The 57671-nt window shown below is 57.4% G+C and carries 50 protein-coding genes and 1 pseudogene (2 of these 51 running past the window's edge); 35 read left to right on the forward strand and 16 right to left on the reverse strand.

Translation table 11 applies throughout. The annotated features are described in order from the left end of the window. Both AC2FD9_RS10005 and AC2FD9_RS10010 read right to left on the reverse strand, forming a co-directional pair. On the reverse strand, positions 1-446 hold the 5' portion of the coding sequence (locus AC2FD9_RS10005; protein ID WP_496836633.1) for a heme/hemin ABC transporter substrate-binding protein. Its footprint begins 430 nt before the window's first position; 446 of the gene's 876 nt are visible here — the first part of the coding sequence; it begins with the start codon at positions 444-446; its stop codon lies beyond the left edge, outside the window. Next, complete coding sequence (locus AC2FD9_RS10010) at positions 446-1501, reverse strand: hemin-degrading factor (RefSeq protein ID WP_496836855.1); 1056 nt, start codon at positions 1499-1501, stop codon at positions 446-448. The genes AC2FD9_RS10005 and AC2FD9_RS10010 overlap by 1 nt, the downstream gene beginning before the upstream one ends. A gap of 233 nt (positions 1502-1734) precedes the next feature. Here AC2FD9_RS10010 and AC2FD9_RS10015 point away from each other — a divergent pair, with 233 nt between their 5' ends. The 6 genes from AC2FD9_RS10015 to AC2FD9_RS10040 are packed head-to-tail and all read left to right on the forward strand — an operon-like array spanning position 1735 to position 6467. Continuing rightward, on the forward strand, positions 1735-3765 hold the full coding sequence (locus AC2FD9_RS10015) for a TonB-dependent receptor domain-containing protein (RefSeq protein WP_496836634.1): 2031 nt from the start codon (positions 1735-1737) through the stop codon (positions 3763-3765). A 20-nt stretch (positions 3766-3785) separates the two neighbouring features. Further along, positions 3786-4232 carry a hypothetical protein gene (locus AC2FD9_RS10020; protein ID WP_496836636.1) on the forward strand — a complete coding sequence of 149 codons (447 nt, stop codon included), beginning with the start codon at positions 3786-3788 and terminating at the stop codon, positions 4230-4232. Positions 4233-4260: 28 nt separating this feature from the next. Beyond that, positions 4261-4905 carry a MotA/TolQ/ExbB proton channel family protein gene (locus AC2FD9_RS10025; RefSeq protein WP_496836637.1) on the forward strand — a complete coding sequence of 215 codons (645 nt, stop codon included), beginning with the start codon at positions 4261-4263 and terminating at the stop codon, positions 4903-4905. Next, complete coding sequence (locus AC2FD9_RS10030; RefSeq protein WP_496754547.1) at positions 4895-5266, forward strand: biopolymer transporter ExbD; 372 nt, start codon at positions 4895-4897, stop codon at positions 5264-5266. The genes AC2FD9_RS10025 and AC2FD9_RS10030 overlap by 11 nt, the downstream gene beginning before the upstream one ends. Next, a complete protein-coding gene (locus tag AC2FD9_RS10035) occupies positions 5263-5658 on the forward strand; it encodes an ExbD/TolR family protein (protein WP_496836639.1) in 396 nt (131 codons plus the stop codon). The genes AC2FD9_RS10030 and AC2FD9_RS10035 overlap by 4 nt, the downstream gene beginning before the upstream one ends. Next, a complete protein-coding gene (locus tag AC2FD9_RS10040; protein WP_496836641.1) occupies positions 5655-6467 on the forward strand; it encodes an energy transducer TonB in 813 nt (270 codons plus the stop codon). Before AC2FD9_RS10035 ends, AC2FD9_RS10040 begins: the two co-directional genes overlap by 4 nt. 20 nt (positions 6468-6487) lie before the next feature. Here the strand turns inward: AC2FD9_RS10040 and AC2FD9_RS10045 are convergent, their stop codons facing one another. Continuing rightward, entirely contained in the window at positions 6488-7270 is a 783-nt protein-coding gene (locus AC2FD9_RS10045) for a FadR/GntR family transcriptional regulator (RefSeq protein ID WP_496836643.1), read from the reverse strand. 350 nt (positions 7271-7620) lie between these two features. On the opposite strand from AC2FD9_RS10045, the gene AC2FD9_RS10050 reads away from it, so the two are divergent. The 14 genes and pseudogenes from AC2FD9_RS10050 (at position 7621) to AC2FD9_RS10115 (ending at position 25225) form a co-directional block, all read left to right on the forward strand. Beyond that, a complete protein-coding gene (locus AC2FD9_RS10050) occupies positions 7621-8670 on the forward strand; it encodes a TRAP transporter substrate-binding protein (protein WP_472724062.1) in 1050 nt (349 codons plus the stop codon). 114 nt (positions 8671-8784) lie between these two features. Then, positions 8785-10848 (forward strand): TRAP transporter large permease subunit, encoded by a 2064-nt coding sequence (locus AC2FD9_RS10055; RefSeq protein WP_496836645.1) that lies wholly within the window; start codon positions 8785-8787, stop codon positions 10846-10848. A gap of 12 nt (positions 10849-10860) precedes the next feature. Continuing rightward, positions 10861-12048 (forward strand): alpha-hydroxy acid oxidase, encoded by a 1188-nt coding sequence (locus AC2FD9_RS10060; RefSeq protein WP_496836647.1) that lies wholly within the window; start codon positions 10861-10863, stop codon positions 12046-12048. Continuing rightward, positions 12045-13742, forward strand: coding sequence for a D-lactate dehydrogenase (gene dld / locus AC2FD9_RS10065; protein WP_496836649.1), 1698 nt, complete (start codon positions 12045-12047; stop codon positions 13740-13742). The genes AC2FD9_RS10060 and dld overlap by 4 nt, the downstream gene beginning before the upstream one ends. Positions 13743-13977: 235 nt before the next feature. Next, positions 13978-14700, forward strand: coding sequence for an acetoacetyl-CoA reductase (gene phbB, locus AC2FD9_RS10070; protein ID WP_496836651.1), 723 nt, complete (start codon positions 13978-13980; stop codon positions 14698-14700). A 38-nt stretch (positions 14701-14738) separates the two neighbouring features. Further along, entirely contained in the window at positions 14739-17393 is a 2655-nt protein-coding gene (gene aceE, locus AC2FD9_RS10075; protein ID WP_496836653.1) for a pyruvate dehydrogenase (acetyl-transferring), homodimeric type, read from the forward strand. A 27-nt stretch (positions 17394-17420) separates the two neighbouring features. Continuing rightward, positions 17421-18668, forward strand: a complete 1248-nt coding sequence (aceF, locus tag AC2FD9_RS10080; protein ID WP_496836654.1) for a dihydrolipoyllysine-residue acetyltransferase — start codon at positions 17421-17423, stop codon at positions 18666-18668. Positions 18669-18679: 11 nt separating this feature from the next. After that, positions 18680-20410, forward strand: coding sequence for a dihydrolipoyl dehydrogenase (gene lpdA, locus AC2FD9_RS10085; protein ID WP_496836655.1), 1731 nt, complete (start codon positions 18680-18682; stop codon positions 20408-20410). A gap of 10 nt (positions 20411-20420) precedes the next feature. Then, positions 20421-20690: pseudogene (locus AC2FD9_RS10090) on the forward strand (Re/Si-specific NAD(P)(+) transhydrogenase subunit alpha); the annotation flags it as partial. 458 nt (positions 20691-21148) lie between these two features. Continuing rightward, a complete protein-coding gene (locus tag AC2FD9_RS10095) occupies positions 21149-21595 on the forward strand; it encodes a phasin family protein (protein ID WP_496836657.1) in 447 nt (148 codons plus the stop codon). 186 nt (positions 21596-21781) lie between these two features. Further along, positions 21782-22819 (forward strand): tRNA dihydrouridine(20/20a) synthase DusA, encoded by a 1038-nt coding sequence (gene dusA / locus AC2FD9_RS10100; protein WP_496836659.1) that lies wholly within the window; start codon positions 21782-21784, stop codon positions 22817-22819. Between the two features lie 40 nt (positions 22820-22859). Continuing rightward, on the forward strand, positions 22860-23684 hold the full coding sequence (locus AC2FD9_RS10105; protein WP_496836661.1) for a sulfite exporter TauE/SafE family protein: 825 nt from the start codon (positions 22860-22862) through the stop codon (positions 23682-23684). Next, the gene (locus tag AC2FD9_RS10110) at positions 23681-24463 is read left to right on the forward strand and encodes a hypothetical protein (RefSeq protein WP_496836663.1); all 783 of its coding nucleotides are present in this window, start codon (positions 23681-23683) and stop codon (positions 24461-24463) included. The genes AC2FD9_RS10105 and AC2FD9_RS10110 overlap by 4 nt, the downstream gene beginning before the upstream one ends. A gap of 33 nt (positions 24464-24496) precedes the next feature. Then, positions 24497-25225 carry a SpoIIAA family protein gene (locus tag AC2FD9_RS10115; protein WP_472724050.1) on the forward strand — a complete coding sequence of 243 codons (729 nt, stop codon included), beginning with the start codon at positions 24497-24499 and terminating at the stop codon, positions 25223-25225. Positions 25226-25493: 268 nt separating this feature from the next. Here the strand turns inward: AC2FD9_RS10115 and AC2FD9_RS10120 are convergent, their stop codons facing one another. The 3 genes from AC2FD9_RS10120 to ccmI are packed head-to-tail and all read right to left on the reverse strand — an operon-like array spanning position 25494 to position 27433. Beyond that, positions 25494-25727 carry a DUF1289 domain-containing protein gene (locus AC2FD9_RS10120; protein ID WP_109311459.1) on the reverse strand — a complete coding sequence of 78 codons (234 nt, stop codon included), beginning with the start codon at positions 25725-25727 and terminating at the stop codon, positions 25494-25496. Positions 25728-25745: 18 nt separating this feature from the next. After that, complete coding sequence (ruvX, locus tag AC2FD9_RS10125; protein ID WP_058278324.1) at positions 25746-26210, reverse strand: Holliday junction resolvase RuvX; 465 nt, start codon at positions 26208-26210, stop codon at positions 25746-25748. Continuing rightward, positions 26207-27433: a c-type cytochrome biogenesis protein CcmI gene (ccmI, locus tag AC2FD9_RS10130; protein ID WP_496836665.1), complete on the reverse strand. Its 1227-nt coding sequence runs from the start codon at positions 27431-27433 to the stop codon at positions 26207-26209. The genes ruvX and ccmI overlap by 4 nt, the downstream gene beginning before the upstream one ends. Before the next feature lie 196 nt (positions 27434-27629). Between ccmI and AC2FD9_RS10135 the strand changes: the two genes are divergently transcribed. From AC2FD9_RS10135 to AC2FD9_RS10150, 4 genes are all read left to right on the forward strand, one after another. Then, positions 27630-28874: a sarcosine oxidase subunit beta family protein gene (locus AC2FD9_RS10135; RefSeq protein WP_108860433.1), complete on the forward strand. Its 1245-nt coding sequence runs from the start codon at positions 27630-27632 to the stop codon at positions 28872-28874. Between the two features lie 76 nt (positions 28875-28950). Continuing rightward, positions 28951-29280 carry a sarcosine oxidase subunit delta gene (locus AC2FD9_RS10140; protein WP_282151554.1) on the forward strand — a complete coding sequence of 110 codons (330 nt, stop codon included), beginning with the start codon at positions 28951-28953 and terminating at the stop codon, positions 29278-29280. Between the two features lie 43 nt (positions 29281-29323). Further along, positions 29324-32338 (forward strand): sarcosine oxidase subunit alpha family protein, encoded by a 3015-nt coding sequence (locus tag AC2FD9_RS10145; protein ID WP_496836667.1) that lies wholly within the window; start codon positions 29324-29326, stop codon positions 32336-32338. Further along, complete coding sequence (locus tag AC2FD9_RS10150; RefSeq protein WP_282120399.1) at positions 32331-32897, forward strand: sarcosine oxidase subunit gamma; 567 nt, start codon at positions 32331-32333, stop codon at positions 32895-32897. Before AC2FD9_RS10145 ends, AC2FD9_RS10150 begins: the two co-directional genes overlap by 8 nt. A gap of 532 nt (positions 32898-33429) precedes the next feature. Here AC2FD9_RS10150 and AC2FD9_RS10155 read toward each other — a convergent pair. After that, a complete protein-coding gene (locus AC2FD9_RS10155) occupies positions 33430-34191 on the reverse strand; it encodes an FkbM family methyltransferase (protein ID WP_282120400.1) in 762 nt (253 codons plus the stop codon). 100 nt (positions 34192-34291) lie between these two features. On the opposite strand from AC2FD9_RS10155, the gene AC2FD9_RS10160 reads away from it, so the two are divergent. Beyond that, the gene (locus AC2FD9_RS10160) at positions 34292-34891 is read left to right on the forward strand and encodes a superoxide dismutase (protein WP_496836670.1); all 600 of its coding nucleotides are present in this window, start codon (positions 34292-34294) and stop codon (positions 34889-34891) included. Between the two features lie 329 nt (positions 34892-35220). Here AC2FD9_RS10160 and AC2FD9_RS10165 read toward each other — a convergent pair whose 3' ends face one another. The 5 genes from AC2FD9_RS10165 to AC2FD9_RS10185 form a co-directional block, all read right to left on the reverse strand. Continuing rightward, positions 35221-36237: an alpha/beta fold hydrolase gene (locus AC2FD9_RS10165; RefSeq protein ID WP_496836672.1), complete on the reverse strand. Its 1017-nt coding sequence runs from the start codon at positions 36235-36237 to the stop codon at positions 35221-35223. Between the two features lie 16 nt (positions 36238-36253). After that, positions 36254-37693 carry a glutamine synthetase family protein gene (locus tag AC2FD9_RS10170; RefSeq protein WP_496836673.1) on the reverse strand — a complete coding sequence of 480 codons (1440 nt, stop codon included), beginning with the start codon at positions 37691-37693 and terminating at the stop codon, positions 36254-36256. 103 nt (positions 37694-37796) lie between these two features. Continuing rightward, positions 37797-38195 carry a cupin domain-containing protein gene (locus AC2FD9_RS10175; RefSeq protein ID WP_108859955.1) on the reverse strand — a complete coding sequence of 133 codons (399 nt, stop codon included), beginning with the start codon at positions 38193-38195 and terminating at the stop codon, positions 37797-37799. Between the two features lie 4 nt (positions 38196-38199). Then, a complete protein-coding gene (gene gloA, locus AC2FD9_RS10180) occupies positions 38200-38634 on the reverse strand; it encodes a lactoylglutathione lyase (RefSeq protein WP_085823161.1) in 435 nt (144 codons plus the stop codon). A 19-nt stretch (positions 38635-38653) separates the two neighbouring features. Continuing rightward, entirely contained in the window at positions 38654-39745 is a 1092-nt protein-coding gene (locus tag AC2FD9_RS10185) for an aromatic ring-hydroxylating oxygenase subunit alpha (RefSeq protein WP_282120405.1), read from the reverse strand. A 522-nt stretch (positions 39746-40267) separates the two neighbouring features. Here AC2FD9_RS10185 and AC2FD9_RS10190 point away from each other — a divergent pair. Both AC2FD9_RS10190 and AC2FD9_RS10195 read left to right on the forward strand, forming a co-directional pair. Beyond that, the gene (locus AC2FD9_RS10190; protein WP_496836676.1) at positions 40268-40714 is read left to right on the forward strand and encodes an Lrp/AsnC family transcriptional regulator; all 447 of its coding nucleotides are present in this window, start codon (positions 40268-40270) and stop codon (positions 40712-40714) included. A 499-nt stretch (positions 40715-41213) separates the two neighbouring features. Next, entirely contained in the window at positions 41214-41666 is a 453-nt protein-coding gene (locus AC2FD9_RS10195; protein ID WP_108860298.1) for a baeRF12 domain-containing protein, read from the forward strand. 50 nt (positions 41667-41716) lie between these two features. Here the strand turns inward: AC2FD9_RS10195 and AC2FD9_RS10200 are convergent, their stop codons facing one another. Further along, complete coding sequence (locus AC2FD9_RS10200; RefSeq protein WP_496696881.1) at positions 41717-42268, reverse strand: LOG family protein; 552 nt, start codon at positions 42266-42268, stop codon at positions 41717-41719. A 126-nt stretch (positions 42269-42394) separates the two neighbouring features. Between AC2FD9_RS10200 and AC2FD9_RS10205 the strand changes: the two genes are divergently transcribed. From AC2FD9_RS10205 to AC2FD9_RS10215, 3 genes are all read left to right on the forward strand, one after another. Continuing rightward, on the forward strand, positions 42395-43711 hold the full coding sequence (locus AC2FD9_RS10205; protein ID WP_496836677.1) for a LysM peptidoglycan-binding domain-containing protein: 1317 nt from the start codon (positions 42395-42397) through the stop codon (positions 43709-43711). 79 nt (positions 43712-43790) lie between these two features. Continuing rightward, a complete protein-coding gene (locus AC2FD9_RS10210) occupies positions 43791-45590 on the forward strand; it encodes an ABCB family ABC transporter ATP-binding protein/permease (RefSeq protein ID WP_496836678.1) in 1800 nt (599 codons plus the stop codon). A gap of 158 nt (positions 45591-45748) precedes the next feature. Continuing rightward, on the forward strand, positions 45749-46072 hold the full coding sequence (locus AC2FD9_RS10215; RefSeq protein ID WP_282169305.1) for a hypothetical protein: 324 nt from the start codon (positions 45749-45751) through the stop codon (positions 46070-46072). A gap of 59 nt (positions 46073-46131) precedes the next feature. Here the strand turns inward: AC2FD9_RS10215 and AC2FD9_RS10220 are convergent, their stop codons facing one another. Together AC2FD9_RS10220 and AC2FD9_RS10225 are read right to left on the reverse strand one after the other, a co-directional pair. Next, the gene (locus tag AC2FD9_RS10220) at positions 46132-49929 is read right to left on the reverse strand and encodes an efflux RND transporter permease subunit (protein WP_496836680.1); all 3798 of its coding nucleotides are present in this window, start codon (positions 49927-49929) and stop codon (positions 46132-46134) included. Further along, positions 49926-51158 (reverse strand): efflux RND transporter periplasmic adaptor subunit, encoded by a 1233-nt coding sequence (locus tag AC2FD9_RS10225; RefSeq protein ID WP_496836681.1) that lies wholly within the window; start codon positions 51156-51158, stop codon positions 49926-49928. The genes AC2FD9_RS10220 and AC2FD9_RS10225 overlap by 4 nt, the downstream gene beginning before the upstream one ends. A gap of 225 nt (positions 51159-51383) precedes the next feature. Here AC2FD9_RS10225 and AC2FD9_RS10230 point away from each other — a divergent pair, with 225 nt between their 5' ends. The 5 genes from AC2FD9_RS10230 to AC2FD9_RS10250 all read left to right on the forward strand — a co-directional run bounded on the left by AC2FD9_RS10230 (position 51384) and on the right by AC2FD9_RS10250 (position 56781). Beyond that, positions 51384-52055: a hypothetical protein gene (locus AC2FD9_RS10230; RefSeq protein ID WP_496836683.1), complete on the forward strand. Its 672-nt coding sequence runs from the start codon at positions 51384-51386 to the stop codon at positions 52053-52055. Positions 52056-52097: 42 nt separating this feature from the next. Continuing rightward, a complete protein-coding gene (locus AC2FD9_RS10235) occupies positions 52098-53420 on the forward strand; it encodes an outer membrane protein assembly factor BamB family protein (protein WP_496836685.1) in 1323 nt (440 codons plus the stop codon). Between the two features lie 48 nt (positions 53421-53468). After that, positions 53469-54932 (forward strand): ribosome biogenesis GTPase Der, encoded by a 1464-nt coding sequence (der, locus tag AC2FD9_RS10240; protein ID WP_496836687.1) that lies wholly within the window; start codon positions 53469-53471, stop codon positions 54930-54932. Positions 54933-55094: 162 nt separating this feature from the next. Further along, positions 55095-56081: a fatty acid desaturase gene (locus AC2FD9_RS10245; protein WP_282120416.1), complete on the forward strand. Its 987-nt coding sequence runs from the start codon at positions 55095-55097 to the stop codon at positions 56079-56081. Positions 56082-56172: 91 nt separating this feature from the next. Beyond that, the gene (locus AC2FD9_RS10250; RefSeq protein ID WP_496774361.1) at positions 56173-56781 is read left to right on the forward strand and encodes a helix-hairpin-helix domain-containing protein; all 609 of its coding nucleotides are present in this window, start codon (positions 56173-56175) and stop codon (positions 56779-56781) included. 54 nt (positions 56782-56835) lie between these two features. Here AC2FD9_RS10250 and serS read toward each other — a convergent pair whose 3' ends face one another. Further along, a protein-coding gene (gene serS / locus AC2FD9_RS10255; protein WP_496836689.1) for a serine--tRNA ligase crosses the window boundary here: on the reverse strand, positions 56836-57671 show its 3' portion. The gene runs 457 nt beyond the window's last position; the window shows 836 of its 1293 coding nt (coding positions 458-1293); its start codon lies off the right edge, out of view; its stop codon occupies positions 56836-56838.

Genomic DNA, 57671 nt, shown 5'->3' on the forward strand with positions numbered 1-57671 from the left:
GTCTGATTGGCAAGTTCTTCGGCGGTATCTTCGACACCCAGGGCGGCCCCGACAGCCCGGATTTTTTCCACCACGCCGTCGCGTGAATAGTCTTCACTGATCGAGACGAAGGGCACACCGGCCTCTCTGAGAACCTCGACAGCCTCCGGTGGTCCGGACCCTTCTAAAGCCACGATCAGGTCGGGTTTCACCGACAAGACCCCTTCGGGGGACAGCGCACGAATATAGCCGACATCGGGCAGGTCCAGCACATCAACCGGGTAGGTCGAGGTCCGGTCCCGCCCAACAAGGCGGTCCTGCTGACCCAGGGCATAGACGATCTCTGTCACGGAACTGCCGATGGCGATGATGCGGTTGGGTTCTGGCTCATCTGCTGCGAAGGCCGCTGTTCCGATCACCGCGCCGACTAGCGCGACGACCGATGAAAACCTGCAAAGGGGGCTCATCACGCCACCTCGGTTTCTTTTTTGGATTGCAGGCCTGCCACCAGTTGGTCCCAGGCCGGGCGGTGATCGTTTTCGCCTGAACGGCGACCAAATATCTGCAGAATAAGACCACCTCCGGCATCGAACGCCTCAACTGAAACGGCGGGTCCGCGTTGGGTGGGTTTGGTCACGGCCCAAACCTCGGCAATATGGTCTGAGCGCAGGTGCAAATTGAAGCGCGGATCAAGCACGTTGAACCACGGACCCATCTGTTTAAGCGTCTCAACCGACCCACCGTGAATTTCGATGCACCCACGGTTGCCGACGAAGACCATGATCTCAAGCCCTTGGTCCCGGACCTGTTCGAACATCTGGGAAACCGTTGCCGGTTCAAGCGCGCGAACCAGCGGTTCACCAGCGACGCGGTAGGCGCCCAATCGGTTCATCTTCAGCTTTGAGGTTAGGCGCAGGAACTGGTGTGTATCCGTCATCTTGGCCCATTCCGTTCGCAGAAGTTCGACCTTGTCGGTGTTCACCTTGGCGGCCTCGGTTGGCTTTCGCGGCTCGACACTCAGCGTCTGGGATTGGTCATCTGCCTGCAATTTCCTGACAAGTTCGTCCCAGTGGTTCAGGTCAGAGCCATCACGCAGAAAGATCTTGTGCACCGCATCCCCAGCGGCATCAAAAACTTGAAGGGATCGCTTTGTCCCCTTGTCCGTTTCACGTTCGATGGCAAAGGCGTGGACCCAATGGCCGGGGAACATGCGCAGGTCAATCTCTTCGGTCAGAACCATCGAAGCATGCGCACCGGAGTGGTAGTTGTCGTATTGCCCGACCTTTTCAATGACGCAAGAGAGGTTGCGCGTCAGCGCCATGACCTCACCCAGCCCGTTGAGCATCGGGAAGATGTCATCAAGGCTTGCCGAAAGCCGCGTTACGTCGATACCCGCAAACGCCGCAACGAGTTGACCTTCGGTTATTCCAAGTGATTCCGCTAAGTCGCGGTCACGTTTTCCGGTGTTTTCAACATAGGCCGCACGAATTTGATCCGGGGCCAGAAGCACCTGTTCCGTCATGGGTTTTTCCATCTTCGATTGTCATGGGTGTCGGGCTGGCACGGCCACCGTTGAACGCGGTGTACTGCTGGCGGCGGTCGTAAGAACGACCAGGAATTTATGTTGACTGTTTTAGTCAACTTTATTAACGAGCACAAGTCGCCAAAAAAGGCGATTCCAAAAATCATAAAAGACTGACCAAGCCAGCGCGGAGCAAGCATTTCCGGTCCTCTTAAAATTTCGAAGGGACAGAAATGCGTTCGCGTATTCAAAAGATGGGGTTGCTTGGTACGGTGTCGTGCCTGAGCATGGTAGCGGCTGGTGCTTCGGCGCAGGAACAGGATGAAGGCTTCCTGGGCACGCTGGAACTGGGTGAAAGCAAACGGGAAATCCAAACGGATACCGCCGTGCCGGTCACCAATATCGATCAGGAAGAGATCAACGACCGTCAGGCCAACACCGTCGCAGAACTGATTGACACGGTGCCCGGTGTGACGCTGGTCAATGGCTCGACACCGCAAGGGTCAGGGATCAATATCCGTGGGTTCGGTGCCAACGGCACCTTTGGGACCGACCAGAAAGTGCTGATCCTTGTCGATGGGGCTACAACCGGCGCGGAGGAGTTGTATCGGATCGGCAATCAGTTGTTCACTGATCCGCAGCTATATAAAAGCGTCTCAGTCATTCGCGGCACTGTGGGGTCGTTCGAATACGGTTCGGGTGTCGTAGGCGGCGTGGTTCAGTTGGAAACCAAAGACGCGTCAGATTTCACCGGTGGTGAGCCGGGCTTCCGGTTCCGCCAAACGCTGGAAGGGTATTCCAACGGGAACGGCTTTGCCTCGTCGTCCATCCTGGCCTGGCAGCCAAACCGCCAGACCGAATTCCTGTTCAACTACACCTATCGTGATCAGGACGATCAGAAGGACGGCAATGGCGATTCGATCGGTAACAGTGCCTTCACGCTGCCGTCGCTGTTGGCCAAGGGAAAGTACAGCTTTGGCGACAATCTCGAGCATTCGATCACCGCGTCCTATAATCAGTCGACGTCACAAGAACGCGATGTTCCGTATGACTCGTTCGGCACGACGTCGGATTCGTTCGGGAACGTAGACCGCGACATCGAAACAAAAATTGGCATTCTGCGGTATCAATATCGTCCGGCGGGCAACGATTTAATCGATCTGGACGTGAACCTCAGCTACTCGGAGCAGGAGATTGACAGCACTTACGTGCCCGGCTCCTCAAGCCTGGAAGGAACGCCATTCTTCCCAAGCATTCGTGGGCTGGCCGACGCAACCCATAACTACGAAACCACGAAGCTGACGATCAAGAACACGTCGTACTTCCAAACCGGCGTCGCCGCGCACGACCTGCGCGCGGGGATCGAGTTCATCAATCGCGAGCGTCTGGACGCGCCCTCGGCCCCCGGTGGCACCGATCGCCGTGTCGCACTGTTTGCGGTGGATGATATCCAGATCGGCGATCAGCTGACCATCACTCCGGCGATCCGGTACGAGACGCAGGACATCAAAGGCGACGGTGATGCACCGGCTCCGCGCAATGAAAGCTATGACAACAACGCACTGATGGGCGGTTTGTCTGCACGGTACGAGTTTGCCAGCGGTTTTGCCGTGTTCGGCAGCGGTGCGTATACGGAAAACCTGCCAATCATCGACGATCTGGGCACGCCCGCATACATGACGCAGCCCGAAAAATCGCGCACATGGGAAGCAGGGTTCTCGTACAACAGGGGCGATGTTTTTGCAGCGGGCGACGTAGTTCGTGCCAAGGTCAATTTCTATAAGACAGATCTTTGGGACATCACGTCTTATGTATCGGGCAGTCCTTCCCGCCCGCTGCAGGAAGTTGAAACCAAGGGCGTTGAAATCGAGGCATCTTATGCCAGCGCGGCTGGATACTATGTCGACTTCAACGCAAACATCGTCAAAGGGACTGAAACCAGCTCGCTTGGCGTGGATTCACCATGGCGGAACGAACCGACAGACTCAGCGCGGGTAACAGTCGGCAAACGCTTTGGCGAAACTCTGGACGTCAGCTGGGAGCTGTTCGGCGCCAAATCCGGCACCGACTCAAGCGGAGATCCGGTTGCTGGCTACGGCGTGAACACCCTGCGCGCGACCTATCTGCCGCAAGAAGGCGCGTTTCAGGGTTTCGAAGTTCGTGCAGGCGTCGAGAACATCTTTGACAAGAACTACCTGCCGAACCTTTCGACCCGTAACTCACCGGGCCGGAACTTCAAGCTGACCCTGGCCAAAACCTTCTGATCCATACGAAAGGACCAGTCATGCAGACAACAATCAAAAGAAATGCTCGGGTGGTCCTGCTGGCCCTGCTCCCAATTTTGGGGGCAGGGATTGCCAGCGCAGAGGAAACGCAAAAGCCCAGCGGCGTATCAATCGAACTCAGCAGTGCCGAGACAAAGGGCGAAAGCTGTTTGCTGAGTTTTGTCGCTGAAAATACCTATGGCATCGATATCGATGGCGCGGTTTATGAGACCGTTCTTTTCGGCGCAGAAGGTCAGGTGGCCCTTCTGACACTACTTGATTTTGCCGAATTGCCTGCGAGCAAGCCCCGTGTGCGGCAGTTCCAGTTCAACGACATGGCTTGCGATCAGATCAGCCGAATACTGATCAACGGCGTGCAGGAATGCGTGACACAATCTGACATGGCCGACGCCTGCATGTCCGGGCTTACACTCACAAGTCGCCTTGAAACGGAAGTAATCGGGTGAGGTTATGGACGCAGTTATAAGAAAAGTAATGGAAATTCTGGAATTGGGCGGGCCGGTTGTTGCCATCCTGATCGTGACCTCAATCGCAACACTTTCGTTGGTTCTTTACAAGCTGTGGCAGTTTCGCGTCGCAGGTGTCGGTCGTCATATTGAGCTTTCGCGCGCCATTCAGGCCTGGGATCGCAGAGATCTTGCCGAGACAACGGCGCATCTGGGCAATAGCCGCAGCTACTTGGTGCCGGTGATCGCGATGGCTTTGTCTGGAGAGGATCGCACCTTGTCAGAACGTACCGACGCCGAGGCCGAAGCGCGGTTTGCCCAACTTGAGCAAGGGTTCAACGTCTTGGATATGGTCGCCCAACTTGCGCCGCTTCTGGGGCTTTTCGGGACCGTATTAGGCATGATCGAGGCGTTCCAAACTCTACAGGGCGCGGGCAATTCTGTTGATCCGTCGCTGCTGGCCGGTGGTATTTGGGTGGCCCTGTTGACGACCGCTGCCGGCCTTGCAGTCGCTATGCCGACATCAATGGTCCTGACGTGGTTCGAGGCGCGCATGAACCGTGAGCGTACCTTTGCCAACCGCGCTTTGAGAACTGTGTTTGCACCGGGCTATGCTGAGGACGCGCCGATGGCTGATCAAACCCCGCAACAGGTTTTCGCCCATGGCACTTAACGTCCGCAGAAGACGGCGCAGGCGCTTGTCGATGACGTCCTTGATTGACGTCATCTTTCTGCTGTTGCTGTTCTTCATGCTGACGTCGACGTTCTCCAAATATGGCGAAGTCGAATTTGCCACTGCCGCTGCCGGAGGAGCGGAAACTGACCGGGTAATCCGCTTTGTCAAACTTGAGGCCGACCGTATTTTGGTTGATGGCACGCTTGCCGCGTTCGAAGACATGGCCATGGTGATGGCGACCGATAAGCCTCAGACCGCGTTGATCAGTCTTGGACAGAGTGCGACTTCGCAACAGCTGATTGATTTGCTTTCGGTGCTGAAAGGCATCGACCATTTGCGCGCACAGGTGATCGGATGATTCAACTCAAACGCAAGACAAAACAGGGTCGAGAGCCAACGATCGCACTGATCAATGTCGTCTTTCTGATGCTCATCTTTTTCATGATCGCAGGCACGCTTGCACCGCCGCTGAGTAAATCGGTGAAGCTGGTGGAAACCAGTGATCTGGACGGTCGTGAGCCACCCGACGCGTTAGTCATTCGTAGCGATGGTTCACTGGAATACCGGGGCGCCGAACTGACTGGCGTTGAGGCGTATGTGGAACGCGCGTCGATCAACCTGCCGCTGGATGATGTTCGCGTCGTGCCGGACCGGGCTTTACCTGCTGTTCGGCTGAAGGAGGTCAGTGATGCCTTGCGCGCGCTGGGTGCAAAAAGGGTGTACGTGGTCACAGAAAGGGGTTTGCAATGATACCCAGATCCCGTGGCGTTGCTACTGCGGCCTTGGCACTGGCTGCAGCCACCCATGTTCTTGCCCTGCATGACTTTTCCGCAGGTGAACCGGTGCTTGTCGAAGGTGGCGGGTCGGGCGAGGTTGCTGCGCTGGGGGATGCCTTCAAGGACTATGTAACGGGGGCTACTGCCTCGGCACCCGCTACTGCACATCAACCGACCGTCGCACCGACACAGCAACAAACTGCGGTCAGCCCAACCTCTCAGGCCCGGGCGTCAGTTCCCGGGGCGATCAAGCATACTGTCGCCGACACCAAAGCCGCCGTCGCGGTGACCCATCGACAAGCATCCGCCGAAGCGCAAGAAGCAGCGCCGTCAGAGACGGAGGCCGTCGCGAAAACCCCAGCCGTGAAACCGGCGGACCCGACCAAACAAAAGGTCGATCAGGTTGCGTCGCAGGTAGGAAATTCTGAAAAGAGCGCCAGAAAAGGCAATGCATCGGGAAAAACCAGCAAAGGCGCTGCGACGGCCAAAAAGACAAGTTCCATAGCGGCCGGGCAGGGTAACGCCGAGGCCAGTAATTACAGAGGGCACGTAATGCGCAAGATCACCCGTGCCCGTCGTAAGAACGTCAATATTCGTGGTGCGGTGTTGGTGAGTTTTCGGATTGGCGACAATGGGGCGCTTGTAAGTGTCACCGTCAAGCGCAGCTCGGGGTCGAAACGACTGGATCAGGTGGCACTTGCGCAAGTACGCGCGGCAGCGCCGTTTCAGCCACCACCTGCCGCAGCCCGTCGTGATTACATGATTGAGATCGTTGGAAAGTAAGAACGACTTGCGCTGCCCGATCAGAGTTTTGAATCAGACAGAAGGCGGCGCTTTTCGGCCATTGCCTCACGGCGGCGTCTTTCAATGCCAAGCTTGAAGGACTCTTCTACAAAGTCGATGTGGTCATACGCAGCCTTTTCCGCGCGTGCTTCGTTGCCTGCGATGACCGCCATTCCAAGTTCGCGATGCTGCTCCATCAGCAGCTTGCCCGTGCCGTCGATGGTCTTCAGAAAATCACGATTGTAGAACACGCCTTGCCGTGTGAGCTCATAGATCGAAGCCATCATGTGGATGAGCGTCGCGTTTTGGCTGGCGTCCACAATTGCGGCGTGCAGTGCAAAATCAGCTTCACGCGAGGCCAATGCATCCTTCTCGCGCCAGGCGCGTTCATCCTCGGCCAAGATATTCGTGATCCGTTCCTTATCCGCTTTGGTCGCCCGCCGCGCGGCGAGCTTAGCGGCAAAGCCTTCCTGTTCGCGCCTGTATTCGAGATAGTCAAAAAAAGCGGGCTCATGGCGTTCGTAAAGCGCCAACAGGGCGGGGAGCATGGCGCTGCCTGTCAACGCAGCTACGAAAGTGCCTTCACCATGCTGTGTCGTCACCAGGCCCCGCTCTTCAAGAACCGCCAGCGCCTCACGTAGTTTGGGGCGAGATACGCGAAGGGTTTCCGCCAGATCGCGTTCTGATGGCAGTTTGCGACCCTGCTTGAGGATGCCCGAAGCAATCAGGTCTTCAATCTGAGCCACCACTGCATCCGAGAGTGATTCGTGCCCGATTGGTTCGAAAATCGCTGTCGTGTTCATCGTGGTTTACCCTTCTGAAGAAGATTCAGAACCCATTTGGTAAATAAAAGTAACCTTTGAGTGTGTGTTTTTCAATGCCTGATTTCATGGGGTAACCTCTCGGAAAATTTAGAGCGCAACTGGTTACCAGTAAACAAAAAAGTCCGAAACACTTGCTTAGGCATCGTTGGCGGCGGCCCTCTTAAGTTTAGGCGATCTGGGTCATTTCTAGGCAAATGGCAATCGAGCCATTGGTAAATAAAGTTGTTGACTGAAATGTTTGGTCAACTTTATTTACCAGTGTGGCGCAGGAAGATCTCGCGTCACAAATTCATCGGACGCCAAGTCCGACCGACCCTGGAGGAGATTTCATGAAAAAGACCCTGACGAGCCTTGCCGTGGCTGCCAGCCTGATGGCGGCACCTGCGGTTGCTGCTGACAAACTGCTGCTGAAAACCCCGATTGCTTTCTCGACCGAGCTTCCAGGGTTGGGTTCCCCGATCCCTCGTGTTGCCGAGCAGCTTGACCTGATGTCTGGCGGTACGCTGAAGATGAAGGTTTACGAGCCGGGCAAATTGGTCCCGCCGTTCGAAATTCTGGATGCCGTATCGACTGGCAAGATTAACTCGGGCTACACCACCGCTGGTTACTGGGCGGGTAAAATCCCGGCTGCGCCGCTGTTCTCGGCGGTTCCGTTTGGCCCTGAGGCGGGCGAATACATGGCGTGGCTGTATTACGGCAACGGAATGTCGCTGTACCAAGAGATGTATGATCAGGCGGGATACAACGTTCATGTAATCCCCTGCGCGGTTATCGCCCCTGAAACGTCGGGCTGGTTCGCGACCGAGATCAACACCCCTGAAGATCTGAGTGGCCTCAAGATGCGCTTCTTCGGTCTGGGTGGAAAAGTCATGCAAAAACTGGGCGTGGCGACCTCGCTGCTGCCGGGTGGTGAAATCTTCCCCGCGCTGGAAAAAGGTGCCATCGACGCAACTGAATTTTCGATGCCTGCCATCGACGCGCGTCTGGGCTTTCACAAACTGGTCAAGTTCAACTATTTCCCCGGTTGGCACCAGCAGGCGACCGTGTTCGAGCTGATGATCAACAAGGACGTCTGGAACGAGACCAGCGAGCAGCACAAGGCGATCATCGAAAACGCTTGTAAGGCATCGATGGCCGACAGTTTTGCCGAAGGTGAGGCCATCCAGCACGCGGCCCTGATCGACAACGTTGAAAACAACGGCGTCACCATCAAGCAGTGGTCGCCCGAGATGCTGGATACATTCCGTGCCACCTGGGATGAGGTTGCTGCCGAAGAGGCCGCCAACGATGCCTTCTTTGCCAAGGTTCTGTCCGACATGAACGAGTTCCGCGACGGCTATGTCCTGTGGAAAACCAACGCGTTCCTCCCCCGTCAGTAACCCGACTTGCTGACGCGTCCGGGGCAGGGGCAACTCTGCCTCGGACATTATCAGGATTTCAAACCTGCATTCCCTTGACCGCGCTAGCGCCGGTCAACTGAGCGAGGATTACCCATGGCCACGCAAAAGAACCTCAATGATCCGGTCGAAGCCTATGAAGGCATCCTGGAGCACCCCGAAACTGACCGCCAAAAAATCGCCGTTGCTATTGATACTGGTGTAAAAACCGTCGGGCATGTGGTGATGTGGGCCAATGTCCTTTTGATGGCCGCGATCTTCAGCCAGGTTTCACTGCGCTATCTGTTCAGCCAAAACTATCCCAAACTGGACGAGATCCAGTGGCACTTTTACGGCATCGTCACGATGATCGGCATTTCCTATGCCTTGATCACGGACAGCCATGTTCGCGTCGATGTCCTGCACATGCAACTGTCCCGTCGCGCGCAACGTGTGATCGAAGTGATCGGCATTCTGACTCTGCTGACCCCGTTCATCTATCTGATGATCGATCAAGGGTATGATTACTTCTACGAAAGCTTCCGCGTCAGCGAGCGCTCGGACAGCCCCACAGGTCTGCCTGCGCGCTGGGCCTTCAAGGCGGTCATTCCGATCAGTTTTGTTCTGCTGGGCTTGGCCGCGCTGGCGCGATTGATCCATGACGGGCATGCGCTGATGTACGGGCCCGCCTCGGAGCGCGAGGGCGCACCCCTGCGCCGAATCCTTCTGGTGCTGGTCGTATTTGCCGCGGTTTGTATTGGCCTGACCTTCCTGGTTGAAACGACTGAGGAAAAGCTGGTCATCGCAATGTTCCTGACGTTCATTGCGTTGCTTTTCACCGGGTATCCGGTGGCTTGGGTTCTGGCCGGTGTCGGCGTTGCCTATTGTGGGCTGGCCTATCTGTTCGACAACGATCTGATGCTGTGGACAGGGTTGGAAAGCACCTTTACGGGGCTCGACTATCTGACCTTGGGCGCTGTGGTGAACCGGGTCTACGCGACCATGTCCAACGCGGTTCTGGTTGCGCTGCCGATGTTCATCTTTATGGGCCTGATGCTGGACGAAAGCGGCGTGGCCGAGCGTCTGATGTCCTCGATGCAGCGCCTATTTGGTACGGTGCGCGGCGGTTTGGCGATCACGGTCACGCTGATCGGGATCATCCTTGCCGCCTCGACTGGTATCATCGGTGCATCCGTGGTTCTGCTAGGTGTGCTGTCGCTGCCGTCAATGATGCAGCAAAAGTACCAACCCACGCTGGCGGCTGGAGTGGTTTCAGCCTCTGGCACGCTGGGCATCCTGATCCCTCCGTCGATCATGCTGGTGATCATGGCTGACCAGATGGCATTGTCGGTAGGCGATCTGTTCATGGCCGCGGTCTTTCCGGGTGTCATCATCGGTGGCCTCTACCTGACTTACATCTTTATCCTCGCCTTGGTGAAACGCGATGCGGCACCAGTGCCCGAGGGTGCAAAAGCCCCCGATTGGGCCGCCGTCAAGGACGTGCTGTTTGCCGTCATCCCAACCCTGTTGCTGATCCTTGCGGTACTGGGTTCGATCTTTGCCGGGCTGACGACGCCAACCGAGGCTTCGGGCATCGGTGCACTGGGTGCAACACTGCTTGCGCTGGGCTATCGCAAGCTGACATTCGCCAAACTGTGGAATGTGCTGGTATCGACCTTCAACACGACCGCCTACATCTTCGCGATCTTCCTGGGCGCGACCGTGTTTTCGTATGTCCTACGAGAACTGGGCGGAGATGAGTTGATCGAACACGTGGTGCAGTCCACCGGCTTTGGTGCGAACGGCACGATCCTCTTCATCCTGTTCATCGTCTTCCTGCTGGGTTTTGTGCTGGACTGGATCGAGATCACGCTGATCGTGCTGCCCCTGATGCGCCCCATCGTAAATGGGCTGGGCATCGACATCCCAGGTTTCGGTGTTCTGGATGAACCAGCCTTGGTGTGGTTCGTCATTCTGGTGGCAGTGACGCTGCAGACCAGCTTCCTGACGCCGCCTGTGGGGTTCGCCTTGTTCTATCTCAAGGGCGTCTGCCCGCCAGAGATAAAGCTGACGCATATCTACAAGGGCATCATCCCCTTTGTGCTGCTGCAATTGACCGGACTGGCTCTTGTCTTCTTGTGGCCCACACTTGCCACCTGGTTGCCATCCGTCGCCTATTAAGGAGGAAGAGTCATGCGTCTGAAGGATTGTCATAACTTTCAGGACTTCCGCAGATTGGCCAAGCGCCGCCTACCGGGGCCGATCTTTGACTACATTGATGGCGGCGCGGATGATGAGGTGACTTACCGCGAAAACACACGGACGTTTGATCGGTGTGATCTGCTGCCATCGGTCCTGCGTGGGGTGACGGACGTGGACATGTCGGTCACCGTGATGGGGCAAAAGCTGGATATGCCGATTTATTGCTCGCCGACGGCTTTGCAGCGCCTGTTCCACCATCAAGGGGAACGTGCTGTGGCTGCGGCCGCCGAGAAATATGGCACCATGTTCGGTGTGTCGTCGCTGGGCACCGTGTCCATGGAAGAATTACGCGAGAAGCATAAGAACCCGCAGGTCTATCAGTTCTACTTCCACAAGGATCGCGGCCTGAACTCTGCCATGATGCAGCGCGCCAAAGAGGCTGGCGTCGAGGTCATGATGCTGACCGTCGACAGCATCACCGGCGGCAATCGCGAACGTGACCTGCGCACAGGCTTTTCAATCCCGTTTCGCCTTACTTTGGGTGGCATGATCCAGTTTGCGATCAAGCCGATGTGGGGCATCAACTATGTCACGCATGAAAGGTTCCGCCTGCCGCAATTGGACGAACATGTGGATATGGGCGGCGGCGCCAGTTCGATCGGTGGCTACTTCACTGACATGTTGGACCCGTCGATGGACTGGGATGATGTGGCCGAGATGGTGCGTGAGTGGGATGGCCAGTTCTGCCTCAAAGGTATCATGACAGTCGAGGACGCACGCCGTGCGGCTGAGATCGGGTGTACCGGCATCATCCTGTCGAACCACGGTGGTCGCCAGTTGGACGGCTCGCGTACGCCGTTTGATCAGTTGGCCGAGATTGTTGATGCCGTCGGCGACAAGCTGGACGTGATGATGGACAGCGGAATTCAGCGCGGAACCCATGTGCTCAAGGCGTTGTCTTTGGGTGCCAAGGCGGTCGGGGTAGGGCGGCACTATCTGTATCCATTGGCTGCCGCTGGTCAGCCGGGCGTCGAACGGGCGTTGGGATTGATGCGGGCCGAGATCGAGCGCGACATGAAGCTGATGGGCGTAACGCGGCTCGACCAACTGTCGCGCACTAACCTGCGCTTCCGGGACACAGCGACCAGTCCTGGCGATGCACATCGGAACGCGGCATGATCAACGAAGCCCTCATAACCAAATTTCGCGCCATCGTCGGCGCCCGTAATGTGCTAAAAGGCGAACGCGCGACCGAGCGGTTCCGCCGCGGGTTCAGATCGGGTGAGGGCAAAGCACTCTGCGTCGTTCGACCCGGTGCTTTGCTGGAACTGTGGCACGTTCTGCAGGCCTGCGTCGCCGCCGACAAGATCGTCATCATGCAGGCGTCCAATACTGGCCTGACCGAAGGGTCTACACCCAAAGGCGGTTACGACCGTGACGTTGTGCTGATTAATGTCAGTCGGATGAAAGCCCTGCACCTTTTGCAAGACGGTCAGCAGGTTCTAAGCCTGCCGGGCGCGTCTCTGTTTGAGTTGGAGAAGCAGCTAAGGCCACTGGGGCGAACACCGCATTCGGTAATCGGGTCCTCCAGCATTGGGGCCTCGATCGTGGGTGGGGTTTGCAACAATTCCGGCGGTTCCTTGTGCGAGCGCGGACCCAGTTATACAGAGCTTGCCCTTTTCGCCCAGATCGCCGCGGATGGGACGCTGAAACTGGTGAACCATCTGGGGCTGGATTTGGGCGACACTCCAGAGGAAATCCTGACCCGTGTTGAAGCCGGGGATTTCGACAAGGATGCCCCGACACCTCAGGGTCGCAATGCGTCGGACCCGGATTACACTGCGATCCTGCGCGATGTCGATGCGGACACGCCCTCGCGTTACAACAATGACGAACGGCTGTTGTACGAAGTGTCCGGCTGTGCGGGCAAACTGGCGGTATTCGCAGTGCGGCTTGATACCTTCCCGACCTATGAGCGTGAGCAGGTCTTCTACATCGGTACAAACCACCCTGCTGACCTTACCGACCTACGTCGCCACATCCTGACGCATTTCAAAACACTGCCAGTTTCAGCCGAATACGTTCATCGAGAGTGTTTCGACATCGCAGCGAAATACGGTAAGGACACTCTGGTAATGATCGACAAGCTGGGGACCGACCGGCTGCCGATGTTCTTTGCTATGAAGGGCGCGGTGGACTCGCGTCTGAACAAGTTTTCGTTGACCCGGGGTTTCACCGACAAGTTCATGCAGGTTGTTGCAAAGCTTTGGCCCGAGCATCTGCCGGAGTTCCTGTATGAGTATCGTGACAGTTATGAACACCACCTCATCTTGAAAATGCATGACAGCGGTATCGAAGAGGCGGCGGCGTTTCTGCCCGAATTCTTTGGTTCCCGCGGCGCTGAATTTGTCACCTGCACCCCGCGTGACGCCAAGATCGCCGGGTTGCATCGATTTGCTGCTGCGGGTGCCGCCGTGCGGTATGGCCATGTTCATTCCGACGAAGTCGAAGAGATACTGGCGCTGGATATCGCGCTGCGTCGTAATGATCGTGACTGGTTCGAAACGTTGCCGCCTGAGATCAACGATCAGTTGGTTGGCAAAGTCTATTACGGCCACTTGATGTGCCACGTGATGCACCAGGATTACATCGTCAAAAAGGGATGCGATCCAAGGGCGATCAAGACTGCGATGCTTCGGATACTTGATGAGCGCGGGGCCGAATATCCGGCCGAGCACAATGTCGGCCACCTCTACAAGGCCAAGCCGGATCTGGCGGCGCATTACAGGCGCTGCGATCCAACCAATTCCTTTAACCCCGGGATTGGTAAAATGTCGAAGTTCCGGGATTACGTTGGTGACAAGCCCCGGTGACCGCGGTCGCAATCGCGTGCCGTCCTTTGCGTGTTGACCGTGAGTGGTTGCGTAAACACTCCGATAACTCTTTGTAAGGGAATAATTTTAAGGTTAAAATTTCAAGTAGTTTAATATTAAACCTTTCCTGAAACGCATAGCTGTTATTCCGCTCAGGCCTATCCGGTGGTAAAAAATTACGCTACGTAACACTGCAAGTTAGGTCAAAGTCACTGACTAATTGGAGGGATTAGAGATGACACGAACTGCACTTGTAACCGGTGGTAGCCGGGGTATCGGCGAAGCGATTTCCAGAAAGTTGAAAGCTGAAGGATATACTATTGCCGCGACCTATGCCGGCAATGACGAAAAGGCGGCTGCTTTCACCGCCGAGACCGGCATCAAAACCTATAAATGGAATGTCGCAGATTACGAAGCCTCGGCCGCTGGGATCGCGCAGGTCGAGGCCGAGATTGGATCGATCGATATTGTGGTCGCCAACGCCGGGATTACCCGCGACGCGCCGTTCCACAAGATGACGCCCCAGCAGTGGAAAGATGTCATAGACACCAACCTGACCGGCGTTTTCAACACCATCCACCCAATCTGGCCCGGTATGCGCGAGCGTAAGTTCGGCCGTGTCATTGTCATCAGTTCTATCAACGGCCAGAAAGGCCAGTTTGCGCAAGCCAACTATGCCGCCACCAAGGCAGGTGATCTGGGAATCGTCAAATCTCTGGCACAGGAAGGCGCGCGCGCAGGCATTACCGCAAACGCTATCTGCCCCGGTTATATCGCCACTGAGATGGTCATGGCCGTGCCTGAAAAGGTCCGCGAGGCCATTATCGGCCAAATCCCGGCGGGACGGCTGGGCGAACCCGAGGAAATCGCCCGCTGTGTGGCCTTCTTGGCCTCGGATGACGCCGGGTTTGTCAACGGCTCAACGATTTCTGTCAACGGCGCACAATTCTTCGTCTGACACTCCTCGGGACACAGTTTGAGAAAGGAACCTGCCCAATGAACGACCTCGAACCCGATATCGACCCGGTAGAAAGTCAGGAATGGCAGGACGCCATCGAAGATGTGATTGAACGCGATGGCGCGAACCGTGCGCATTTCCTGTTGGACAAGGCCGTACAAAAAGCCCGCGCTGCCGGGGCGACGCTGCCGTTTTCCGCAACGACGCCGTATCAGAACACCATTCCCGTTGACGATCAATACGCGTTTCCCGGCGATCCTGAGATGGAGTGGCGGATCCGTACGATCAACCGCTGGAACGCCATGGCAACCGTGGTTCGGCGCAACAAAGTCAGCAGCGAGTATGGCGGCCACATTGCCTCCTTCGCATCATCTGCCGTTATGTATGACGTGGGCCTGAACCACTTCTGGCGATCGAAATCGGCGATCCACGGCGGGGATCTGGTGTTCTTTCAGGGCCACGTGATCCCCGGCATCTATGCCCGGTCCTTCATGGAAGGGCGCATCACTGAAGAGCAGCTGGAAAACTTCCGCTCCGAGGTCGAAGGCGGCGGGTTGTCCAGCTATCCGCACCCGTGGTTGATGCCGGATTACTGGCAGTTCCCGACAGTCTCGATGGGCTTGGGTCCACTGATGGCGATCTATCAGGCGCGGTTCATGAAATACATGCACAACCGGGGTCATATCGACATGGCCGACCGTAAAGTGTGGTGCTTCCTCGGCGATGGCGAGATGGACGAACCCGAAAGCCGGGGTGCAATTGACCTGGCCGTGCGAGAAGGCCTGGATAACCTGATCTTCGTGATCAACTGCAACCTGCAACGGCTCGATGGTCCGGTTCGCGGCAACGGCAAGATCGTGCAAGAACTTGAGGGCGACTTCCGCGGTGCGGGCTGGAACGTAATCAAGCTGCTTTGGGGTAAGGGCTGGGATCAACTGCTGGAAAAAGATACGAGCGGGCGGTTGCGTCAGTTGATGGATGAAACCGTCGATGGCGACTACCAAACGTTCAAGTCGAAAGACGGCGCTTATATCCGCGAACATTTCTTTGGGAAATACCCGGAAACCGCTGCTTTGGTCGAAGACTGGACCGACGATCAGATCTGGGCATTGCGCCGGGGCGGACATGACCCAGAAAAAGTCTATACCGCATTCAAGCGCGCGACCGAGAACGAGGGCACGCCGACCTGCCTGCTGGTGAAAACCGTCAAGGGCTACGGCATGGGCTCGGCCGGTGAGGGGCAGAACACCACCCACCAGCAAAAGAAACTGGCCGAAGATCAGTTGCGTGCGTTCCGTGATCGGTTCCAGATCCCGGTCAGTGACGAAGACCTGCCCAACGCGCCGTTTGTGTCGTTGAACAACGCACAAAAGGCTTACCTGGCCGATCGACGCAAGGCTTTGGGCGGTGAGTTCCCCAAACGCGACAGCAGCGCTCCGGCGTTGGAGATCCCCGAACTTTCCAAGTTCGAAGCTCAACTAAAGGGCACCGGTGATCGCGAGATCTCGACGACGATGGCCTTTGTCCGCATCCTGACCACGCTGTTGCGTGACAAGGGAATGGGCAAGAACGTGGTGCCGATCGTGCCGGACGAAAGCCGGACCTTTGGGATGGAGGGGCTGTTCCGCTCGGTCGGGATCTACAACCCCTCGGGTCAGAACTATACCCCTGAAGATGCTGATCAGATGATGTTCTACAAGGAAACGACCAACGGTCAGGTCCTGCAGGAAGGCATCAACGAGGCTGGCGCCATGGCCGATTGGATTGCGGCAGCGACTGCGTATTCCAATCACGGCGTCCCGATGATCCCGTTCTTCATCTACTATTCGATGTTTGGCTTCCAGCGCATCGGTGATCTGGCCTGGGCGGCTGGTGATAGTCGTGCGCGGGGCTTCATGCTGGGCGGTACGGCCGGTCGGACGACGCTGAACGGTGAAGGTCTTCAACACGAGGATGGCCACAGCCACATTCTTGCGGGCACTATCCCGAACTGCATCACCTACGATCCGACCTTCAGCTATGAAGTCGCAGTGATCATCCAGAATGGTCTGCAGCGCATGTATGGCGATCAGGAAGATATCTATTTCTACCTGACCCTGATGAACGAAAACTATACGCACCCCGATATGCCGATGGGCGCGGAAGAGGGGATCATCAAGGGGCTGTATCGGTTTCAGGAAACCAAGAAGCCAGGCAAGAAGCACGTCAACCTGATGGGCTCGGGCACCATTCTTGTGCAGGCGATGAAAGCAGCGGAATTGCTGAAGAAAGATTTCGGCGTGACGTCTGATATCTGGTCGGCCACCTCCTTCAACGAATTGGCCCGTGACGGACAGGATGCGGCCCGCGCCAATCGTCTGGACCCGCTGGCAGAGGAACGCGTGCCTTACGTGACCGAACAGCTTTCAAAGGCCAAAGGTCCGATCATTGCAGCCACTGACTATATGAAGAACTACGCCGAGCAGATCCGCGCCTTTGTGCCGGGCCGCTATTCGGTGCTGGGCACGGATGGCTATGGCCGTTCGGACAGCCGGGTGAACTTGCGCCGGTTCTTCGAGGTCGATGCCAATCATATCGCGGCGGCGGCAATGGTCGATCTGTATCGCGAAGGTGCGGTGACCAAGGCCGAGCTCGAGAAGGCGCTCAAGACATATGAAATCGACGGCGACAAGCCGAACCCCCGGTTGGTTTAAACCCACGGGGCACGAGGAGACATAGACATGGCAATCGAAGTAACTGTCCCGGATATCGGGGATTTTGCGGATGTTCCGGTGATCGGCATCCTGGTCTCGGTCGGTGATACCGTCGCTGCCGAGGACCCCCTGATCGAATTGGAAAGCGACAAGGCCACGATGGAGGTTCCGTCCCCCGCCGCGGGTGTCATCAAGGAAATCAAAGTGTCCGAGGGCGACAACGTATCCGAGGGGGCGCTGATCCTGCTGCTGGAAGGCGAGGGGGCACCTACCGCCCCGGCTGAGACCGCGCCCACCGTCGCACCGGCACCTGCGGCTGCCCCCGCACCAGCCACCCCGGCGGCGCCGGTGATGGATCAAGGGTTCGGCAAGGCCCATGCCTCGCCATCGGTGCGCGCCTTTGCCCGTCAGCTGGACATTGATCTGTCCAAGGTCAACGGCTCGGGCCGCAAGGGTCGTATCCTGCGCGAGGACGTCACCAAGTTCCTCAAATCCACGACTGCGGCCGCTCCGGCTGCTGCAGGTGCATCGGGTGGCATGGGTATCCCGCCGATCCCGGTTGTCGATTTCTCAAAGTTCGGCCCGGTCGAAGACGTGGAAATGCCTCGGATCAAAAAGCTGTCTGGCCCTGCGTTGCATCGGTCATGGCTCAATATCCCACATGTCACCCACAATGATGAGGCCGACATCACCGACCTGGACAAATACCGCAAGGAAATGGACACGATGGCCAAGGAAGAAGGCTATCGCGTCACATTGCTGAGCTTTGTGGTCAAGGCCTCGGTCAATGCGCTGAAACAGCATTGGGAGTTCAACTCGTCGATCCACCCGGATGGCGACAAGCTGATCCGCAAATCCTACTACAATATCGGCTTTGCGGCGGATACGCCGAACGGTCTGGTTGTTCCGGTCATTAAAGATGCGGATCGTAAGGGCATTGTCGAGATCTCCAAGGATCTGATGGAGCTGTCGGGCAAGGCGCGTGCAGGTGAGCTGAAATCGAACGACATGCAGGGCGCGACGTTCACGATCTCGTCGCTGGGCGGTATCGGTGGCACCCATTTCACTCCGATCGTCAACGCGCCCGAGGTGGCCATTCTGGGCCTGACCCGGTCGAAGATGGCTCCGGTCTGGAATGGCGAAGAATTCGTGCCGCGCCTGATGCAACCCATGTCGCTCAGCTATGACCACCGTGCCGTTGATGGCGCCTTGGCTGCCCGCTTTTGCGTCACGCTCAAGACGCTGTTGGGTGACATGCGCAAGTTGATGTGGTGAGGAGAGATCAGATGGACGTCAAAGTACCCGATATCGGTGATTTCTCCGATGTGCCCGTGCTCAGCATTCTTGTCTCGGTTGGTGACACCGTCGCCGCCGAAGACCCGCTGATCGAACTGGAATCCGACAAGGCCACGATGGAGGTTCCGTCCCCCGCCGATGGCAAGGTCGTCTCGATTGCCGTTGCCGAAGGTGACAATGTCTCGGAAGGCGCGCTGATCCTGACTTTGGAAGCCGCCGAAGGCGCAACACCAAAGGCCGCGCCAGCAGAAGCACCCGAGACACCGCAGGCTGTGGACGCCACCGGCACTGCAGCCGGGCAGGGCAACGTACATGCCGAAGTGGTTGTGCTGGGTTCGGGCCCCGGTGGCTACACCGCAGCCTTCCGCGCCGCAGATCTGGGCAAAAAGGTTGTAATGATCGAGCGCAATCCGACGCTGGGCGGTGTCTGCCTGAACGTGGGCTGTATCCCTTCGAAGGCGTTGTTGCACGTGGCAAAGGTCATCACCGAGGCCGAAGAGATGGGCACACATGGTGTCAGCTTTGGCAAGCCCAAGATTGACCTGGACGAATTGCGCGCCTTCAAAGACAGCGTTGTCGGCAAACTGACCGGTGGTTTGGACGGTTTGTCCAAGGGTCGCAAGGTTCAGATCGTGCGCGGCTACGGTCGCTTCTCGGGTCCGAACATGATTGAGGTCGTGGGCGATGACGGAATGACAACGGTTTCCTTTGGCCAATGCATCATTGCGGCGGGATCCGAACCGGTTGAGCTGCCCTTTCTCCCCCATGATGACGACCGCGTGATCGACTCGACCGGTGCGCTGGAACTGGCGGATGTCCCAAAGCGAATGCTGGTTCTGGGCGGTGGCATCATCGGTCTGGAAATGGCTTGCGTTTATGACGCGCTGGGCTCGGACATCACCGTGGTCGAGTTGATGGATCAGATTATCCCTGGTGCGGACAAGGATATCGTTAAACCTCTGATGACCCGCATCAAGGGCCGGTATGAGAACATTTTCCTAAAGACCAAGGTCACAGCGATTGAACCGTTGAAAAAGGGCCTCAAGGTCACGTTCGAGGATGACAAGGGCGACAGCTTCACCGACACATTTGATAAGGTTCTGGTGGCTGTGGGACGCAAGCCCAACGGCAAGCTGATCGACGCCGAAAGGGCCGGGGTCGCGGTGGATGAGCATGGGTTTATTGCCGTGGACAACCAATTGCGCACCGGCGTGCCGCATATCTTCGCCATCGGTGATCTAGTCGGCCAGCCGATGCTGGCGCACAAGGCCGTGCACGAAGGCAAAGTTGCAGCCGAGGTTGCCGCCGGTCACAAGCGGTTCTTCGACGCGAAACTGATCCCTTCGGTCGCCTATACCGACCCGGAAGTGGCTTGGTGTGGCCTGACTGAGACCGACGCCAAGGCCAAGGGGATCAAGGTCGAAAAAGGCGTGTTCCCGTGGGCCGCGTCGGGCAAATCTCTGTCCAATGGCCGATCCGAAGGCATCACCAAGCTGCTGTTCGATCCACAGGATCAGCGCATCGTGGGTGCCTGCATCGTCGGCACCAACGCCGGTGATCTGATCTCCGAGACTGCTCTGGCCATCGAAATGGGGGCGGACGCGGTCGATCTTGGTCACACGATCCACCCCCACCCGACGCTGAGCGAGACAGTGAACTTCGCGGCCGAGATGTTCGAGGGCACGATCACCGATCTCATCCCGCCCAAGAAACGCAGCTAGGATCATGGCGATGAAGATAGGCACACCGAGAGAGACTTATGACGGTGAGAACCGTGTTGGGATGATGCCTGAGTCGGCGTTGCAGCTTCAGAAGTTGGGCTATGAGTGTCTGATTGAGAAGGGTGCGGGCGTTGCGGTCGGGTTTTCTGATGCGTCGTATGAGGCTGCAGGGGGTGAGGTCGTCAAGACGGCTGCGGCTCTGTGGAAGGCGGTCGACATTGTTGCCAAGGTGCGTCAGCTAAACGAGGCCAGGGCACCGGGTGCTCGGGCATCAAAAACTCGCTGATCTTCAAAGAAAACACCCGCATGTTCTACGGCGACGCAAGGGCAAGCCTCGACAAACTCCTGCCATTGGTCGACTAAGCGGAGCGGTTTGGTCCAAGATGTCTTGTCACTTGAAAAACTCCGTACGCCTTTTGGCGTAGCGGATTGAGTTTTGGGGTCAATCTGTTCGGAATTTTGCCGAGGCTCAGCCGCCCCCGGTGGGAGGCCTGGCTGAAGAAGCGGTCGGGTAAACAGGTACCCGCGCGTGCGACCGGCGATTCGGCCCATCCTGCCCAAGCCCCGGCGCCGGGGACCTATGTGCGGGTCAAGGCAAGTATTTGATTTCAATACGTCTCGCAGAATTTTTCTGCAGCGCAGCAAGAAAAATCTTGCAATGCTGCGTTGCGGCATTCATATAGTCCTCAAGCTGATGAAAACCGGGGTGGGCTCGGTTCGGCAAAAGGATTTAGGACAATGGCAAAGACGCAAGACTTCACCGCGACCCTGAAAGACGTTATGGGCGCGTTCCCCGTTGACACCACCGCTCTGGAAGGTGCTTTCAAATCGACCGCGACGCTGAACGAAAAGCTGTCGGGTGTTGCACTGGAAGCGGCTGAAAAGTCGGCTGAGATCTCGAGCAAATGGACCAAGGACACCCTGGCCAAGCTGACCGAGATGTCGAAAGCCAAGGCAGAGCCTGCAGACTACGCCAAAGCGGCCACCGACTTCGCCAGCGCATCGGCTGAAGTTGCAGCTGAAAACATGGCGGCCTTCGCAGAGATCGCGAAAAAAGTTCAGTCCGAAACCGTTGAGCTGCTGATGGCGGCTGGCAAAGACGTAGCCGAAGACACAAACGCGGCTGTCAAAAAAGCCACCAACGACGTGACCGCAGCTGCCAAGAAAGCAACTGCTGCCAAGTAAGCAAACGCCGCGAGGCGCACCCAATCCTACCAATCGGTGCTATCGCGCAGGGCAGGTCGAAAGACCTGCCCTTTCTTTGTTGGTGGAGCGTCTTTTTAGTGCGCGTCTTGACCACAGTGCGCCCTTGGTTGCGAAACGCCGTCTGGTGCAGTAAGCCACCTATTCAGTGTACACCGAGACCCATCCATGACCGCATCGTCAAACCCTGTTTTACAGCGCCAGTCGGCTTCAACAGGCCTTGTCACCAAGGCCGCGAGGCTGTCGGTTGCACCCATGATGGATTGGACAGACCGGCATTGCCGATTTGTGCACCGACTGCTGAGCCAGCAGACACTTCTATACACGGAAATGGTAACCGCCCCGGCGTTGGTGCGAGGTGGCGCATTGCATTTGTTGGACTTCAGTTCGCAGGAACACCCCGTCGCGCTGCAATTGGGCGGTTCTGATGCAGAGGAGCTGTCGCAAGCGGCCCGGCTGTGCGCGCAAGCGGGGTATGATGAGATCAACCTGAACTGCGGCTGTCCTTCGGATCGGGTGCAATCGGGTACATTCGGGGCCGTCTTGATGAAAGATCCCGCTCGTGTTGCTGATTGCGTTGCCGCGATGCGCGACGCTGTTGATGTCGAGGTGACGGTCAAATGCCGTATTGGGGTCGATGATCAGGATCCGGAACGGGTCTTGCCTGAATTCCTGCAGGCCATTCATGCGGCCGGATGCCGACGCGTAACAATCCACGCGCGCAAAGCATGGCTGCAAGGGCTTAGCCCAAAGGAAAACAGGGATATCCCGCCTTTGGACTACGACCTTGTGCATCGGATGAAAAATGCGTTCCCGGACCTGCACGTCTCGATCAATGGCGGAATCACGTCTCTGGAACAAGCAAAGACGCAACTGGACGCCGGGCTGGACGGTGTCATGATTGGCCGCGCGGCCTATCACCAACCCACGGATATTCTGGCCCAGGCGGATGCCATGATCTTCGGCAGCGGGCAGGTAGCTGATCCGATTGATGTCGTTCACAAAATGGTGCCCTATGTCGAAAACCACCTTGCCGAGGGCGGCCGCCTGCACCAGATCACGCGTCATATGCTGGGCCTGTTTGCCGGACGTCCCGGTGCGCGTGCGTGGAGGCGGGCTTTGTCCGAGGGTGCGGTTCACGATGGGGCAGGCCCCGAGGTGATGCTGCAGGCGCTGGACAGCATCGCGCCTTTGGCAGAGGTTTGACAGCTACAGGATACGGCCAGTTGGCCGGTTTGGGGGGATGATGCCCGAGACGATGTTACTGGCCCAGATGCTGGGCCTTTTGCTTGTAATCGGGGCGCTGGCCGGTGTTTTGGCCGGATTGCTGGGTGTCGGCGGCGGCATCGTTTTGGTGCCAGCGTTTTTCTATGCGTTCCAAACACTTGGATATGGTGGCCCGCAATTGATGCAGTTGTGTCTTGCGACCTCGCTGGCAACCATCATCGTCACCTCATTGCGATCCGTCTTGGCGCATAACAAGAAGGGCGCGGTGGACTGGGATATCCTGCGCGGCTGGGGGCCAGGAATTGCAGTTGGGGCCATTGTCGGCGTGCTGGTCGCCTCGGCGCTACGAACCGAAGCGTTGCAGGCGTTGTTCGGAGTGTTGGGTATGGTCATCGGCGCTTATCTGGGCTTGGGCAAATCGGAATGGCGGCTTGGTGATGTGATGCCAAAAGGCGTGAAGCGGGCCGTTTTGTCGCCTTCGGTCGGGTTCCTTTCAGTTCTGATGGGCATTGGCGGCGGCAGCTTTGGCGTGCCGCTGATGAGTCTGTTCAACATGCCCATCCACAAGGCGGTTGCAACGGCGGCCGGGTTTGGCGTGATCATCGCCGTGCCTTCAGTTCTGGGCTTTCTATTCTTGGACATAGCGCCTGAACACCGCCCGCCGTTCACAATTGGCGCTGTCAATTTGATAGCATTTGCAATTGTCGTGACCATGACCATGATCACCGCGCCGTGGGGTGTGAAACTGGCGCATGCGATGGACCCTAAACCATTGAAGCGCGTGTTCGCGGTGTTTCTGACGCTGGTCGCCTTGAACATGCTTCGCAAGGCGTTGGGGCTATGACCGATTTTTGGGACAAGGGCTGGATCAGGTTTCCACACGATCCGACACTTGCCCAATGGGTTGAACACGCTTTGCCGCAAGCCCGCGCCTCGGTCACAGATCCAACCTTTGCGGAATGGCTGGATTGCGAAGGCACGTGGTTCATCGGCGTGGATGCGCTGGATAACGATCCAGAGGGCAGGGTGGGGCAATCAGACCTTTTGTCAGGTCATGCGATGGACTTTATCGCCGAACATTACGGGCGGTTGCCACTGCACAAGGGGCAGGTCTCGGTCGTTTATCCCGGTTATCCCCGCCCTCGTCGTGGCGAAAACGAAGCCGCCAGCAGATACCGGCGGAACCGTGACGCGGCGCATGTAGACGGTTTGCGTCCCATGGGGCCGGATCGCCGACGACGGGTGGATGAGCCACACGCATGGATCCTTGGCATTCCGTTAACGGATGCAAGCGCGGATGCCGCGCCGATGGTTCTGTGGGAAGGCAGCCACAAGATTCTGGGGGCAGCCTTTCAGCGTGCCATGGAAGGCCAGCCCAAGGACAGTCTGCACCAGATCGACATCACCGATGTCTATCAGACCGCCCGTCGTGAGGTGTTTGAAACCTGCCCCCGTATCGAACTGCCTGCAAAACCGGGTGAGGCCTATCTGCTGCATCGCCACTGTCTGCACGGCGTCGCGCCTTGGGCCGAGGGGGCGACCGCCGGGCCGGATGGACGGATGATCGCCTATTTTCGTCCGGAATGCGCGGGGGGAGTAGCCGAGTGGATCGAATCCCCGTAACCTGTTGCCATTATTCAGGTTTGGAGGTTTTCGATGATTACGGTTCATACGCATTCTGAAGGGGCCCAGATTGAGGTCGAGCTGTCCGGCGAAGTGACAAGCAAAGATTACAGCGAGACATTGGTCCCCGCGATCGAAGCGGCGTTAGAGGCTCATGATGCGGTGCGTCTGTTGGCGATCGTGCAGCCAGAGTTCAAAGGCTATGATCTTGGGGCCGCGTGGTCCGATACCAAGCTGGGTCTCAGCCACTGGCGCGGGTTTGACCGTATCGCAGTTGCGGCTGATCAGGGCTGGGTGCAGACCAGCATCCGTCTGGCCGCGCCGATTCTGCCATGCCCCGTTCAGGTGTTTGAACTTTCGGAACTAGAGGCCGCGCGCCGTTGGATGCGCGAGTCGCTGGGTGCCATTCATGTGACCGATCTGGGCGGACCCTGCGTGCAGATCAGCCTGATGGGCAAATTGGATCCCGAGGAGTACCAGCAGGCAGAGCGTGATCTGGATACCTTGCTAAGCTCAAAGAACGGGTTCCGTCTGTTGATCGACCTGCGCGAGTTTGACGGCTGGCAGGGGCTGACCGCACTGGCCGCGCATTTCCGCCTGGCCCGAGGGCATGTGGGAATGCTGGATCGCGCCGCCATCGTCGGGGACAAAGCGTGGCAGCATATGGCGCAGCGTGTCGCCAGTCACGTTCTGGGTGCCCGCACGCAGTTCTTTCCTTCTGAGGATTTCGAAAACGCAAAATCCTGGCTTGCAGCCGGGTAAGGCGGCGGCCGGCAGAGCGAAAGATTTCGCCTGGCTTTACCATTACGTAAGGTTAAATTTTCGGCTGTTTATTTTTTCTTGATCAGTCGGTCAAAAAAAGATTAAACGTGTTTTAGTCTTCCGTATGACCACTTCGGAAGAACTTAAATGCTGAAGAGCGCCGCTGTGGGTTGCCACTCACTTACGCATGTCGTCGAACTTGATCCCCCCTCGGAGTTCAGACCGACCCGCAGCGGCGCGAATTCAGCCAAAAAGCCAGAAGTGGATATCAGGATTTGTTCATTCGCGCAGCCCGCCCACCGCGCCGTTTGGCAAGTCGGGGTTTGCGTGCAGGCAGATCTTCCATGATTTCGGCACGCTCAATGCTGTCCATTTTCGACCAGCGCGTGATCTCATCAATTGTGCGATAACAACCGGTACAGATGCGCTCGGTCGGGTGCACGACGCATATCTGGATGCAAGGGCTCTCGACCTCGTTCCTTTTCCAGACCATGTTTGTCATCGGTACACCCCGTTGCCCTTAAAGAAAGCGCAGCCTGTCCAGCGCTCCTTGTAGAATATAGCCTGCCGCAACGTGATCGATAACCTGTCCGCGACGTTTTCGTGACGTATCCGCCTCAAGAAGTGCTTTTTCCGCCGCGACTGTGCTTAGCCGTTCGTCCCAGAAGCTGATTGAAACCTCGGTCAGACGTGACAGATTTCGGGCAAAAGCGCGGGTCGATTGGCACCGGGGGCCTTCGGTGCCGTCCATGTTTTTGGGCAGGCCGAGTACGACACCACCAATCTCTCGGTCCGCGATAATGTCCAGCAATCGGGCCGAATCCAGGGTGAATTTCTTGCGTCGCACGGTCTCAAGCGGGCTGGCCACGCCGCGCATCCGGTCGGACACGGCCACGCCGATGGTCTTTTCGCCCAGATCCAACCCCATCAGGGCAGTCATAGGGGATAATGCGGCGGCGAAGTCTTCGAATTCGTCATATATCATTGCGCGATACCTGCCTGAAGTGCGGCAGCGTCGATGATCTCCAGCGCGTCGGCGTTTCCGGCAAAGACCGCCATGGCTTCGTTCCTGATGTCGATGGCGCGCTGTCCTTCGCCCAGAACGCCCAGTGCCGCGATCAGACGGGCCCAATCCTCGGGCGCTCCTCCTTCGGTGGCCAACCGGTCGGAGAGCTGATTAACCATGCCTCGGATCATCTCTTGTCGTTCTTCCGGGGTCAGCGCAGCGGCGGCCTCGACGTCATCCTGGCTGGGGCCGGGTCCTGCGGGGGCCGAAACCTCGGGCGCGTTGAACACCCCTGCGCGAAAGGCCAGCTCATCCAGTTGGGCCAGAATTGCGTCGACCCATGGCGCGCCGGCCGGTGCGTTGCGCAATGCGTCGGTCCAGATGCGATACCCGATGTCGGGGCGCCCGACCTGCACCATCATCTGGCCAAGGTAATACAGTGCCGGGCCATGTCGCGGATCGCGTTTTAACGCTTCGCGCAATGCAGCTTCGGCTTCGGGGGATACATATCCACCCGCCGACAAGATCATCATTTCGGCCAAATGCGAATAAGCGTCTGCAGGGACAGCGTCGCCAGACAATTCGATCACGCGCTGCTGGGCCTTGTAAGCGGCCGGAAAGTTGCCTGCGTTCGCTTCGTGTTGCGCCAAAAGAACATGGCCTTGCAGGTCATCGGGACGCGCTTCGACGGTTTCACGCAACTGCTCCAAAAGCGCCGCATAGCTTTCTTCCAGCTGCGGCAGGGGGGCTGGTGTTGTGGTGGCTTCGAATTCAGCTTGGCTGGGGCGTTCCGCACGCAAGGTTTCCGCTCGATCAATGCGCAGCGACAGAGGTTGATCCGGCAGCCCCGCCGCACCCATCCGGTCGTACATCCAGGTCGCACCGCCGACCAGGATAAGACCCACGGCTGCGATAGCGGTGACCGAAGCCCAAAGTGGCGGTCCCGGTCGAGTCGACTGTGCCTGTATCTGTGCGTCTGCGGCCAGAATGCGGCGTGAAATCTCGGTGCGTACACGCTCGGCATCTGCTTCCCCGATGACACCTCGGGCGAGATCCTTGTCCACGCCCGCCAATTGTTCGCGATAAACACGCAGGTCATAGGCCGCTGCGGGTTCGCGTGTGTCGCGCGCGCGCAGGATAGAATAGCCCAGGAACACTGCAGTCACGGCAGCTGTTAGGATGATCAGGACCCAGAACGACATGGCTTCTCCGAAGTGGCTGCCCTGACTTAGACCTCTCGGCGGGCCGACAAAAGGGACAAATGGCCGCTGGCAGACTTCGTGTCGCAATAATGGGGCCTATGTCGCAATAGTGCGATATTACGGCGTTGAACGGCAGGGGCGCGCTGGCGTTACGCGGCATATCTTCGCGCAATCACCGAACCGGATGGATTCGCCTATGAAACACTATTCAGCCTTTGCTGTAGCGCGCGAAGCGCTGCGCTATCACACCGGATGGGAACGCGCCTGGCGTTCGCCCGAACCCAAGAAGAAATACGACGTGATCATCGTTGGTGCGGGCGGTCATGGTCTGGCCACAGCATATTATCTGGGTAAGAACTACGGCATCCAGAATGTCGCCGTGATCGAAAAAGGCTGGCTGGGCGGTGGTAACACCGGTCGGAACACGACTATCATCCGCTCAAACTATCTGCAGGACCCTTCGGCAGCGATCTACGAAAAAGCGCGTAGCCTGTACGAGGATCTGAGCCAGGAACTGAACTATAACATCATGTTCAGCCCCCGTGGCGTCATGATGCTGGCCCAGACTCAGCACGAAATTCGCGGCTATCAGCGCACGGCACATGCCAACGCTTTGCAAGGTGTGCAGACCGAGTGGATCACCCCTGAGCGCGTTAAGGAGCTGGTACCGATTATCAACATCGACGGCCCGCGCTATCCGGTTCTGGGCGCATTGTGGCAGGAACGCGGGGGCACCGCTCGTCACGACGCCGTGGCTTGGGGATATGCGCGCGCCTGTTCCGCAATGGGCATGGACATCATCCAGCAATGCGAGGTCAAAGGCGTCAGGTCTGAGAATGGCCGCGTTGTTGGCGTCGATACTACCAAGGGTTCGATTGACTGTGACAAGCTGGGTATGGTGGTTGCGGGCCATTCCGGTCAGCTGGCCGAGATGGCGGGATTCCGTTTGCCGCTTGAGGCGATTGCCCTGCAGGCGTTGGTGTCCGAGCCGATCAAGCCCTGCATGGACGTGGTGGTGATGGCCAACACCGTGCATGGTTACATGTCACAGTCCGACAAGGGTGAGATGGTGATTGGCGGCGGCACTGATGCCTTCAACAACTACACCCAGCGCGGCAGCTTCCATCATATCGAGGAAACCGTTCGGGCACTGGTCGAAACTTTCCCGATGATCTCGCGCCTGAAGATGCTGCGCCAGTGGGGCGGGATTGTGGACATGACCGGCGACCGGTCTCCGATCCTGTCAAAAACGCCTTTGGGCGGTTGCTTTATCAACTGTGGCTGGGGCACGGGTGGCTTCAAGTCGATCCCCGGATCTGGATGGGGCATGGCGCAGCTGATGGCCACAGGTCACTCTCCGCTGACCGAAGCCTTTACGCTGGACCGCTTCAAAGAGGGCCGCTTCATCGACGAAAGCGTCGCCGCCGGGGTGGCGCACTAACACCCTGGCCCGAAGGTGCCACCTAATAGAATTCTGGTTGGCCACATTGCCAGCCGACCGCCAAAAGGATGACCATATGCTGATCCTGAACTGCCCGTATTGCGGCGTCGACGCCGAAGAATCTGAACTGTCCGCCGGAGGTGAGGCGCACCTGAAACGCTTCGGTCCCGGCTCGTCGGATGGCGAATTCCACGACTACCTGTTCATGCGTGAAAATCCCAAAGGCGTTCATTTCGAACGCTGGCGCCACAGCAACGGCTGCGGCAAGTGGTTCCACGCCGCTCGCTGCACACAAACGCTCGAAGTGTTCGGAACCTATTCCGCCCAGACCACCGAGCCGCCGAAAGAACTCAAGGACGCGATCACTGCAAAGCGCCCTGGCTGGACGTGGAGAGACTACGAATGATCCACGCTGCCATCCCTAATTCCGCCTGCGAAAGGTCAGCAACATGAGCACCCGTCTCGCAAAACAAGGCCGGCTGATTGACCGGTCGAAACAGGTCACATTCACCTTCAACGGCACCTCGATGCAGGGGTACGAGGGCGACACGCTCGCCTCGGCCCTGTTGGCCAACGATCAGATGATGATGGGCCGGTCGTTCAAATACCACCGGCCGCGCGGTGTTGTCGCCAGCGGTGCAGAAGAGCCGAACGCCTTGGTTGGCCTGGGTCAGGGCAACCGGTTCGAGCCGAACCAGCGCGCCACAACGACCGAGCTGTTCAATGGTCTGACCTCAATTTCACAGAACCACTGGCCGAACCTGGAATTCGACATCGGTGCCGTGAACACAGCGCTGGCGCGGTTCCTGCCGGCGGGCTTCTACTACAAGACGTTCATCCACCCCAAGCCATTCTGGAAACACGTCTACGAGCCGATCATCCGGCGGTCGGCCGGTCTGGGTAAAGCACCCGACAAGGACAACCGCGACGCAGATACTTATGAGCACTTCTACGCCTTCACCGACGTTCTGGTGATCGGTGGCGGTGTCGCCGGGTTGCAGGCGGCCATGGCTGCGGCCGAGACCGGTGCCAAGGTTCTGCTGATCGAGCAAACCGCGCATTGGGGTGGGCGTGCTCCGGTCGATGGCGGGACCATCAATGATGAGCCTGTGGATAAGTTCGTGGAACAAATGGTTTCCAAACTGGAAACAATGGACAACGTTATCATGCGCAACCGCTGCATGGGCGCGGGCGTCTATGACCATGGTTATGTGCTGGGGTATGAGCGTCTGAACGACCATAAACCGGGCACACAAGGTCCACGCCATCGCCTGTGGCGTATCCGGGCCAAGCAGGTCGTCACTGCGACAGGCGCAATCGAACGTCCGCTGTCATTTGCGGGCAATGATGTGCCGGGCGTCATGCTGGCCGCGGCCATGCGCGACTATGTGGTGAATTGGGGCGTAACCCCGGGCGAACGTGTAATCGTTGCGACCAACAATGACGACGCATATCGCACAGCGATCATCCTCAAACAGGCAGGTGTCGATGTTCTGCGTGTTATTGATGCGCGCGCTGCAGCCGGACCGCTGGCCGAAGAGGCGCGACAGCTTGGCATCCGGGTCGACCCCGGCAAAGCCATTGCCAAAGTCAAAGGCGGCAAGCGCGTTAAAAAGGTCGAAATCTGCAATCAGGAAGGCATCGGTGGCGCTCGCGAAGAAGTTGAGTGCGACGCGGTTGCCATGTCTGGCGGTTGGTCCCCGGTTGTTCACATGTGGTCGCATTGCGGCGGCAAGTTGATTTGGGACGAGGCGCACGCGCATTTCCGCCCCGATCCGGCACGGCCACCACTGGGCGCGAACGGCGAGGGATTTGTTGTGGCTGCTGGTGCGTCTAATGGCCCTCTGGCATTGGGTGATGTTCTGACGGACGCGCACGCTGCGGGCAAAGCGGCCGCCAAAGCAGCTGGCTTCAAGCCAAAGAACACCAAAGCTCCGGCTGGTGAGGCCACGCAAGAGGCCGCTATGCAAGCGGTCTGGCTGATGCCCGCCAACGCCGAAGTGCAGTTACGCATGAAATCATGGCTGGACTTCCAGAACGACGTCAAAGTCTCTGACGTGCAACTGGCCGCGCGCGAGGGCTATGAAAGCGTCGAGCATACTAAGCGGTACACCACACTGGGTATGGCGACAGATCAGGGTAAGTTAAGCAATATCAACGGACTGGCGATTCTTGCTGATGCGCTGGAATCAGAAATTCCGAAGGTAGGAACCACCACGTTCCGCCCGCCATACACGCCCATTTCGATGGGTGCGATTGGCGGCGAGGCGCGTGGGGATGTGTTCCAGCCGATCCGTCAGACGCCGATGCACAACTGGCACGACAAGAACGGCGCGGATTGGGAGCCGGTCGGCCATTGGCGCCGGACCTACGCTTATGTACGTCCTGGTGAATCTGTGCACGACGCAGTAAACCGTGAGGTCAAGAACACCCGCGAAAACCTTGGTCTGCTGGACGCGTCGACACTGGGTAAACTGATCGTCAAAGGCCCGGACGCCGGCAAGTTCCTCGACATGATGTACACCAACATGATGTCCACGCTGAAGGTCGGCAAATGCCGCTATGGCCTGATGTGTTCGGAAAACGGGTTCCTGATCGACGACGGCGTTGTAGCACGGATCGACGAGGAGACCTGGCTGTGCCACACAACCACCGGCGGAGCGGAGCGCATCCATGCCCATATGGAGGAATGGCTGCAGACCGAGTGGTGGGACTGGAAAGTCTACGTCGCCAACGTGACCGAGCAATACGCTCAGGTCGCGGTTGTTGGCCCCAACGCCCGCAAGGTGTTGGAAAAATTGGGCGGTATGGATGTTTCGAAAGAAGCGCTGCCCTTCATGGAATGGCGTGATGGCAAGATCGGTGAGTTTTGCTGCCGCGCTTACCGCATCTCGTTCTCTGGCGAGTTGTCTTATGAGATCGCGGTTCCCGCATCGCAGGGTCAGGCGTTCTGGGATGCACTGATGGCGGCTGGCAAAGAATTCGGCGTGATGCCTTACGGCACGGAATGTCTGCATATCCTGCGGGCCGAGAAGGGCTTTATCATGATCGGGGACGAGACCGACGGCACCGTGATCCCGCAGGATCTGGGGCTGCACTGGGCGCTCTCGAAGAAGAAAGAGGACTACCTCGGAAAACGCGCCCATTCGCGCAGCCACATGGCCGATCCGGACCGCTGGAAACTGGTTGGTCTTGAGACTGTGGATGGTTCGGTTATCCCTGACGGAGCTTACGCAGTCGGCGAGGGCGTCAACGCCAACGGGCAGCGCAATATGATCGGACGGGTGACCTCAACCTATTACTCGGCCAATCTGGGCAAGGGCATCGCAATGGGTCTGATCAAGCACGGTCCCGACCGCATGGGCGAGATCGTCGAGTTCCCGGGTACCGATGGCAAAACCTACAAAGCTAAGATCGTGGACCCGATCTTCTTCGATAAGGACGGGGAGAAGCAGAATGTCTGAACCCATCAGCGCACTGAACCACGCAAGGTATGATGGCATCGCCAAGGTCCGGGAATGTGGCCTGCAGGGTATGATTACCTTGCGCGGCGACCTGTCCGACAAGGTGTTGGCCAAGGCCGTCAAGGACGCAACGGGTCAGAAGATGCCCGGTCAGCGCGAAGCCTTGGTCGACGGTGAGTCCGGCGTTTGCTGGATGTCCACGGATGAATTGCTGGTGCTTGTTCCCTACGCCGAGGTTGAGGCCAAACTGGCGACCATGACCAACGCGCTGAGCGGCACACACGCGTTGGCCGTCAACGTCTCGGACGCCCGCGCCGTGTTCAGTATCTCGGGCAGCAATGCGCGTGAGGTGTTGGGCAAACTTGCCCCAGTCGAGCTGTCGGCTGAGGCATTTCAACCAGGTCAGATCCGCCGCTCGCGCTTGGCTCAGGTGGCAGGGGCGTTCTGGATGGATGACGCTGAAACCTTCCGCGTTGTCTGCTTTCGGTCGGCCGCAGACTACGTGTTCAAGCTGCTTAAAGTAGCGGCGCAGCAGGGCAGCGAAGTTGGAGTTTACTGAACCGAATTGAACTGAAAAGCCCCGGCTATGCCGGGGCTTTCTTTACCCGGTGAATACGCTGCAAACTCCGGATCCATATGGTTTGTTGGCAGCGCTTTTATGCGCAAAACTGGCGCGAACTTTGACAGTGCTTTTTGCTGAATTAAGATTTGCCTAATATTTCATGCGCAGATTTTGCCCTTCGCTTGACCGGACGGTGACGTTCCAAAACATGCGATACTCGCCACTTTTTCACTTTGAGGAGAGCGCTGGTCCAATCGTGATAACCGCTGACGACTTTGGCCTCACGCGTGTCAATATCTACTTGAAAATAACGATCCAGCCATGGCCGCGGGGTTTCGTGATTTTACATTTGAATTCTAAGGTACCGGCAAAAAAACTGATTGCGCGGAAACGATCAACACAGCAATCGCAGTAAGCGAAGCTTTCATTTTTGTTATCCTTCAAACTATTCCGTGGGTGCACTTCAAAAAGCTCACGCATGGGTTGCAAGTGGGGAAACACCTAAGTCGACAGGGCTAATAGCCGCAATCTAGCCAGTTAACAAAACCGTACGGTACCGTGTCATTTCCTTTGGGCTGAGCGCTTTCTGAACATCCAGCGGGCGTCCGGTTTCGTCAGTAATTTCAGAATAAAAGGAGAGACTGCTCAGCAGGTCTGAGGTCCGCTGATGTCTGTCCTCTTCGGGCAAAAGCGGTGAGTGGAGTGAGAGGTACAGTGTAGGTCGCGTCCGTTTCAACCAGGGCAGGATCGTTGGCAGCACAAAAAACTCAGCCCCCTCAATATCCATCTTGACCAGAGATACGCCCGAAAGGTCATTCGCGGCCTCGAACTGGTCCCATGCGATCGTCAAGGCGTCGCTGCCATGTGTTCCGTCGTGCAAAAGTGAGCTGGTGGAATCGCCCGGCTCGCCGCGCACCGACGCCATGCGAGCCACTCCGAACTGATCCGACAACGCCACGCCAAAGGCCGAAACGTTTTGGATGTCGTTCAGGTCGAGGTTCCAAGCCAGATGCCGAAATGCCGTCGGGTCCGGTTCGAAACACCAGACGTGTCGCGCCTTGCGGGCACCGTACAGGACCGTGGGGCCAATCCACGCGCCGATGTCCAGATAATCCCGATCTGCCGACAGATACTTGTCGAGTACCGCGAAAGTTTCAGTCTCCCACTTGCCATCAGACGCCTTGCGCCAAAATTTCGAATGATAAGGGTCCAGACGAAACGGCTCGCCATTCAGCTGACCCGCATAGTATCCGCGGGCGCGGTAAAACATCTTGCGCGCTTGTGTAAGCATCGCCTGCCTCCGGGTTTTCTTGTCTCGGCTCTTGACCTGCGGCGGCTGCCAAAGCATTTAACCTTAGGAACCGCAACTTACATTTTTACAGGGGGCCGATATGGCTTTTGAACTTCCTGATCTTCCTTATGCACATGACGCGCTGGCAGCCAAGGGTATGTCCGCGGAAACACTGGAATATCACCACGACCTGCACCACAAGGCCTATGTCGACAACGGCAACAAGCTGATCGCTGGCACCGAGTGGGACGGCAAGTCGCTGGAAGAGATCATCGTTGGCACCTACGACGCAAATGCCGTCGCGCAAAACGGCATCTTCAACAACATCAGCCAGCTGTGGAACCACAACCAGTTCTGGGAAATGATGGGCCCCAGCGGCAAAGCAATGCCCGGTGACCTGGAAAAAGCCCTGACCGAGAGCTTTGGCTCGGTTGACGAGTTCAAGTCGCAGTTCAGCGCGGCTGGTGCCGGTCAGTTCGGTTCGGGCTGGGCGTGGCTGGTCAAAAACGCAGACGGCTCGCTGGCCGTGACCAAGACCGAAAACGGCGTGAACCCGCTGTGCTTCGGTCAAACCGCTCTGCTGGGTTGCGACGTGTGGGAGCACAGCTACTACATCGATTTCCGTAACAAACGTCCGGCTTACCTGTCGAACTTCCTCGACAATCTGGTGAACTGGGAAAACGTTGCATCGCGGATGTGATTGTTAACCCGATAAGGGTTTATCAAGGGCCTGCTGGCGGTGACGTCGGCAGGTCTTTTTTTATTAGATGGGTGTTTCTGAAGGTGATGCGGCGTTTTGCAATCGGCGTCGAATGGCAGCAGTGAGCCCAATGTTTCGAATGCTGTGACTGGTATTGGCGTCTGCTGTTTGCGGTAAAGCGGACTTAAAAAAGTTGATCGAACAAACCAAAGTAGAGCTATACCTAAACCAACATGTTTGCGTTCCAGTTGCCGCGTTGCCGCCCCTCGATTAACGAAAAATATCGGTAACTAGTGAATGCGTACGGCCCCCCAGTTATTTACCAAGTGTTAATCTTCTAAAAGTTCCCGAATATTGGCATCTAGCTGCGCAGTGAAACCTTTGTCATTGCCTGGGTTGGCAGCGCAATGGCCCCAAGGGGAATTGTAAGGGCGGAAGACGGCGCGAGGTATGTGGTGGGCCTCAATTTCGTTGTCCTCGGGAGGGAAATATAGATCCTGAGTACAAGGCATCAGAATGGCACGAGCCTTGATGGCACCTAGCGCCAGTTCAAAATCTTCATTGTAAAGCGGCCCGGCTGAGATGTCGCCTGCCTGCCAAGTGGCAAGCTTTGCCAGTAAGTTGTTGGCATCCCAGCCCTGCACATGGTCCTGCTCCCAATCTTGCATCAGTTCTTCAATGGATTGAAATCCCAGCTGCCGATATAGCCCCTCGCGATAGAAGGTCTGAGAGAAGGCCCAGCCTGCGTAAACCCGGCCAAAGGCGCTAAGCCCGGCCTCGGGTGGGCTGTCATAGTTACCGCCGTTCCAATTCTGATCCGCACAAAGGGCGGCCTTGATCCCTTCGAGGAAGACAAAATTATGCGGTGAGGTCTTGGCCGAGGCGCAGAAAGGCAGGATCGCTTGGACCATGTCCGGGTATTGCGCCGCCCACTGGTAGGATTGGCAGCCCGCCATTGACCAGCCAGCGACTAGGGCGATTTTCTCGATCCCCAGGTGATCATGGATCAACCGATGCTGGGCAGCGATGTTGTCCCACATCTGCACCAGCGGAAATCGCGGGCCGTCCTGCGGCGCAGGCGTATTCGATGGCGACGATGAGCGACCATTGCCGAACAGGTTCGGGCTGACGATAAAATGGCGGCTTGGATCAATCGCGCGACCCGGGCCAAAGAACCCCTCGCTACGGGAGTTTGTGCCGGTATAAAAGGTGGGCAGAACGATGACATTGTCACGGGCGGCCGACATTGTTCCGTAGGTCTGATAGGCAAGCTTGGCATCCTTCAATACCTCGCCCGACAAAAGTGGAAGGTCGCCAAGCTCGTATATCTCAAAGTCCGACACCATCTGGTCATCTCCTGCCTCAGTAGAGTCGCAAATATTCCTGCACTTCCCAATCGGTGACAGATTGGTGATACCGCTCCCACTCGTCGTTTTTGTATTCGAGATAAGAATTACGCATCACCGGACCCATCACATGTTCCGCCATGGCATCGCCGCGCAAGGCCTCGATCGCGTTAAACAGGGTCCGCGGCAATCGGCGGATTCCGAGCTCGGCAAGTTCAGCTTCGGTCTTAGAATAAAGATCAAAATCAGTTGGTTCGCCCGGGTCGGTCTTTTCTTTGATCCCCTTCACACAACAGCTCAGATGCATCGCCATTGCCAGATAGACATTCATGGTCATGTCGCAGGCACGGTTTTCGATGCAGTGGCGGCTCTGTGGCAGGCGGAACTGGGCCGAGCGGTTGTTGAAGCCATATGTGATATTGGTCGGAGCCCAGGTGACCGTGCCGCCTTCAAAACCGCCAACGCGCGGCACCAACCCGTTATAGGAATTCACGGTCGGACAGGTGATCGCCGTGATTGCTTCGGCATGCTGCATCAGCCCGCCTACGGCCCAGCGGCTCTCGTCGCTCCAGTTGCCATCGGGTGTCTCAAAAATGTTTTCGCCGGGGCGACTTTCATGCTGCATCGACATGTTGATATGCGCCCCGGACCGCCAGTCCCCCACCGTTGGCTTTGGCATAAAGGTCACAAACAACCCATGCTGCTTGGCCACCTCTTTCAACGTGATGCGCAGAAAAGCCAACCGGTCGGACATCTCCAGCAGGTTGGTGTAGTGGAAATCAAGCTCAAACTGGGAGTACGCACCCTCGGCCACCACGTCATGCAGGTTCCAGCCTAATCCTTCGATGATGTCGATCAGGGTTTTTAGGAATGGCATCGAGTCGATGGAATACTCAACATCATAGCCAAATGCCTGACGACGCGGACGAAGCCCATCTGCAGGGTCATCGTCAAATGCCTTAACGGGCTGCCCGGCGTCGTCATATTTCATCACGATAAACTCGGGTTCTACCCCGGCGTAACCAGTGTACCCTTCCAGCGCGGCCTCGTGCATGGCGCGTTTCAGGGCCTGACGCGGACAAACGTTGTAAGGAGCGTCTTCCCAGTAGAGATCCGAGAAGATGATCGCCATCGATGTGTCCCACGGACAGACGTAGACGGCATCGAGATCCGGAACCACCACCTGATCGCTGTCGGCGGGGCTTAGCTCGGGCACGTACGAAATCGAATGCACCGCGAATTGCGGGCCTTTTCCAAGGCATAGCGGTTCAAAATCACTCATCGGTACGGGTTTTGTTTTTGGAATACCGTGCAGGTCAATCCAGGCGGCCATCACGTATTTGACACCAGCCTCCTCCAGACGTTGCCGTACCTCTGCGATACGCGGGCGGTTACGCTCGACAGCGTCATGGAAAGTCTCGTAGTAGATGCGGGTGCTGGCATTATCCTTGGGCATTCGGCGTCCTCCCATCGAATGGCAATCAGATTTGGTTCACCGAGGGTGATCCCTCAGTGTTGGTGCTGGTTTCGTTTGTTCTGTCGCTCAGCGGTTAAGATGTTCAGCCGGGGACAAAATCGTCAGGATCGATGCCCGGAACCTGCGTGATCCCGGCAAGCTGTTTCCAGTTGTGAGGGTAGGCGGCATAGAAGATCACGCATTTGCCGTCCGACTCGTAGGAAATGTGGTTGTCCTTCGGGACAAACAGCACATCACCACGATTGCAAACATAGCTTTTGCCATCGCAAACCAGTCGGAATGTACCCTCAAGGCAATAAATGATCTCGTCGCAGGTCAGATCCCACGGCACCTTGATGTTGTTCAGGACGTTGATACCGCCGCACATGGACTTGCTGAATTCACTGGTCACCATCGGTTTGATGTAGGTGTCGCTGTCGCCCATCGAGTCGTAGCGATTTTGAACCAGATCGAATTTGAAAAGTTGAGGTGTGTCACCCATTTGGTCAGCCTTCCTGTGCCAGGTGTTTCAGTATGGATTCGTTCAATTCGACCTTGTAACCGTCAGGGTCCTCGCAAAAGGCGATGACCCTTGTGCCGTTTTTCATTGGCCCCGGTGGGCGGGTGATGTTTACGCCCGCCGCAGCCAGCTGTTCGCACGCGGCATAAACATCTGGCGTTTCGATGCAGATGTGACCCCAGCCGTCGCCTTTGTCATAAGGCGTGCCCTGATCCCAATTGGCGGTCAGCTCCAGCGTGGGAAACTCGGCCTCGGGCCCATAGCCGATAAAGGTATTGGTGAATTTGCCTTCGGGGTAGTCCGTGCGCCGCTGCACTTCCATACCCAGAATTCCGCAATAGAAATCCAGTGACTTCTCCATGTCGGTGACCCGCATCATCGTATGGGCCAGACGAAACCCTTTGGATATGGACTTATTCATCGATATTGTTCCTTCTTGCTTAAGCACCGGCCACGTCGCGCTCGATCAGATCCTGGAAGGCGCGCACGCTGTCCTCCCAGGCGGGCGACAACAGGCCCCCATCCTCGGCGACCGGGGATTTGCGGCCCTCAAACATGCGTTCAACCATCTCGTGATCTTCCTTGTGGACATCCCACCAAAGGTTTCTGAGGGCTTGTATTTCCTCGGCGCTCAGCTCCTGACCTTCTGTCGTGTAAAGTGCTCGGTACTGGCGCATCTTTCCGGGACCAATGGGCACGTTCAGATAGACGCCCAGCTGATCCGGGAAATAGCGGCCCAGAATGAAATTGGGGTACAGGGTCAGATAGCGAGAGCTGACGCCCAGACTGCCGGATGTGCCCAACTCTTCGTTCAGATCCACCGCGCTGCCGATGCAGGTGCCATCGGTGATGGTATAGTGGTTCTCCAACGGCTGATCAGTGGTTGAGGCATGGACAAACTGAACGTGGTAGGGCTCGATAAAGTTCTCCATGATCAGCTTCCAGTTGGTGCCAATCTCACCAAAGTCGAGCAGGCCAATTGGTTCCACTCTGGTGAAATCCATCCCCTCCAGCCGGCTGATCAAAGGCGCGGCATAGTCTTCGAAATCAGGCGCGTTCCCATCCAGATTGACGAAGATCCAGTCATGCCAGACATGGGTGCGTACAGGCTTGAGGCGATGATTTTTGATGTCAAAGCCGTCGAACTCCTGCTTGCCGGTTCCGGCAAAATGAGGTGCAGCTCGCAGGCGGCCATCCAGGTCATAAGCCCAGGCATGATAGGGGCAGCGGATCAGCTTGCCGACGTTCTTAGGCTTGTCGACCAATGTCATGCACCGGTGCAGGCAAACGTTGTGAAAAACCTGGATGTCGCCATCACGACCGCGCACCGCCAACAGTGGCAAGTTTGCGCATGTGACCGGATGAGCGTCGCCGGGGTTTGCCATCTGATGGGCAAACCCGATGAATACCCAGTTCTTGGCCAGGACCGTCTGGCATTCCCGCTGCCAGAACTCTTCGCTGCGATACGCCCCGGCTGTCAGCCCGTGCTGAGGCCCTCCAATGGCCTGGGCTCTATCCTCGGCAATTGTCATTTGTCCTCCCTTCGACACTGCCACCCGCACCCGTCAGTCCAACGACAGGCGCATGGTTTTTCCGTTTCTCGCGGTCTTCCTACTTGCGGCTCTGTCCCGCCGCGCCGGGACTTGAGGTTTCGACTGCGAATATCGCATTTTTCGTCTAGCGACATTTCGATTTCCGCGACTAATTGGGATTTTGGGGCAAGAATCGGAAATGATCTGGTCAAAAAACGGCATGATGATACGAATTTCGAATAACGAGGTCGTGTGGATTGCGAGAGTCGCAATTCCAACGGGATTTTACAGAAAATTTGGCAATAGATCCCCGTCACCGTCCTTGGAATCTGCGGTGTCGAGGGCAAAGGATGTCGTTTTCTGCACTTCCTGCCACAGAATTCTCAGGGGAGAATTGCGGATTTCGATGTCCTCACCTAGTCTCAGCTACGAATGCAGCAATCGAGCATCAGGTATATGGTAGTCAAAAAGCAATCAAACGTGCGCGCCACCGCACAGAGCATTAGGTCCCCAAAGGATGACTTGAACCAACAGATCATCCGGCTGTTGCAGCAAGATGGCCGGATGGCCTTTTCGGAGATTGCGCAGCAGTTGAACGTGTCCGAAGGAACCATCCGCAACAGGGTGAGCGGTCTGCGAGACAATAACATGTTGCGGATCGTCGCGATGTCGGATCCCGTGGCCACAGAGTACACAACCGACGCGATGATTGGGTTGAATGTGGCTGTTGGCGTGACCCCACGCCAGGTGGCGGAGCGGCTTGAAAAGAACCCTCGGGTTGTTTTCATTCTGTGGGTCGCGGGTCGATATGACCTGATCATTGAATTGGTCAGCGACGATGATGACGCATTGAAGGAATTTCTGGAGCATGAAATCCACGCGAATGACGATATCGCCAATGCCGACGTTATGCCGGGGCTGAAGAACTTCAAGAATCAGTTCCTGCTAAAGCAGGATTTGAGGGAATGATTGGGGAGAAGCCCATCGCTGAAGCCAATAGGGCGAAAGGATTTTGACAGAGTTTTTGCGGAGATAATATGCGCCGGTCTTAATGTCGCCTCCGACAGCAATCAGTCTTCCCAACTGTGCAAAAGATGTTGTCTGACAAGTCGTCGTGAATGCCGGGTTGCTTCAGCAAAATACCGCTTTGCGTTGGCGGACAACCTTTGTGCTCAGATAAGCGAACAGCGGGTTTGTCCGCAAAACTGACTTTAGTCGAAAGGCCATTCGACAGTGTCGACGTGACCCTGCAACTCTGCCGCAGGAGAAAACCTGCCTATACGTCAACTTTCGAATTGAGACCTATTGTACGCCGTCCCGAAATACCTAGCTAAAGTATGCGGAGGGAGAGAGCCGCAAACCACTAAGAAAACGGTCAGGCAACGCGCCGAATGACTTCGGTGCGTCTCGGGTAAGCTTTGCCTGACGCATGAGGGATGGCCAAAAAACGCCATTACAGGAGAATACAATGGTCGAACTTGCACAGGGAACATGGGTTGTCATTGCCGACGGGGAAAAGGCGCTGTTCATGGAGAATATCACCGACGCTGAAGATCCCAATCTGGTTGTCGTATCCGTAGAAGAAAGCGATGGACCAAGGACCAAGCCTTCGGACCGAGCCGGTCGTCGTTTTGACACGGCGCCACACCAGAAATCGGCCGTGGAAGAGAGCAAATGGAAAACCCACGCGAAGTCCCTATTCGTGCAGGATGTCGCCAACTTGTTGAACCGCAAGGGATTAAAAGGGGCCTATAAACGTTTGGTCCTGGTGGCCAGCCCGCATGTTCTCGGGCTGCTGCGTCGGCGGTTGCACAGCGAAGTGCTGGGAAAAGTGGTTGCCGAGGTTGATAAAACCCTGACCAATCACCCGCTGCACAAGGTTGAGCAAGTGTTGCGACAGCGCCTTGCCCCTGCGACTTGAATTCGGTGAAATTAAACGGGCGGTTCTGACCGCCCGTTTTGCCAGCCGCGTTAGTTCAGAACTTTCCTGAGAACTGACATTGCGGCGTTGGGGCCGTCGACCCATGTGATGAAGTCTGACAGAGACGCATCGGCAAAGCCTTGGCCGATGACCTGTTGCAACAACTCGTGCAGCGTATCCCAATACCCATCCACATTCATGACTAGAATGGGCTTGTCGTGCAGGCCCAACTGACGCCAAGTGAGCGCCTCGAACAACTCGTCCAGCGACCCGGGACCGCCTGGCAGGACAATGACCGCATCGGCGTTCATGATCATGACCTTTTTGCGTTCGTGCATAGTCTCGGTGACCACGAAACGGGTCAAATCCGTTTTACCGACTTCACGTTGCAAAAGATGCACGGGGATGACGCCGAACGTGTCACCACCGGCGGCTTGCGCGGCACGTGCAACCTCGCCCATCAGTCCGACATCTCCGGCACCGTAGACCAGTCGCCAACCTTCTTCGGCCAAAAGGGTTCCAAAGTGCTGCGCTGCGTCGGAATAGGCCGGATTCGCGCCATTTCGTGACCCGCAATACACACAGACAGATTTCTGAGACATGGGATGGCTTCTCCGGGCTTGTATATGGTGTTTTGACCCGTGATAGCGGGATTGATAGATTGGCTCAACCGTCAGGCAGAATGTGTTATACTCAAAGCACTTGCGCTGCGGAGTGAAGGGAAAAGAATGAATTCCAATTCGGGAAGCGAAAGTTCCGGAACTTTCACCTGGGGGGTGATTGCCGGCGTCGTTGCACTGGTCGGAGCCGGTGGGTTGTACCTGTCCGGTATCTTTGGTGCTGGTCCTCAGGACGCTGTGCCGCAACAAGACACCGCAGTCCAGACCACGGAAGCGGCCAGTACGAATTCCACCGCCTCTGAGGATCAGAGCACGGCAATTCAGGAACAGGAAGCCATTGATCAGTCTGATGACACTTCTGCACCAGCGACTGACACAGCCGAGGTCGAGCCGGTTGCCGCACCACCGACTCTGGACCAGATTTTCGTAGAACCTGACGGAAATACTGTTCTTTCGGGCAACGCAGAACCGGGTGCGGACGTTCGTGTTTTGCTGGATGGTGAGCAGGTACACAGCTTTACCGTCGACGACTCCGGTCAGTTTGCCGAGTTTCTGTCGATCCCATTCTCAGATGATGCACGCGGGTTAACGCTGGAAACTGCGGGTGAGGATCAACCTGTCCGTTCGGACGATTATTTGATTGCAGCTTTACCTGAACCGGAACCGGCAATTGAGCAGATAGCTGCCTTGGAAACAGGTGACGCCGCCAGTGATCAAACTGCAGGGGCGCAAGACACATCGACGCCTGCGTCGACCGATGAAACATCGACAACCGGTGATGTCGAAACGGCGGAGGCAGTTGCAGATCAACCAGAGGATCAACCCCAGGAAACTGCACAACAAGCCGCTGAAGAAAGCAATGAAAGTCAACAAGTTGCTATTTTGCGTTCAGGTGAAGACGGGGTTGAACTGGTTCAATCTCCAACAGCCGAACCCGATACTTCGGATGAGGTGGCGTTGGACACGATTGGGTATTCTGACGTTGGCGACGTTGAATTGACAGGCCGGGTGCCGGACGGGTCTGCGGTGCGGCTGTATCTGGACAACCAGCTTGTCGCCGATCTGCCGCTGGTTGATGATGGTAAATGGCGCAGCGAGTTGGAAGGGATTGACCCTGGGATCTACACCCTGCGTGTGGATGAAATCGCCACGGATGGCACCGTGGTCAGTCGCCTTGAAACGCCGTTCAAGCGCGAACCACTGGAAGCTCTGCGCGCGGCAGAGGGTGGCGACCAGCCCGAGGGCGAAACAGATACCCCCCCGATCCGCGCGGTCACTGTGCAGGAAGGCGACACGCTTTGGGCCATATCGCGTGATCGGTTCGGCGATGGTATCCTTTACGTGAAATTGTTCGAGGCTAACCGCGACGCGATCCGCGATCCTGATTTGATATATCCCGGTCAGATATTCACCATCCCGGAATGAACTATTGCTGCTGGCCCTTGGTGGGCCAGCGGTCTATCTCTGACCGCAGATCAGGTACGTGATGAGACGAGCAGCGCCAATGACCTCAGCCGATACGCCCACGCCCGACGACCGCCGCTCAGGCTGGCGCACGATCCGGAAGGTTGCGCCTTATATGTGGCCCGAGGACGAGCCTTGGGTAAAACGTCGCGTCGTTCTGGCCATGGGCATGCTGGTGCTGGCCAAGCTGATCGCGGTCTATACCCCCATCCTTTACAAGGGCGCTGTCGATGGGCTGGCAGGTGAGGGTGTTCCGCCACTGGCCTTGGGCGCTGTTGGTCTGACCGTGGCCTATGGTGTCGCACGCATGATGACAGTTGGTTTCCAGCAGTTACGCGATGCGGCCTTTGCCCCTGTAGGGCAGCGGGCCTTGCGCGCACTGGCGTTGGAGACCTTCCAGCACATCCACCAGCTGTCCATGCGTTACCACGTGACGCGCCGCACCGGGGGGCTGAGCCGGATCATCGAGCGTGGTGTGAAAGGCGTGGAATTCCTGCTGCGCTTTTTGCTGTTTTCCATCGGTCCATTGATCCTGGAATTGTTGCTGGTCGCGATCATTCTGATGTGGCTGTTCGACGTCTGGTATCTGGTTGTCGTTGCTGTCACCATCGCGCTGTACATCTGGTTCACCTTTGCGGTGACCGAATGGCGCGTGAAGTTGCGCCGCGAGATGAACGATCAGGATACCGAGGCCAACCAACGCGCGATCGACAGCCTGCTGAATTTCGAAACCGTCAAGTATTTCAATGCTGAATCGCGCGAGGCGGCTCGGTACGACGTGTCGATGAAGGCCTATGCCGGGGCTGCGCTTAAAACGGCGTATTCGCTGGCCTTCCTGAATTTTGGTCAGTCCCTTCTGATCACTTGCGGGCTGATCGGCGTGATGGTTCTGGCGGCCATGGGGGTGCAGCAGGGTACGCTGACCGTCGGCGATTTCGTCATGGTCAACGCCTATATGATCCAGATCACAGTGCCGCTGAACTTTCTGGGTACCGTCTACCGGGAAATCCGCCAGTCGCTTGTCGATATGGGGCAGATGTTCGACCTGCTTGAGCAACCGACCGAAGTACAGGACAAGCCCGACGCGCCCGATCTGTTGGTCAAAGGTGGTGAGGTGACGTTGGACAGTGTTCACTTTGGCTACGATGCGGACCGCGAAATCCTCAATGGTGTGTCGCTGAAAGTCCCCGCGGGTCAGACGGTGGCAATCGTGGGGGCCACCGGGTCCGGCAAGTCGACAATCGGCCGTTTGCTGTTCCGGTTCTATGATGTCACCGGAGGCGCATTGAAGATCGACGGGCAGGACGTGCGCGACGTGACCCTGAACAGCCTGCACTCAGCCATCGGTGTCGTGCCGCAGGACACGGTGCTGTTTAATGATACGATCCGGTACAACATCGCTTATGGCCGGGACGGGGCCACGCAGGAAGAAGTCGAAGCAGCTGCTAAAGCTGCGCAGATCCATGATTTTATCGTGACGTTGCCAGAAGGCTATGACACCAAGGTAGGCGAACGGGGGCTGAAACTGTCGGGTGGTGAGAAACAACGGGTGGGCATTGCGCGTACCCTTCTGAAGAACCCGCCGATCCTGCTGTTGGATGAGGCGACCTCGGCGCTGGACACAGATACCGAGCAGGACATCAAGGATGCCTTGGCGCGGGCGGGCGAGGGACGGACCGTGTTGACGATCGCGCACCGCCTTAGCACGATTGCCGAAGCGGACCGCATTGTCGTTCTGGAACGCGGAGAAATCCTTGAACAAGGCACCCATGACCAGCTTTTGCAGCGCGAGGGCCGTTACGCGCAGCTCTGGAGTCGACAACAAGCGGACGCGGCCTGATCCGGTCACCTGTGTAATTCCAGAGACCAGGTAGAACAGCACTGCAAAAATGCGTTCATTCCCGCAGGTTTAATTTGACGTTCATTTTCCTTGGTGACAAATCACCTAAAGTCACGGTGCCAGGTTCTTTGGCCGGACCTTAATCAAAGGAATATCTAATGAAAATGCGTGCAGCAGCAGCCTTGGCCGCAACTGTTCTTATGGCGACTTCGGCATTTGCCGAGGATCTTGAATTTCTGGTTGTGAATGAATCCAGCGCGGATCTGGTCGAGTTCAATGTCTCGCCTGCGTCTTCCGGCAGCTGGGAGGGGAACCTGCTGAGCGGTGGCTATGTCGCGCCCGATTATGAATTCGATGTTGTCATCGCGGATGGTCTGACCACATGTGTCTACGATATTCGGGGGGCGTTCGACGATGGTTCGTTGGCTGAAGACTTCGGTCTGAACCTGTGTGATTTGGGTGAATATGTATTCACCGACTAGGTCTTAGAGACTAGGTCCCGGAGAAGAAAAATGGCGAACCTTGCGGTTCGCCATTTGCATTACTCGGCCGCCTTTAGGGGTGACGTTGGCGGGTGATCGGGACGCTCATCCCTGTCTGCATCCGGTGCGGGCGCAGGCGGCGTCTCATCCCCCCAGACAACCTCGGTGGCCTGTACCTGACGGGCAGCGTGACCAACCGCCATATCCTGAGCGATTTGGCTGGAACGACCTGCAGTGGCCCGTGCCAGCGCCTTGGCCAGCCATACCGCATAGGTGGTGACCCACACCCGTAGCGCCAGGAACGATGGCGTCACGATCAGGGTTAGAACCGTTGCAATACCCAGCCCAAACACAACCGCCGTAGCTAGCTGTTTCCACCACAGCGCAGTTGGGCTGTCGATAGAATAGCCGCCATTGATGAAGTCCAGCGACAATCCGAACATCATCGGTGTCAGACCGGCCATCGTGGTCAGGGTGGTCAGCAGAACTGGGCGGATACGCGCCTCAGCCGTGCGGATGATCGCCTCGATCCGGGGCATATATCGGCTATATTCCTGATAGGTATCGATCAGAACAATGTTGTTGTTCACCACGATCCCCGCCAAGGCCACAATCCCTGTCCCGGTCATGATGATCGAGAAAGGCTGCTGCATGACCATCATCCCGATCAAAACGCCGGTGGTCGAAAGCACAACAGCCAGCAGAACCAGCACCGAGTTGTAGAACGAGTTGAACTGCGCCAGCAGGATCACAAACATCAGGCCTAAAGCAGCCAAGAAAGCGCTGGATAGGAAAGCCTGGCTTTCTGCCTGATCTTCCTGATCGCCGGTCCATTCCCAACTGACGGTGCTGCCGAAGGGATTGGTTTCAAGCCACTCGGTCAGCACTGCAATGCGTTCGTTGGCATTGATCAGGCTAATCCGGGCGTTTCCAGATTCCAGATCGGCGCGCACTGCATCGACATCTTCTGCACCAGTCAACTTGACAAGCTCGAAATTGCTGCCGGTCGGTCCAGTGAAGACCGCACCTGTGGGTTCTGTACCTTCCACGACGCCGCGCACAACGGCCAGCCGCTGTTCCGAGCCGTCCGCGTTATCTATCACAACTTTGCTCAGACCCGGCTCAACGTCGGCCTTCACATCGTAATAGCGCTGCTGGTTGATCCGGTTGATCTCGGCCAGTTTGGCCACTGGCTTACGGGTGACAAAGTTCGACAAAGGCACCAGCCCATCAGGCGTTCGCACTTTGAGCGTATCCAGTGTCGACAAAACCCGATCTTCGTCGGGCAGGCGAACGCGGATTTCGATTTCCTCGTCCACGCTGTCGGGGCGCATTTCGCCCAGCAGCAGCCCGCGCGTGACCAGTTGCACCATCGCGCCGACGGTTGCCACATCCGCGCCGAAACGACCCGCTTTGGCAACATCCACGTCGATCTGCCAGTCGATGCCGGGCAAGGGCAGGGTATCTTCGATCTTGATCAGGCCGGGTGTTTCATCGAATATTTTACGGGCCGCAACAGTGGCTGAGGTCAGTTCTTCCCAGCCATCCGCCTTGATGCGCAAATGAACGGGCTTGGCCGAGGCCGGGCCTTGTTCCAGCGGTAGGATTTCCACGATGAAGCCCGGAATTTTCGCGAGTTCGGCGTTCAACTGATCGAGCACGAAGTCACCGTCATATTCCGGGGCAACCGTTTCACGGTCGATCAACCCGCCGAAGATCGGTTCGGACACGTTGGGCCGGTCTTCCCACGGGATGATTTCGAACTGGACGCGACCGACAGTGTCTGCCGGTGCTTGCGCACCTCCATTGTTTTGGTTCAGCCCGCCTTCTCCGGCAAAGGAAAACACGTTCACGACTGCGGGATGTGCGCTGATAATTTCTTCGGCCGCCAGTACCATCTGGTCCTTTTCGACCAGTGATATGTTGCCACGTGCACGAACATAGGCCGTGGCTTGCTCGGGTTCGCTTTCGACGAAGAACTCTACGCCCCGATTATTGTTCCCAAATGCGGTCATGACTGACATCACAGCGAAGCCAATGACGACAATCGAAACAATCGGCATGATCGGGTTGCCGACGAGGAACTTGATGACATAGCCAAAGGGTGTGTGTTCGCGTGCTGTATGCACATGCTGATCGGGTGCGCGTTCTATTTTGGCGGCACTCAACGTAACAGAACCGGCAAATGCCCCAAAAATGAACAGGAAGGCACCAAGCAGAACTGCTCCGAATGCGCCTTCGGGCAACAGATAGGTCGGATTCAGCAGTTGCATCGCACCAAGGAAGATCAGGTACAGCGATGGCGGCACCATAACCGCACGAACCCACCAAGCAGTGCGCGCGCGCAGCCAGTCAGAGGTGCGGTCAAAAACCCGGCTCAGGCGGCCCGAAACACCGCCCATGACAGGCAGATAGATCAGTGCAACGATCAACGAAGCGGACAGAACGAAGATCAGCGTGACAGGCAGCATGCCCATGAATTCACCCGGGACACCCGGCCAAAACAGCATGGGCAGGAAGGCACATAGGGTTGTGGCCGTGGATGACACGATAGGCCAGAACATACGCTGCGCAGCCTCGACATAGGCGTGCATCGGGCCAACGCCCTCTTTAATGCGCCGGTCAGCGTATTCCACGACAACAATGGCCCCGTCGACGAGCATACCCACCGCAAGGATCAGGCCGAACATCACGATGTTCGAGATGCTGATGCCCATGACTGCCAGGAAGGCGAAACACAGCAGGAATGAGGTCGGAATCGCAAAACCCACCAGCAATGCCGCGCGTGTGCCCAAAGAGGCCAGAACAACGATCATCACCAGTGCGATGGCCGTCAGAACCGAGCCTTCGAGCTGGCTGACCATCGAACCGACGATGCGGCTTTGGTCGTTCGAGGTGCCCAGCTTGATTGCGGCCTGCATCTCGGGTGGCCATTTGGCCTGCGCAGCGGCAATGGTTTGTTTCACACCCTCGACTGTGTCGATCAGGTTGTAGCCCTTGCGCTTGACCACCTGTAACGCGACGGTTTGTTCGCCGTTGAAACGGGCGGTGCCTTCGCGGTCCTCAAAGGTATAGTTGATCTGCGCCAATTCCCCCAGGGTGACGACCCGGTCGCCATTCACTTTGACCGGCAGGCCATAAACATCCTGCGCAGTTTTGAAGGAAGAGGGGATCTTGACCGAGAATGTGCCCTGTGCGGTTTCGACCTCACCGGCAGCGATCAGCTGATTGTTGTTGCGCACTACATCGATAAGCTCGGCGGCGGTGACGTTGTATGCCTCAAGCCGAAGAGGGTCGATGATGACCTCAAGCAATTCGTCGCGGTTGCCCGCGATACCGGCTTCGAGCACAGAATCCATCGCCTCAAGGTCGTCCTGTAAAGCCTTGGCAACCCGCGCCATAGTGCGCTCGGGGACTGCACCCGTCAGGTTGACGATAACGATGGGGAATTCTGAGAAATTGATCTCGGTCAGCGAGTATTGCTCAGCTCCGTCGGGGAATTCTGCTTGCGCACTGTTCATCGCGTCGCGCACATCGGCCATGATCGCGGTCTTGTCCCAGCCGAAATCGAACTCCAGCGCGACGCCCGCATACCCTTCGGCGGCGGTCGAGGTCATCTCTTTCAGCCCATCAAGGTCCGCAAGTTCGGTCTCCATTGGTTTGACCAACAGGTTTTCGGAATCCTCGGCTGAGATGCCCGGAAACTGAACCGAGACAAACAGGGCAGGGATTTCAATGTCGGGCTCGCCTTCTTTCGGCAGGCTGACATAGGCAAAGCCGCCAATCACCAATGAGATGGCGATAAAGGCCAGAACCATTCTGGCCCGGCCAGCGGCCCAACTGACGATTCCGGTCATTTCGAAGCTTCCCGATATGTAGGTTCAACTGTGACGCCGCGGGTTACGAACTCTTGCCCGATGACGATGATGTCCACAGTTTCCGGCAGGCCACCGACCCAAACGCCTTCGGCAGTATCACGCAGAAGAACGACGGGCTGGAAATCGACCACGTTGCTCTGGCCAATGGTGCGGACACCGAGTTGACCGTTATTGCTCAGGGTCAGTGCCGATTGCGGCAGGAAATGCGCCTTGGCCCCGGCGGCCGAAATGCGGATGTCGGCGGTTTGGCCGTCCCGAATGGCCAGTTCCGGGTTCGGAACAGTGATTTCGACTTCGAACGTGCGGGTTGTTTCATCGGCCGAGCGGCTCAGGAATGTCACACGACCAGAAACCTGCAGGCCAGTGACCAACTGCGCTGTGGCTTCGGTTCCGACAATGATTCGGTTAACCTCGGTTTCCGGCACAAAACCCACCAGCTTGATCGGGTCCAGTTGGATAACGGTCGCGCATAGCGCACCGGGCTGCATCAGGCTGCCCAATTCTGCGGTATCGCTTTCCAACAATCCCTTGAAGGGTGCTGTGATCGTCTGGCGATCGATTTCGCGTTCCGCGGCTTTGACCTCGGCGGTTGCGGCTTCGATCCCGGCGCGGGTGGCCTCAAGACCGGCTTCGGCGGTCTTGATACCGGCCTCGGCGGTTCTCATCGCCGCCTCGCTTGAGATTCTGCGCGTCTCAGATCCAAACCCGGAGTCAGACAGTTTATTCGCAGCCGTCAGGTTGATCTCGGCCTCGGCGACACGCGCATGTGCTTCTTCCAGGCGGGCTTCGGCTTCCGGAATGCGGCTTTGGGCTTCTAGCTTGGCAGCCTTCGCTTCGGCCAAACTGGCGGGGCGGGTGCCCGGGTCAAGCTCGCACAGAAGATCGCCGGCTTCGACGAACGTGCCTTTGCGCTTAGGCTCTGAGATGACCGTCGATGTGGTTTCGGCCAGAACTTCGACCTGACGATTGGCCTTGGTCTGGCCCCGCAACAACACGGCGCTGTCAATTTCGCGTGCGGTTGACCTTAGGGCAACGACGCCAATCGTCGCCTGATCCACGTCCACGACTTCGCCAGATTCGCTGGCAAAATCAGGGCTGGCCTCGGCTTCCGCGCGCCCGGCGAAAGAGAACAGGCTATCCCGTTCGAAAACCAAAAAAAACAAAACAACAATAACCAAAGCGGCGTTTACTAATGAAATCAATCGCATGCAGGACAACTCCCAGAATTCTGCGCCACATTTTTTTTGCGGTCATGCTAGAAAGTGGGGACGATTATGTATCGTTTCCACACTAAACTGAATAGTTCGGTTTATTTTTTTCTACAAGAGGGCAGGCCACCGGCGGGATTGCAAAAAATCGGGCTCTTGGCTTGGCGATTGCGCCGGGGTATGACATGGCGCCATACACCAAGGATGCAGCCCCGGAGGGCAGGGATGAGCGACGTCGACAGTTTTATTGATGAGGTGACCGAAGAGGTACGCCGGGACCGCCTGTTCTTGCTATTGCGCAGATGGGGTTGGGTCGGTGTGCTTGTGGTTGTCCTGATCGTGGGCGGTGCTGCGTTCAATGAAGTCCGCAAGTCGCGCGCAACCAGTCAGGCGCAGGATTTAGGTGATTCAATCCTGGCAGCGCTGGCACAGAATCAGTCGGAAGACCGTGCCGCCAGTCTTGCCGCCGTCGAAACACAATCGCCGGGTGGGGATGCAGTTCTTAACATGCTGTTGTCGGCCTCTCAGGTTGAGGCCGGATCGGAACAGGATGCGGTTACCAGCCTGAATGCCATTGCGTCCCAAGGGGATCTGCCGGAAATCTATCGCGCGATCGCGGCTTTCAAGGCGCTGCTGCTGCAGAGCGACACTCTGCCCGCAGCCGATCGCCGTCTTCAGTTCGAAGCGCTGGCCGCACCGGGTGCTCCGCTGCGGTTGCTGGCCGAAGAACAGTTGGCCCTGATCGATGTGTCCGAGGGCAATGTTGACGCGGCCATCACGCGGCTTCAGGCCTTGCGTCAGGACGCAGAAGTTGGCGTGGATCAGCAACAGCGTGCGGCTCAGTTGATTGTAGCGCTGGGTGGCGAACCAGAGCCGTTGATCGCCCGGCAGGGCTGATCCGGTGGCGGCAGGAAAACTTACAGGCGAGTTCGGAACATCATGGTAGCAAGTCTATTCTCCCGTATTGGATTGCCGATGGCAGCCCTTTCACTGACCCTGGTCGCCGCCTGCCGGGAACCCGAGGTTATCTTGCCGGGGCCGCGAGAAGATATCCGGCCCACTGCCGATACCGAAACGGTGGAAACCCGGGGCTCAAAACCGATCAGCCTTCCGGCGCAAAGAGCCAACGCGAGTTGGCCGCAAAGCCCGGGTACGGCTGCGTTCCGGACGACCAATGCACAGTTACGGGCAACGCCGCAGCGCATCTGGTCCGCATCGATCGGTCAGGGTGACTCGCGCAAGCAGCGGATCACGGCTGATCCCGTTGTTGCGGGCGGTTTGATCTATACGCTTGATGCCGGCGCAACGGTGTCTGCAGTGTCGCCGCAAGGGCAGGTTGTTTGGAACACCGATCTTATTCCGCCAAGTGATGGCGACTCGGATGCCACGGGTGGTGGCATGGCGTACGACAACGGTGTGCTTTACGTGTCGTCCGGTTATGGCCGCCTGACAGCACTGAATGCCAAGACTGGTGCAGTTCGTTGGCAGAAAAGGCTGAATGCGACCGGTAGCGGCGCGCCTTTGGTCAGTAACGGGCTGCTGTATCTGGTGGCCGGTGACGAAACCGGTTGGGCAGTCAACACCAAGGACGGCCGCATTGCCTGGCAAATTCAGGGCACCCCAAGCGTTGGAAACGTTCTGGGTGCGCCGGCGCCAGTGATTGCATCAGATTTTTCCGTGTTCGCCTTTGGCTCGGGTGATGTTGCAGCGACGTTCCGTCGGGGGGGTATTCGCCGCTGGAACGCGTCAGTGGCCGGGGGACGTCGCGGACGTGCGGCGGCGCAGATCGTCGATGTAACTGGTGGACCAATGGTTGCGGGCGATAAGATTTATATCGGCAACCATTCTGGGCGCACAGTCGCGTTTGACGCCAATTCCGGCGAAAGGATATGGACCGCAGATGAGGGGGCCGTCGATACGGTTTGGGCCGCTGGCAACAGTATTTTCCTGATTAGTGATCGCAGCCAACTGGTGCGGCTGGACGCTGCGACCGGAGCGATTGTCTGGGCGCAGGACCTGCCGGGTTTTGTTAAGGATAAGCCGGGACGCCGCGGTCCGGTCTACGCGCATTATGGTCCGATCATGGCGGGTGGGCGCATCGTCATCGCCTCAAATGACGGCTATGTTCGGTTCTTCAGCCCTGTTGACGGAGCACTGGTGAACCGTGTCGAAGTGCCGGGTGGCGCGACCACGGCACCGGTTGTGGCGGGTCAAACACTGTACGTCGTGTCGACCAAAGGTGATTTGCACGCTTTCCGTTGACGGCAAGATGCGCTAAAGGGCGCGTCTGAGTCTTGAAAGTTGAGTATCATGTCGCTGACCCTCGCCATCGTGGGGCGCCCGAATGTGGGCAAATCCACCCTGTTCAATCGCCTTGTGGGCAAACGTCTGGCTTTGGTCGATGACCAGCCCGGCGTGACGCGCGATTTGCGCGAAGGCCAAGGGCGTTTGGGGGATCTGCGCTTTACCGTGATCGACACTGCGGGGCTTGAAGACGCAACCGACGACAGCCTTGAGGGTCGCATGCGCCGCCTGACCGAGCGTGCGGTGGACATGGCAGATGTCTGTCTGTTCATGCTTGACGCGCGCGTCGGGGTCACGCCAACCGATGAGATGTTTGCCGAGATTCTGCGCAAACGTTCCAAACACGTGATCCTTGCGGCCAACAAGGCCGAAGGAAACGCGGCGGATGCGGGTGTGCTTGAAGCCTATAACCTTGGTCTGGGTGAGCCGGTGCGCCTGTCGGGCGAGCATGGCGAGGGGATGACCGATCTTTATTCCCAGCTTATGCCATTGGCCGATGCCGCCGAAGAACAGGCGGTCGTGGATGCGCCGGAAACCGATATCGAACTGGATGAGGACGGTGAGGGCGAGACGCCAATGATCTCCGCCGAAAAGCCTTTGCAGGTGGCAGTTGTTGGTCGCCCGAATGCCGGCAAATCCACATTGATCAATAAGATCATTGGGGAAGACCGCCTGCTGACCGGGCCAGAGGCTGGTATTACGCGCGATGCCATCAGTCTGCGGATCGATTGGGCCGACCCGGACGGGGACAGCACGCCGATGCGTATCTTTGATACGGCCGGTATGCGCAAAAAAGCCAAAGTTCAGGAAAAGCTTGAAAAGCTTTCAGTCTCGGATGGTCTGCGCGCCGTGAAATTCGCCGAAGTGGTGGTGGTTCTGCTGGATGCGGCCATCCCCTTTGAACAGCAGGACCTGCGTATTGCCGATCTGGCCGAGCGTGAGGGTCGTGCTGTTGTTGTCGCCATCAACAAATGGGACATCGAAGAAGATAAACAGGAAAAGCTGCGGGATCTGAAAGAGTCGTTCGAACGTTTGCTACCGCAATTGCGTGGCGCACCGCTGGTGACGGTCTCGGCAAAGACAGGCCGGGGTCTGGAACGGTTGCGTGCCGCTATTCTGCGGGCCCATGATATCTGGAACCGCCGTGTGCCGACGGCCGCGTTGAACCGCTGGCTGACAGCCATGTTGGAGCAGCACCCGCCGCCAGCCCCGCAGGGTCGTCGGATCAAGCTGCGGTATATGACTCAGGTCAAAACCCGCCCGCCGGGCTTTGTCGTCATGTGTTCGCACCCTGACAAGATGCCAGCCAGTTACACCCGGTATTTGGTCAACGGTCTGCGCGAATCTTTTGACATGCCCGGTACTCCGATCCGCCTGACTTTGCGCGGACAGGGGGACAAGAACCCGTACAAGGGACGCCGTAAGAAAAACGCGGGCGCCTTGGCCAAACATCTCAAGGGTCGCGCGTAACTGCGCCAATTTTCAGCATTTTCGGCTGAAGGGCGTGACAGCCCCATTTCCCCGCGCTAGCATTCACTGGCGTGCATCTGTTTTTATGTGCGTAATTTCACGCGGAGCTTCCGCACCAGTTTTTGACAACCATTGGACCTGACCAACGTGAGGAGCGGCTGGATGGATCTGAGGGAATACACTCGGCAATACGCGGTTCAGGACAACAGATTGGCCGCGCTGAGCTATTTTGGAACCTTCGCGATGTATTTCACATCGCTGGCGCTGGCGATTGCCTATGTGGATCGCTGGTATGTCATGATCCCGGCCGGGGTCGTCTTTGCCTTTTCGGCGGTGCGCCTTTACGTGCTACAGCACGATTGCGGGCATCACTCGCTGTTTGAGACACGTCGCCAAAACGAGTGGGCGGGGCACGGGCTTTCGCCGTTCACCTTTGCGCCCTTCGAGGTGATGAAACAGAATCACAACCTGCACCACGCCGGTATCGGCAATCTCGAGCACCGTGAAACGGGCGAAATCCATACGATGACCGTGCGGGAATGGAACAAGGCGGATTGGAAAGCGCGCCTGTTTTACAGGCTCTACCGAAATCCTTTCATCCTGGTTCCGGCCGGGGCTCTGTTCACGTATTTCGTCCGCTATCGGTGGCCCAAAAACACGATTCGGTTTGGCGTGAAGGGGGTATTGCTCCACAACTTGTCGATCATCGTCTTTCTTGGCCTTCTTTACCTGATAGCTGGCGCCACGGGTATTCTGGTCTGGTTGGTGTTTTCGCTTTTGGGCGGGATGCTGGGTGTGTTTTTGGTCTATCTGCAGCACAATTTCGAAGACACATACTGGGACCGTCGTCCGGATCTGGACCCGCAACTAGCGGCGCTTCAGGGATCATCGGCGCTGGATTTCGGGTGGTGGTTCGACAATGCGGTTGCGTGCATCACGCTGCACGACATCCATCATTTCAATGCGCGCATTCCGTCTTATCGGCTGCGTGCATGCCACTATAACCTACCGCCCGAATTCACGCCCCGCCGGATCAAATTCCCCGAGGCTGTTGCCGCTTTAAACCTGAAACTGTGGGACGAAGACGCCAAGCGGCTTGTTCCGTTTCCCGGAAAGGATCAATCCGGTAACCTCGCACACAGTAGCTGACACAAATGACCTGCATCCCTGGGCACTGGCTTGTGAGAACGTGTATCTGGTATACATAAGATAACGCAGGGAAAATCGGAAAGGACAAAGAATGACCGCAGTGACCGCAATAAAAGGCGTTGGAGAGGGGCTAGGAAAGTCACTTACAGCCAACGGCTTCAAAACCGCTGAAGCCGTTGCCAAGGCAAGCCCCGCTGCACTGGTCAAAGTTCCTCGTATCGGCAAAGCCCGCGCAGCCGTCTTGATTGCCGCCGCGAAAGAGGCGATTGCAGAGAAACCGCCAGCCGCCAAACCCGCCGCGGCGAAACCAGCCGCCAAACGCCCTGCGGCGAAAACAAGTACGCGCCGCGCGCCTGCCAAAAAGCCTGCAGCGCGCCGAACAGCGCCCCGCAAAACGATCGCTGCCGCCGCTGCCGAGAAGCGGGCGGAAGAGGCTGCGCGCAAAGCGGCTGAGGAAAAGGCCGCAGCCGAACTGGCAGAAGCCAAGGCAAAAAAGAAGGCCAAGGCCAAAGCCAAGGCTGAAAAGGCCGCAAAAAAGCTTCAGGAGATGGAAGCCGTCTTCTCGAAAGCCAAGGACAAGGTGAAGGCCAAGACGAAGAAGGATAAGAAGAAGGATAAAAAGAAAAAGGCCGACAAGACGGACAAGAAGAAAGATAAGAAAAAAGACAAGAAGAAGGATAAGAAAAAGGCGAAGAAGTAAGCCTTCTCCGCCTTGCAGCTTCTTGAACCGGCGCCCTGTTGGTCGCCGGTTTTCTTATGCCAGCGTGCCGTCCAGCTGCAGCGTCAGCTTGCCACCCAAATAGGGGGCCAGAACCTCGGGCAGGGTGACGGTGCCGTCTGCGTTCTGGCCGTTTTCCAGCACGGCGATCAGGCAGCGCCCAACAGCCAGACCGGATCCGTTCAGCGTGTGAACGTATTCCGGTTTGCCCCCAGCCTCGGGACGGAATCGCGCGTTCATCCGGCGGGCCTGAAAATCACCACAAGTCGAGACTGAGCTAATCTCACGGTACGTATCCTGACCCGGTAACCATGCTTCGATGTCATAGGTTCGGCGCGCGCCAAAGCCCATGTCACCTGTGCACAAGATCACTGTGCGATAGGGGATGCCCAGCTTTTCCAGAATACCTTCGGCACAGCGCAGCATGCGTTTTTGCTCATCATCCGACTTGTCGGGATGAGTGACCGAAACCATCTCGACCTTTTCGAACTGGTGCTGGCGCAACATGCCGCGCGTGTCCCTGCCAGCCGATCCGGCCTCAGACCGGAAGCACAAGGAATGCGCGGTGTAACGGCGGGGCAGATAGTTTTCTTCAATCATCGTGTCGTTGACGATATTGGTCAGCGACACCTCGGACGTCGGGATCAGCCACCAGCCTTCGCGGGTCTGATAGCTGTCTTCGCCAAACTTCGGCAATTGGCCTGTGCCCTGCATCATCTCGGACAGAACCAAAACCGGGCCGTTCACTTCGGTCAGTTCGTTTTCGTTGATGTGCGTGTCCAGCATGAACTGCGCCAGTGCGCGATGAACGCGGGCGACGCCGCCGGACAACAGGACAAAGCGCGAGCCGGACAGCTTTGCCGCCGTTTCAA

The sequence above is a fragment of the Ruegeria sp. YTSC230 genome, from assembly GCF_059609665.1.

Coding starts and splice junctions, on each gene's coding strand:
- AC2FD9_RS10010 (WP_496836855.1), bottom strand. CDS start 1,501: ATGACGGAACAGGTGCTTCTGGCCCCGGATCAAATTCGTGCGGCCTAT.
- AC2FD9_RS10015 (WP_496836634.1), top strand. CDS start 1,735: ATGCGTTCGCGTATTCAAAAGATGGGGTTGCTTGGTACGGTGTCGTGC.
- AC2FD9_RS10020 (WP_496836636.1), top strand. CDS start 3,786: ATGCAGACAACAATCAAAAGAAATGCTCGGGTGGTCCTGCTGGCCCTG.
- AC2FD9_RS10025 (WP_496836637.1), top strand. CDS start 4,261: ATGGAAATTCTGGAATTGGGCGGGCCGGTTGTTGCCATCCTGATCGTG.
- AC2FD9_RS10030 (WP_496754547.1), top strand. CDS start 4,895: ATGGCACTTAACGTCCGCAGAAGACGGCGCAGGCGCTTGTCGATGACG.
- AC2FD9_RS10035 (WP_496836639.1), top strand. CDS start 5,263: ATGATTCAACTCAAACGCAAGACAAAACAGGGTCGAGAGCCAACGATC.
- AC2FD9_RS10040 (WP_496836641.1), top strand. CDS start 5,655: ATGATACCCAGATCCCGTGGCGTTGCTACTGCGGCCTTGGCACTGGCT.
- AC2FD9_RS10045 (WP_496836643.1), bottom strand. CDS start 7,270: ATGAACACGACAGCGATTTTCGAACCAATCGGGCACGAATCACTCTCG.
- AC2FD9_RS10050 (WP_472724062.1), top strand. CDS start 7,621: ATGAAAAAGACCCTGACGAGCCTTGCCGTGGCTGCCAGCCTGATGGCG.
- AC2FD9_RS10055 (WP_496836645.1), top strand. CDS start 8,785: ATGGCCACGCAAAAGAACCTCAATGATCCGGTCGAAGCCTATGAAGGC.
- AC2FD9_RS10060 (WP_496836647.1), top strand. CDS start 10,861: ATGCGTCTGAAGGATTGTCATAACTTTCAGGACTTCCGCAGATTGGCC.
- dld (WP_496836649.1), top strand. CDS start 12,045: ATGATCAACGAAGCCCTCATAACCAAATTTCGCGCCATCGTCGGCGCC.
- phbB (WP_496836651.1), top strand. CDS start 13,978: ATGACACGAACTGCACTTGTAACCGGTGGTAGCCGGGGTATCGGCGAA.
- aceE (WP_496836653.1), top strand. CDS start 14,739: ATGAACGACCTCGAACCCGATATCGACCCGGTAGAAAGTCAGGAATGG.
- aceF (WP_496836654.1), top strand. CDS start 17,421: ATGGCAATCGAAGTAACTGTCCCGGATATCGGGGATTTTGCGGATGTT.
- lpdA (WP_496836655.1), top strand. CDS start 18,680: ATGGACGTCAAAGTACCCGATATCGGTGATTTCTCCGATGTGCCCGTG.
- AC2FD9_RS10095 (WP_496836657.1), top strand. CDS start 21,149: ATGGCAAAGACGCAAGACTTCACCGCGACCCTGAAAGACGTTATGGGC.
- dusA (WP_496836659.1), top strand. CDS start 21,782: ATGACCGCATCGTCAAACCCTGTTTTACAGCGCCAGTCGGCTTCAACA.
- AC2FD9_RS10105 (WP_496836661.1), top strand. CDS start 22,860: ATGCCCGAGACGATGTTACTGGCCCAGATGCTGGGCCTTTTGCTTGTA.
- AC2FD9_RS10110 (WP_496836663.1), top strand. CDS start 23,681: ATGACCGATTTTTGGGACAAGGGCTGGATCAGGTTTCCACACGATCCG.
- AC2FD9_RS10115 (WP_472724050.1), top strand. CDS start 24,497: ATGATTACGGTTCATACGCATTCTGAAGGGGCCCAGATTGAGGTCGAG.
- AC2FD9_RS10120 (WP_109311459.1), bottom strand. CDS start 25,727: ATGACAAACATGGTCTGGAAAAGGAACGAGGTCGAGAGCCCTTGCATC.
- ruvX (WP_058278324.1), bottom strand. CDS start 26,210: ATGATATATGACGAATTCGAAGACTTCGCCGCCGCATTATCCCCTATG.
- ccmI (WP_496836665.1), bottom strand. CDS start 27,433: ATGTCGTTCTGGGTCCTGATCATCCTAACAGCTGCCGTGACTGCAGTG.
- AC2FD9_RS10135 (WP_108860433.1), top strand. CDS start 27,630: ATGAAACACTATTCAGCCTTTGCTGTAGCGCGCGAAGCGCTGCGCTAT.
- AC2FD9_RS10140 (WP_282151554.1), top strand. CDS start 28,951: ATGCTGATCCTGAACTGCCCGTATTGCGGCGTCGACGCCGAAGAATCT.
- AC2FD9_RS10145 (WP_496836667.1), top strand. CDS start 29,324: ATGAGCACCCGTCTCGCAAAACAAGGCCGGCTGATTGACCGGTCGAAA.
- AC2FD9_RS10150 (WP_282120399.1), top strand. CDS start 32,331: ATGTCTGAACCCATCAGCGCACTGAACCACGCAAGGTATGATGGCATC.
- AC2FD9_RS10155 (WP_282120400.1), bottom strand. CDS start 34,191: ATGCTTACACAAGCGCGCAAGATGTTTTACCGCGCCCGCGGATACTAT.
- AC2FD9_RS10160 (WP_496836670.1), top strand. CDS start 34,292: ATGGCTTTTGAACTTCCTGATCTTCCTTATGCACATGACGCGCTGGCA.
- AC2FD9_RS10165 (WP_496836672.1), bottom strand. CDS start 36,237: ATGGTGTCGGACTTTGAGATATACGAGCTTGGCGACCTTCCACTTTTG.
- AC2FD9_RS10170 (WP_496836673.1), bottom strand. CDS start 37,693: ATGCCCAAGGATAATGCCAGCACCCGCATCTACTACGAGACTTTCCAT.
- AC2FD9_RS10175 (WP_108859955.1), bottom strand. CDS start 38,195: ATGGGTGACACACCTCAACTTTTCAAATTCGATCTGGTTCAAAATCGC.
- gloA (WP_085823161.1), bottom strand. CDS start 38,634: ATGAATAAGTCCATATCCAAAGGGTTTCGTCTGGCCCATACGATGATG.
- AC2FD9_RS10185 (WP_282120405.1), bottom strand. CDS start 39,745: ATGACAATTGCCGAGGATAGAGCCCAGGCCATTGGAGGGCCTCAGCAC.
- AC2FD9_RS10195 (WP_108860298.1), top strand. CDS start 41,214: ATGGTCGAACTTGCACAGGGAACATGGGTTGTCATTGCCGACGGGGAA.
- AC2FD9_RS10200 (WP_496696881.1), bottom strand. CDS start 42,268: ATGTCTCAGAAATCTGTCTGTGTGTATTGCGGGTCACGAAATGGCGCG.
- AC2FD9_RS10205 (WP_496836677.1), top strand. CDS start 42,395: ATGAATTCCAATTCGGGAAGCGAAAGTTCCGGAACTTTCACCTGGGGG.
- AC2FD9_RS10210 (WP_496836678.1), top strand. CDS start 43,791: ATGACCTCAGCCGATACGCCCACGCCCGACGACCGCCGCTCAGGCTGG.
- AC2FD9_RS10215 (WP_282169305.1), top strand. CDS start 45,749: ATGAAAATGCGTGCAGCAGCAGCCTTGGCCGCAACTGTTCTTATGGCG.
- AC2FD9_RS10220 (WP_496836680.1), bottom strand. CDS start 49,929: ATGACCGGAATCGTCAGTTGGGCCGCTGGCCGGGCCAGAATGGTTCTG.
- AC2FD9_RS10225 (WP_496836681.1), bottom strand. CDS start 51,158: ATGCGATTGATTTCATTAGTAAACGCCGCTTTGGTTATTGTTGTTTTG.
- AC2FD9_RS10230 (WP_496836683.1), top strand. CDS start 51,384: ATGAGCGACGTCGACAGTTTTATTGATGAGGTGACCGAAGAGGTACGC.
- AC2FD9_RS10235 (WP_496836685.1), top strand. CDS start 52,098: ATGGTAGCAAGTCTATTCTCCCGTATTGGATTGCCGATGGCAGCCCTT.
- der (WP_496836687.1), top strand. CDS start 53,469: ATGTCGCTGACCCTCGCCATCGTGGGGCGCCCGAATGTGGGCAAATCC.
- AC2FD9_RS10245 (WP_282120416.1), top strand. CDS start 55,095: ATGGATCTGAGGGAATACACTCGGCAATACGCGGTTCAGGACAACAGA.
- AC2FD9_RS10250 (WP_496774361.1), top strand. CDS start 56,173: ATGACCGCAGTGACCGCAATAAAAGGCGTTGGAGAGGGGCTAGGAAAG.